This is a genomic window from Marinoscillum sp. MHG1-6 (genome assembly GCF_024714475.1).
Lineage (GTDB): Bacteria > Bacteroidota > Bacteroidia > Cytophagales > Cyclobacteriaceae > JAMZMI01.
This window is the reverse complement of sequence record NZ_JAMZMI010000006.1, coordinates 115,343-173,013: the sequence shown is the minus strand read 5'-3', so window position 1 is coordinate 173,013 and position 57,671 is coordinate 115,343. Positions and strand designations below refer to the sequence as shown.

General features: G+C 42.2%; 44 protein-coding genes, 1 tRNA gene and 1 other RNA gene (2 of these 46 running past the window's edge). 26 read left to right on the top strand and 20 right to left on the bottom strand.

The features are described from left to right. The 12 genes from NXR94_RS14075 to NXR94_RS14020 form a co-directional block, all read left to right on the top strand. Positions 1–313, top strand: the 3' portion of a protein-coding gene (locus tag NXR94_RS14075) for a RagB/SusD family nutrient uptake outer membrane protein (protein WP_258105297.1). 1,475 nt of this gene lie to the left of the window's left edge; the window shows 313 of its 1,788 coding nt (coding positions 1,476–1,788); its start codon lies beyond the left edge, outside the window; the stop codon is at positions 311–313. A gap of 12 nt (positions 314–325) precedes the next feature. Beyond that, positions 326–1,879 carry a DUF5123 domain-containing protein gene (locus tag NXR94_RS14070; RefSeq protein ID WP_258105296.1) on the top strand — a complete coding sequence of 518 codons (1,554 nt, stop codon included), beginning with the start codon at positions 326–328 and terminating at the stop codon, positions 1,877–1,879. A gap of 141 nt (positions 1,880–2,020) precedes the next feature. Next, complete coding sequence (locus NXR94_RS14065) at positions 2,021–4,621, top strand: T9SS type A sorting domain-containing protein (protein WP_258105295.1); 2,601 nt, start codon at positions 2,021–2,023, stop codon at positions 4,619–4,621. Between the two features lie 135 nt (positions 4,622–4,756). Next, on the top strand, positions 4,757–6,064 hold the full coding sequence (locus NXR94_RS14060; RefSeq protein ID WP_258105294.1) for a polysaccharide lyase family 1 protein: 1,308 nt from the start codon (positions 4,757–4,759) through the stop codon (positions 6,062–6,064). A 106-nt stretch (positions 6,065–6,170) separates the two neighbouring features. Beyond that, entirely contained in the window at positions 6,171–7,913 is a 1,743-nt protein-coding gene (locus tag NXR94_RS14055; protein ID WP_258105293.1) for an Ig-like domain-containing protein, read from the top strand. A 741-nt stretch (positions 7,914–8,654) separates the two neighbouring features. Then, entirely contained in the window at positions 8,655–11,795 is a 3,141-nt protein-coding gene (locus tag NXR94_RS14050) for an AbfB domain-containing protein (protein ID WP_258105292.1), read from the top strand. Between the two features lie 584 nt (positions 11,796–12,379). Then, complete coding sequence (locus NXR94_RS14045) at positions 12,380–12,952, top strand: RNA polymerase sigma-70 factor (RefSeq protein WP_258105291.1); 573 nt, start codon at positions 12,380–12,382, stop codon at positions 12,950–12,952. 177 nt (positions 12,953–13,129) lie between these two features. After that, a complete protein-coding gene (locus NXR94_RS14040; RefSeq protein WP_258105290.1) occupies positions 13,130–14,110 on the top strand; it encodes a FecR family protein in 981 nt (326 codons plus the stop codon). 133 nt (positions 14,111–14,243) lie between these two features. Then, a complete protein-coding gene (locus NXR94_RS14035; protein ID WP_258105289.1) occupies positions 14,244–17,600 on the top strand; it encodes a TonB-dependent receptor in 3,357 nt (1,118 codons plus the stop codon). Between the two features lie 10 nt (positions 17,601–17,610). Further along, complete coding sequence (locus tag NXR94_RS14030; RefSeq protein ID WP_258105288.1) at positions 17,611–19,404, top strand: RagB/SusD family nutrient uptake outer membrane protein; 1,794 nt, start codon at positions 17,611–17,613, stop codon at positions 19,402–19,404. Between the two features lie 116 nt (positions 19,405–19,520). Beyond that, positions 19,521–21,941, top strand: coding sequence for a sugar-binding domain-containing protein (locus tag NXR94_RS14025; RefSeq protein WP_258105287.1), 2,421 nt, complete (start codon positions 19,521–19,523; stop codon positions 21,939–21,941). Between the two features lie 60 nt (positions 21,942–22,001). Beyond that, a complete protein-coding gene (locus NXR94_RS14020; RefSeq protein ID WP_258105286.1) occupies positions 22,002–22,853 on the top strand; it encodes a PKD domain-containing protein in 852 nt (283 codons plus the stop codon). 301 nt (positions 22,854–23,154) lie between these two features. On the opposite strand, the gene ssrA is transcribed toward NXR94_RS14020, so the two are convergent. The 8 genes from ssrA to NXR94_RS13980 all read right to left on the bottom strand — a co-directional run bounded on the left by ssrA (position 23,155) and on the right by NXR94_RS13980 (position 30,892). Further along, positions 23,155–23,552: a transfer-messenger RNA gene (gene ssrA / locus NXR94_RS14015) on the bottom strand. 90 nt (positions 23,553–23,642) lie between these two features. Further along, positions 23,643–24,056: a DUF1987 domain-containing protein gene (locus NXR94_RS14010; protein ID WP_258105285.1), complete on the bottom strand. Its 414-nt coding sequence runs from the start codon at positions 24,054–24,056 to the stop codon at positions 23,643–23,645. Between the two features lie 36 nt (positions 24,057–24,092). Beyond that, a complete protein-coding gene (locus NXR94_RS14005; protein ID WP_258105284.1) occupies positions 24,093–24,551 on the bottom strand; it encodes a hypothetical protein in 459 nt (152 codons plus the stop codon). Between the two features lie 133 nt (positions 24,552–24,684). Beyond that, positions 24,685–25,326, bottom strand: a complete 642-nt coding sequence (locus tag NXR94_RS14000; RefSeq protein WP_258105282.1) for a response regulator — start codon at positions 25,324–25,326, stop codon at positions 24,685–24,687. Positions 25,327–25,338: 12 nt separating this feature from the next. Next, a complete protein-coding gene (locus NXR94_RS13995; protein ID WP_258105281.1) occupies positions 25,339–27,084 on the bottom strand; it encodes a PAS domain S-box protein in 1,746 nt (581 codons plus the stop codon). A gap of 283 nt (positions 27,085–27,367) precedes the next feature. Next, positions 27,368–29,404: a PAS domain S-box protein gene (locus NXR94_RS13990; protein WP_258105280.1), complete on the bottom strand. Its 2,037-nt coding sequence runs from the start codon at positions 29,402–29,404 to the stop codon at positions 27,368–27,370. 7 nt (positions 29,405–29,411) lie between these two features. Next, a complete protein-coding gene (locus NXR94_RS13985; RefSeq protein WP_258105279.1) occupies positions 29,412–29,702 on the bottom strand; it encodes a hypothetical protein in 291 nt (96 codons plus the stop codon). A 122-nt stretch (positions 29,703–29,824) separates the two neighbouring features. Next, positions 29,825–30,892, bottom strand: a complete 1,068-nt coding sequence (locus NXR94_RS13980) for a VOC family protein (protein WP_258105278.1) — start codon at positions 30,890–30,892, stop codon at positions 29,825–29,827. A gap of 88 nt (positions 30,893–30,980) precedes the next feature. Between NXR94_RS13980 and dnaX the strand changes: the two genes are divergently transcribed. From dnaX to NXR94_RS13965, 3 genes are all read left to right on the top strand, one after another. Beyond that, the gene (gene dnaX / locus NXR94_RS13975; protein ID WP_258105277.1) at positions 30,981–32,099 is read left to right on the top strand and encodes a DNA polymerase III subunit gamma/tau; all 1,119 of its coding nucleotides are present in this window, start codon (positions 30,981–30,983) and stop codon (positions 32,097–32,099) included. 227 nt (positions 32,100–32,326) lie between these two features. Then, on the top strand, positions 32,327–32,674 hold the full coding sequence (locus NXR94_RS13970) for a hypothetical protein (protein ID WP_258105276.1): 348 nt from the start codon (positions 32,327–32,329) through the stop codon (positions 32,672–32,674). A 95-nt stretch (positions 32,675–32,769) separates the two neighbouring features. Then, positions 32,770–33,984: an NAD(P)/FAD-dependent oxidoreductase gene (locus tag NXR94_RS13965; RefSeq protein WP_258105275.1), complete on the top strand. Its 1,215-nt coding sequence runs from the start codon at positions 32,770–32,772 to the stop codon at positions 33,982–33,984. Here the strand turns inward: NXR94_RS13965 and NXR94_RS13960 are convergent. From NXR94_RS13960 to NXR94_RS13950, 3 genes are read right to left on the bottom strand one after another with little or no spacing between them, the layout of a single operon-like run. Further along, positions 33,981–35,999, bottom strand: coding sequence for a LysM peptidoglycan-binding domain-containing protein (locus tag NXR94_RS13960; RefSeq protein WP_258105274.1), 2,019 nt, complete (start codon positions 35,997–35,999; stop codon positions 33,981–33,983). The genes NXR94_RS13965 and NXR94_RS13960 overlap by 4 nt on opposite strands. Then, entirely contained in the window at positions 35,996–36,634 is a 639-nt protein-coding gene (locus NXR94_RS13955) for an O-methyltransferase (RefSeq protein WP_258105273.1), read from the bottom strand. Before NXR94_RS13955 ends, NXR94_RS13960 begins: the two co-directional genes overlap by 4 nt. A gap of 32 nt (positions 36,635–36,666) precedes the next feature. After that, positions 36,667–37,899: a pitrilysin family protein gene (locus NXR94_RS13950; protein ID WP_258105272.1), complete on the bottom strand. Its 1,233-nt coding sequence runs from the start codon at positions 37,897–37,899 to the stop codon at positions 36,667–36,669. 133 nt (positions 37,900–38,032) lie between these two features. Between NXR94_RS13950 and NXR94_RS13945 the strand changes: the two genes are divergently transcribed. The 5 genes from NXR94_RS13945 (at position 38,033) to NXR94_RS13925 (ending at position 42,267) form a co-directional block, all read left to right on the top strand. Continuing rightward, entirely contained in the window at positions 38,033–38,440 is a 408-nt protein-coding gene (locus NXR94_RS13945) for an EVE domain-containing protein (RefSeq protein ID WP_258105271.1), read from the top strand. Between the two features lie 20 nt (positions 38,441–38,460). Beyond that, entirely contained in the window at positions 38,461–40,020 is a 1,560-nt protein-coding gene (locus NXR94_RS13940; protein ID WP_258105270.1) for a hypothetical protein, read from the top strand. 34 nt (positions 40,021–40,054) lie between these two features. Beyond that, positions 40,055–40,600 (top strand): bifunctional pyr operon transcriptional regulator/uracil phosphoribosyltransferase PyrR, encoded by a 546-nt coding sequence (pyrR, locus tag NXR94_RS13935; protein ID WP_258105269.1) that lies wholly within the window; start codon positions 40,055–40,057, stop codon positions 40,598–40,600. Further along, positions 40,597–41,526 carry an aspartate carbamoyltransferase catalytic subunit gene (locus tag NXR94_RS13930; RefSeq protein WP_258105268.1) on the top strand — a complete coding sequence of 310 codons (930 nt, stop codon included), beginning with the start codon at positions 40,597–40,599 and terminating at the stop codon, positions 41,524–41,526. Before pyrR ends, NXR94_RS13930 begins: the two co-directional genes overlap by 4 nt. A gap of 78 nt (positions 41,527–41,604) precedes the next feature. Next, positions 41,605–42,267 (top strand): lysophospholipid acyltransferase family protein, encoded by a 663-nt coding sequence (locus NXR94_RS13925; protein WP_258105267.1) that lies wholly within the window; start codon positions 41,605–41,607, stop codon positions 42,265–42,267. An 8-nt stretch (positions 42,268–42,275) separates the two neighbouring features. On the opposite strand, the gene NXR94_RS13920 is transcribed toward NXR94_RS13925, so the two are convergent. After that, positions 42,276–42,986 carry an SIMPL domain-containing protein gene (locus NXR94_RS13920; RefSeq protein ID WP_258105266.1) on the bottom strand — a complete coding sequence of 237 codons (711 nt, stop codon included), beginning with the start codon at positions 42,984–42,986 and terminating at the stop codon, positions 42,276–42,278. 132 nt (positions 42,987–43,118) lie between these two features. After that, positions 43,119–43,565, bottom strand: coding sequence for a hypothetical protein (locus tag NXR94_RS13915; RefSeq protein ID WP_258105265.1), 447 nt, complete (start codon positions 43,563–43,565; stop codon positions 43,119–43,121). A gap of 247 nt (positions 43,566–43,812) precedes the next feature. Here NXR94_RS13915 and NXR94_RS13910 point away from each other — a divergent pair, with 247 nt between their 5' ends. From NXR94_RS13910 to NXR94_RS13890, 5 genes are all read left to right on the top strand, one after another. Beyond that, positions 43,813–44,919 carry a nickel-binding protein gene (locus NXR94_RS13910; RefSeq protein ID WP_258105264.1) on the top strand — a complete coding sequence of 369 codons (1,107 nt, stop codon included), beginning with the start codon at positions 43,813–43,815 and terminating at the stop codon, positions 44,917–44,919. 187 nt (positions 44,920–45,106) lie between these two features. Continuing rightward, on the top strand, positions 45,107–45,847 hold the full coding sequence (locus NXR94_RS13905; RefSeq protein WP_258105263.1) for a hypothetical protein: 741 nt from the start codon (positions 45,107–45,109) through the stop codon (positions 45,845–45,847). A gap of 313 nt (positions 45,848–46,160) precedes the next feature. Beyond that, positions 46,161–48,824, top strand: coding sequence for a TonB-dependent receptor (locus NXR94_RS13900; protein ID WP_258105262.1), 2,664 nt, complete (start codon positions 46,161–46,163; stop codon positions 48,822–48,824). 3 nt (positions 48,825–48,827) lie between these two features. Then, positions 48,828–49,949, top strand: coding sequence for a DUF4249 domain-containing protein (locus tag NXR94_RS13895; protein WP_258105261.1), 1,122 nt, complete (start codon positions 48,828–48,830; stop codon positions 49,947–49,949). Further along, positions 49,946–50,737: a hypothetical protein gene (locus NXR94_RS13890; protein ID WP_258105260.1), complete on the top strand. Its 792-nt coding sequence runs from the start codon at positions 49,946–49,948 to the stop codon at positions 50,735–50,737. Before NXR94_RS13895 ends, NXR94_RS13890 begins: the two co-directional genes overlap by 4 nt. Before the next feature lie 63 nt (positions 50,738–50,800). Here NXR94_RS13890 and NXR94_RS13885 read toward each other — a convergent pair whose 3' ends face one another. The 7 genes from NXR94_RS13885 to hflX form a co-directional block, all read right to left on the bottom strand. After that, a complete protein-coding gene (locus NXR94_RS13885) occupies positions 50,801–52,969 on the bottom strand; it encodes a xanthine dehydrogenase family protein molybdopterin-binding subunit (RefSeq protein ID WP_258105259.1) in 2,169 nt (722 codons plus the stop codon). Positions 52,970–52,979: 10 nt separating this feature from the next. Continuing rightward, positions 52,980–53,438 carry a (2Fe-2S)-binding protein gene (locus NXR94_RS13880; protein ID WP_258105258.1) on the bottom strand — a complete coding sequence of 153 codons (459 nt, stop codon included), beginning with the start codon at positions 53,436–53,438 and terminating at the stop codon, positions 52,980–52,982. A gap of 84 nt (positions 53,439–53,522) precedes the next feature. After that, positions 53,523–54,140, bottom strand: coding sequence for an NTP transferase domain-containing protein (locus NXR94_RS13875; RefSeq protein ID WP_258105257.1), 618 nt, complete (start codon positions 54,138–54,140; stop codon positions 53,523–53,525). Then, the gene (locus tag NXR94_RS13870; RefSeq protein WP_258105256.1) at positions 54,133–55,152 is read right to left on the bottom strand and encodes an XdhC family protein; all 1,020 of its coding nucleotides are present in this window, start codon (positions 55,150–55,152) and stop codon (positions 54,133–54,135) included. The genes NXR94_RS13875 and NXR94_RS13870 overlap by 8 nt, the downstream gene beginning before the upstream one ends. Positions 55,153–55,465: 313 nt before the next feature. Then, positions 55,466–55,537 (bottom strand) — tRNA-Arg (locus tag NXR94_RS13865). 313 nt (positions 55,538–55,850) lie between these two features. Continuing rightward, the gene (locus NXR94_RS13860; protein ID WP_258105255.1) at positions 55,851–56,291 is read right to left on the bottom strand and encodes a DUF4440 domain-containing protein; all 441 of its coding nucleotides are present in this window, start codon (positions 56,289–56,291) and stop codon (positions 55,851–55,853) included. After that, entirely contained in the window at positions 56,275–57,414 is a 1,140-nt protein-coding gene (gene hflX / locus NXR94_RS13855) for a GTPase HflX (RefSeq protein WP_258105254.1), read from the bottom strand. The genes NXR94_RS13860 and hflX overlap by 17 nt, the downstream gene beginning before the upstream one ends. Before the next feature lie 132 nt (positions 57,415–57,546). On the opposite strand from hflX, the gene NXR94_RS13850 reads away from it, so the two are divergent. Next, positions 57,547–57,671: the start of a glycosyltransferase family 4 protein gene (locus tag NXR94_RS13850; RefSeq protein WP_258105253.1), read on the top strand. 985 nt of this gene lie beyond the right edge of the window; 125 of the gene's 1,110 nt are visible here — the first part of the coding sequence; it begins with the start codon at positions 57,547–57,549; its stop codon lies off the right edge, out of view.

Below are 57,671 nucleotides of genomic sequence, written 5' to 3'. Positions count from 1 at the left end.
GGCAGAAGCCAAAGCAAAAATGTATGACTTGAGAAGTAGATCAGGTGACTATTCAGATGTGTCATCAATACTTTACTATCGACTTGCCGCGGACAACGAAACGTTAGAGTTCTACGGTCTGGAGCGTGGTGAAACCGATGATAAGTCAGCAGAATACAGTGATAATATGTCCTGGGCAGACCCGGGAGAACTGGAAGACGATAAAGTAGAAGGACTATATGTCGGAAATCCGGATGCGAATCAATACTGGCCTATCTGGCAAGTGTTTATTGATGGAAGCAATGGCATGTTAACCAATGAATTACTGAATTAAAAAAGAATGAATATGTATACTACAATAAAGAAATTTACAGGAATCCTGTTTGGTGTGCTGTTCATTTTGCTCACAGCATGCGATGATGATATTGATCCTGTCATTACAGATCTTACGGTATCCAGAGCTTTTGCTCCGGTAGGCCTTGAGGCCAGGGTTCGTAACCAAATTGATATTGAACTGAGCTGGACGGCAGATGCCAGGGTTAATCAATATGTTATTGAGTTTTTTCAGGATAGCCTCGAGTTTTCAGGAGATCCGGTAGCTACTGGAGTGATCGAAGAGGTTGATATTCCTGTTTCCGGGGAAATTACGTTTACGGAGACACTTAATGGAGACACTCGCTATTCGGCCAGGGTGAAGGCTGTAGTTGACGGCATTGAGGAATCAAACTGGGCTGAAATAACTGCCAGGACCTCTCCGGAGCAACTGTTTTTCCCACTTCCAGGACCCAATGTGCAGGATACTTATGCAAAGCTACTTTGGGAGGCTAACAGTGAGGTAACCCATTTTTTGGTGACTCCGGGTAATTTATTGGTTCAGATTTCCAATACCGAGAAGCTGAACGGAGAAGCGACACTGGAGGGCCTTTCTGGGGCTACGGATTATACCGTTTCAATATACAACGGGAGCGATAAGAGGGGTACGGTGGAGTTTTCCACTTTGAAAGAATATAATGTAACACCTCTGGATGATTTGGCGGCTAAGATTGATGCGGCAGCAGAAGGGGATACTTTAATTCTTGCAGAAGGGATGTATGATATTGGGAGTTATATTCTTGCCAAGTCCATTGTGATAGAAGGGCAGAAATCTTACGATAAGCCTGTTATAACTGGTCAGTTCCAGGTTGAAACGACAATTGCTTCGATTGGTTTAGTGCTCCTTGATATGCGAGGAGAAAATAACTATAATCAAGTGTTCAACGTTACTGCAGCCACCGGGAATCCCGTGAAATTGGTTTTTGATAGATGCGAGATCAGCGGATACAAAAATAACATCCTGTACAATCAGGGGTCTGGGACCTATGGTGATGTGATTATGATCAACAGCTATGTATATGATATAGATGGTGGTGGAGGTGATGGTTTTGATATCAGAGGAGGAGCCTTTGGATCACTCACCGTAGAGAACTGTACATTTAGCAATGGCATTCGATCATTCTTACGTATGCAGGTTATCGCGGATGTGAAATTTAAGAATTGTACTTTTTACAAAGTATGTACTGTTGATAATAGTAATAATCGTGGTTTCTTTAGAATGTCCGCCGCGGGTAACTCCCTGGAAGTGAGCAATTGCTTGTTCGTTGATACGGGCTTTGAAAGCGCCACGAATGGCAATCTTGGAAACTGGACCAAATCAGGAGATGTTGCTCCTGAAGTGTCAACCACTTTCAAAAATAATTTTTATTACAATGCTTTTGCACTATTTGAAGGCCAATATTTGGCAGTAGATGTGGATGCGACAGAAGCTAATCCAGCATTTGTAGATGCTTCATCAGGTGATTTTACTGTAACCAATCAGGATATCATTGACGCGAATGTTGGTGATACTAAGTGGTTACAATAAAAAAATGTCAGATGGTAATTTAATGGGAATATGTCTCCATTTGTCTGGAGGCATATTCTAAAAACCGAAGAATGAAGAACAATCGTTTACATAACTTAATAAGCCGTCTGATTTTTAATATAAATTTTAAATCATCATTATATGAAAAAGATATATTCAATATTATTCCTTACACTACTTTGTGCTGTAGCTCAAGCGCAAGATTGGACAGTGTATGAAGCTGATGTTCATCCGGTGGACACTTTTGATCCTCCATTTGAGGTGTCAAATACAAGTGGGACGTACACGTTTGAAACTATAGTAGATCCATCTGACGCCGGTAATAACTTATTTAGTGTAAAAACTGATCTTTCTGCTTTGAATAAGGATAACGTACAGTTTAAACAATTTACAGGTTCTGACATGGCGACAGTAGTGCTAAAAGCTAGGACAGCGGATGCTGCAAAAGGAATGTTATTTGACATTGACTTTCGCAGTACTTCTTCTGCACGATTTGCCATTAAAGTGCTAAATGATGGTACTTATAAAATTGATAAAGGAGATAATGGGGTCGTGCCTGCTACTGGTGACTGGGGTTTCACAGCTACAGAATGGACCATCTTCAGGTTTACCAAAAATGGAGCTGATGTAAATGTTTATATCAATGAAGATAATACTCCTATCTATACTCTTCCTGCAGCTGGAGCAGCGGATGGAAGTGGATATTGGAGATTTGGTGATGGTTGGAGCAGTGAGAATATTGATACTCAGTTTGATTGGATCGCATGGGATACTACAGGTGCCTATTCACCTGCTGATCAGGCTCTTCCTGCAAGTATAGCTTTAAAAGCACCATTGGGAGATTGGATATCTTATGAAGCTGATGTACATCCAGTGGATACATTTGATCCTCCATTTGAGTTGTCTAATACGAGTGGGACATATACGTTTGAGACTATAGTTGATCCATCCGATGCCGGCAATAACTTACTTAGCGTTAAAACAGATCTTTCTGCTTTGAATAAGGATAACGTTCAATTTAAACAATTTACCAACTCTGACTCGGTTACTGTGGTTCTGAAGGCCAAGACTGTGGATGCTGAAAAGAACATGCTGTTTGATATAGATTTTCGAAGTACCTCATCTGCACGTTTTGCCATTAAAGTATTAAATGATGGTACTTATAAAATTGATAAAGGTGATGATGGCGTAGTGCCTGCTACTGGTGATTGGGGGTTTACAGCTACAGAATGGAATATATTTAGGTTTACAAAATATGGAGCTGATGTAAATGTTTATATCAATGAAGACAAGACTCCAATTTATACCCTTCCTGCCGCTGGAGCTGCAGATGGTAGCGGGTACTGGCGATTTGGAGATGGCTGGAGTAGTGAGAATATAGATACCCAGTTCGATTGGATTGTGTGGGATACAACTGGTGCGTACTCCCCGGGTGAAACTAGAATTCCAGATGCGTTGTCAGATGCTGCGTCAGCAGTGCCTACCATTAAAACACTTGGTTTACCTGATGCACTTTTTCAGGACCTGGGTTATGCTGCAGGTTACAGTGTATCCACATATAGCCTGACCGGTAAAGATCTTACTGCAGATGTGACCATTACGCCGGAAGGTAGTTTCGAGGTTTCATTAAATGAGATTGATTGGTTTACTTCTATTAATCCATTGATCGTATCTCAATCTTCAGGATCAATAAGTGCTACTTCTATATATGTCAGACTAAATGGTGATACGGAAGGAGAGGTGTCTGGAAATATCGTTCATACAAGCACCGATGCTGAAAATGATACGGTAGCAGTAAGTGGAACAATCGTGACATTAATTCCGGAAATTTCTCATACCGGAACACTGACAGATTTCACACAAAACTTGAGTAATCCATCTACAGGTCAGTCTTACCGGATATCCGGAACGAATCTGAAAGGAGATATTACCGTAACGGCTCCAAGCGACTTTGAGGTTTCTGCAGATGAGGGAACGTCCTGGTCGACGTCAGTAGCGCTTACTCCGGTGGAGCGTACCATTACGAATGCGCTTGTCTATGTACGATTAAATGCGTCTGCTTTAGGTTCCTATAGCGGAGAAGTCATACACAGTGCGACGGATGCTGATAATGATACCCTGGCTGTCGCCGGTGAAGTGATCCCTGATCCGGGTATGACGATTACAGGTGAATTAACAGCTTTCTCTCATTCATTGGGCAGTCCTTCTGCTTCTCAGTCCTATACCATAGCGGGAACTAACCTGGCCGGAAAAGTGGATATTAGCTTGCCGGAGGGATATGAAATCTCCTTCAATGATGAGCTTTGGCTTAAATCATTGGCGTTGGTGCCATCTGAAGGCACTTTGGCGACCACTACTATTTACATAAGATTAAATGGTCCGGCTGAAGGCAGCTACAACGGTGACATCGTGCACTCTAGTACGGGGGTTGACAATGTTTCAATTTCAGTGACAGGAACGACGGAAGCGGCTGCTGCCTTGAGCAATAATGATCTGGATGACTATGAATTTAGGATATGGCCAAATCCAGCAACTGATAAAGTAATTATCCTAACAAAAGGAGAGTTGAAAAAGGACCAATTGGTCATTTATACTCTGGATGGTTCAATGGTGAACGGGGTTCCAAAATTCATATCCAACAATCAGGTTGAAATTGATATTTCTGCTCTGGCTAAAGGTATTTATGTACTGGAGATAATGGTTGATGAAGAAAGCTTGAGCCAGAAGTTTATTAAAGAATAAAGGAATTCATTTATGGTTTAGTTTGGCAGGAACGCCTTTGAGGTGTTTCTGCCTTAATTTTTTTTAATAATTGCAATTGACTTGAGGAAGGCGAAATCAATAATAAGTTGGAGTGAATGGTGTTTTGGAGGTTGTATGAAGCTTGCCTTGGTAATCATCATTTTTCTGTTTGATTTGACGGTCGCTCAGTCTCAAGGTATCGCCTTTCCCGGAGCCGAAGGTTACGGAAGGTTAACGACCGGAGGAAGAGGGGGAAAAGTAATGATTGTAACCAATTTAGAGGATGAGGGTCCGGGTAGCCTCAGGGAGGCATTGAGAAAGAAATATCCCAGAATTGTGGTTTTTGCTATTTCCGGCACCATCGAACTCGAGTCAGATCTGGATATCAATCACGGTGACCTGACCATAGCCGGGCAAAGTGCTCCGGGTGATGGTATTACACTTAAAAACTACCCGATTAAGGTCAAAGGGAACAATGTCATCATCAGGTACATTCGATCGCGGATGGGTGATGAGAAGGGCGAACAGGATGATGCCATCACGGTCAAAAACCAGAAAAACGTCATCGTTGATCATTGTTCGTTTAGCTGGGCTACCGATGAATGTGCCTCTTTTTATGACAATGAAGAAATGACCGTGCAGTGGTGTATTATCTCCGAGAGCCTGAATAACTCTGTTCATAGCAAGGGAGCCCATGGCTACGGTGGGATTTGGGGAGGAATGAATGCCTCTTTTCATCATAATTTGTTCGCGCATCACCTTAGTAGAAACCCTCGTCTTCAGGGGGCCAGGTACCATAGGCAGCCCGAAAGAGAAATAGCAGATTTCAGAAATAATGTGATCTACAATTGGGGGGAAAACAATGTTTATGCAGGTGAAGAGGGGAATTATAACCTCATCAATAATTACTACAAAAGCGGACCGGGTACATCAAGCAAGAAGGACAAAATACTGGATCCTTACGAGCCCTATGGACAATTTTTCGTCGAGGGTAATATACTCGAAGAAGATAGCGAGGTCACGAATGATAATTGGGAAGGTGTTAAGATAGATGAGGATAAAAGGTTGTTAATCAGATTAGATAACCCTTTGGATGTTGCGGAGATCAGGACGCAACCTGCTGATGAAGCTTTTGAAGTTGTATTGAAAAATGTAGGAGCTAATTACTGTCAGGATGCCGTGGATAAAAGGGTAATTGAAGAGGTGAGGAAGGGAACTGCAACTTATGGAAATGGCATTATCGATAGCCAAAAGGATGTGGGAGGATGGCCTGTGCTAAAGTCGAAAATGGCACCAAAGGATGCTGATCAGGATGGCATGCCGGATAAATGGGAGAGGAAAAAGGGATTGAATGTGGATGGAGATGATAGTGCCGGTTATGATATGGATTCGGTTTACACCAATATCGAGGTTTACCTGAATGAATTAGTTAGTCAGGAGTAATGAGGGAAGAGGATATTCAGATGAAAATATGGTGGAAGCGTGGGCCTTCCAATTAGACAAGTTTTTAGAGAGTGTAATAGTAGAAAAGTTAAGTAGAGTAATAATAATGAGAACAACCAGTTTACGACAAAATGTCTTTTACCTGTTGCTGGGAGCAATGTGGGTATTTGCAGCATGTGATGACAATACTCCTGAGTCAGGGGAGGTCCTGGTGGAATATATTTCCATAAAAGGTGATTTTATAGAAGACGGAGGGTCCTCGCAGCTTGAGGTGATGATTAGCCCTACTAATGCAACCAATCAGGTCGTGGAGTGGAGTGTTTCAAATGATCTCGTAGCCACGATCAGCCAGGAAGGCGTATTGACAGCCGTATCAAATGGAATAGTGACGGTAACAGCCAGTGCGACAGATGGTTCTCAAGTGACGGCTAGTAAATCTTTCAATATTTCCGGAGTAGGAGTTTCTCAGGTTTTGGTGGAAAGTATCACGATTAATGGCGGTGATATTACCGATGGACGAGCCAAACAACTGAGTGCTGATGTATTTCCGGCCAATGCTTTCAATAAAGTGATTTCGTGGTCAGTGTCGGATGAGAGCATTGCAGAAATATCTTCCTCAGGCCTGTTGACACCGAAGGCCAATGGTTCTGTTACAGTTTACGCTGTTGCAACGGATGCTTCTGGCATACAAGCAGAATTGGTGGTAAATATATCTGGTGTAAATACATCCATCGATGGTGAGGTCGTCACGACAAAAGCAGAGATCTTAAATGCGCTTGCGGCAGCACTTCCGGGTGATAAAATTTATGTTAGATCCGGCACCTATGCATTTAGCTCGACGATTAGTATTTCCAAAGATGGGAACTCTTCAAATATGATTTCATTGCTGGTTTATCCGGGAGATGATCGTCCAAAGTTTGATTTTTCGGCTATGCCTGAAAATAGTTCCAACAGAGGAGTTTCACTATCAGGTGATTATTGGCATATAAAAGGCATAGATTTTTATAAGGCCGGAGATAATGGGATGTTTATAAGCGGAAACAATAATATTATTGAATTCTGCACCTTTTCAGAGAATTCTGATTCCGGCTTACAGATCGGTAATGGAGGCTCCAATAACACCATCAAAAATTGTGATTCCTATTACAACGCTGACTCCTTAATAGAAAATGCTGATGGGTTTGCATGTAAACTCGATGCGGGAACCGGGAACAAATTTATAGGTTGTCGCGCATGGCAAAATCTGGATGATGGATGGGATGGTTATATGAGGGGCAATGATAATATTACTACCACCTATGAAAATTGCTGGGCGATCAAAAATGGATATTTAAAAAATGGTTCCGTAGGCGCTGGAGATGGTAATGGCTTCAAGACAGGAGGATCAGATGATAAATTATTAAAGCACAACGCTGTTTATAAGAATTGCATCGCAGCGGGCAATGTATATGATGGATTTGATCATAACAGCAACAGGGGAGACATCACCATTTATAATTGTTCAGCCCATAGCAATGGCAAAAATTATAGTTTTAGTTCAACCAATCCGGCAGCCAGTCTGATCATAAAGAACTCGATTTCGCTGACAGGAAATAGTGTTGATGCTTTTAATGCTACTACGACAGATGTTACTAATAATGGTTGGCAGGATGGTTTGAGTACCACTTCCGGTGATTTTGAAAGCGTTGATATGCAGCTTCTGTTAAGTCCAAGACAATCAGATGGGAGTTTACCGGATATCAGCTACTTGAAACTTGTCGGCGGAAGTGACCTAATCGATAAGGGTGTGGATGTAGGTCTCGACTATCAGGGGAGTGCTCCAGACCTGGGAGCCTTTGAACTTCAATAATGATCCTTTTTTCATAATTAATTTGGTTTTTTAGAAGATGGAAGCCCCCTGGATTCAGGGGGCTTTTTGTGTTCTTTGTGGGTAAAAATCGAGTCGTCAGCTTACCGAGTTCCATGCGAAATTGGTGAAAACCGAACGATGGTTATATCCATTCTTTTATTCCTGGTCCAGACGCATTATATAAATAGTACAGTTAGGCATATTTAAAAGTGTGGCAGGGTTGGTTGTCTGAATAGCTTACATAGATCACACATATCTCTTATCCTATTTTCACCCCGTAATCTGGTTAATAGCTCCCCTATAGTTTATGGCGTTTTAAAAGAAATTGATTTTTCAAATAAGTCAAAAAATACGCATGTATCATCTTAATAAATGATAAAAACGCATTTTGCCACCTAAATAATTATGAAAAATTTAAATCCGGAGATCCGACTTGGTTAGTTATTCTGATTTGATATAATCTTCTGACCGCCCTGAACGCGATTTTACAAAGCCACAATCCTGAATTATCAACGGCAATGCCTGAGGCATCATGAATGGTTTGTCAGACCATATTGATGCCACTTCGTGTGATGAAATTCACCCTAATTGATATGTATTTAACCAATAATAAATAACATGATTCAATTCTATTCTGAAAAAGAAAGACTCAATAGAGACTCTCTAACTTTTAAACATCATCAGCCTAATCCAAATTATTGTTTCAGGGTGATGTTGTCATTTTTGTTACTATTTATTGTAATGAGCTCATCAAATGCTCAAGAACAATTAACAGATTATCAAGGTACGGTAGAACATCTTAATGGTCGCAACATTGAGTTTTCTGGTTCATGTAACGTAGTCATTACCTCTGCTAAGGATCCTTTAAATGCCAGTACGATTAATATGTTATCTGATGATGTTTGGCTTTACTTTCCAAACCTCTTGCCTTCGGAGGTAGCGTCCAACGAACTTGCACATATTAAGGTGAACGGTTCAGCGGCAGTTGTAGATCAAAACGTGCGTGTCGTACAATATTTGCAGGGTGCGATGGTGATAAGTCACTCTTCAAGTTATCAGGCGTTGACGGCTTACGCCAGTGATAACTTATCTGGGACATCAATGAGTTTTGATAATTATACTTTCTACTATGAAGCCCAGTTAGGGAGTATGAACAACAATATCCAGTCATTTGTATTGAAAAAAGGATACATGGCTACCATTGCCGCTAATGCTGACGGTACTGGAGAAAGTCGAAATTATGTGGCTAGCGATGCGGATGTCGTTGTGAACTCATTGCCCGTGGGTTTGTCAAATGCAGCTTCGTTTGTTAGAGTGATCCCCTGGAGATGGACAACCAAAAAAGGATATGCCGGTGGAGGCAAAACCAACGTAGGTCTTCTTGAAGGTCAGTGGCACTATGATTGGAACAATCAGGACATTTCTTCTTTGGATGTCGAATATATCCCGATGAGGCACAACCCAGGATGGAATTCTTATGAAAACATTTGGTATAAAACGAATTCAACTGCGGCACTACACTTCAATGAGCCTGACAATCCGGTGGATGATGGTTATTCAACCGTCGAAGAAGCTATTGCTCAATGGCCTGAAATGCTTAAAAGTGGATTAAGAGTAGGTACTCCTGCGCCAACGGATGGTGGTGTGCAATGGATAAGAGATTTTTATGATGCCTGTCAGGCTAATAATTACAGAATTGATTTTATAGCAATTCATTTTTATCGCGGGGGGCAAACCACCCAGCAATTCTATGATTTCCTGGCGGATATTCATAATTATACAGGATTGCCTATTTGGATTACTGAATGGAATAATGGTGCGAACTGGACATGCTGTAAACCAACTTATGAGGAACAAGCTCAAACAATTGGAGATTGGGTGGAGATGCTTGATAATGCTCCATTCGTTGAGCGATATTCGATTTATGAATGGGTAGAAGATACAAGGCAGATGTTTTATCCTGGTACCTTAGACTTTACGCCTGCTGGTGAAGTTTATCGTGATCACAAATCAAGCTTTGCGGTGGGCAGTGGCATCCCAGAGCTTGCTCCAGGCGCTTCTGATGGTGTGAGTTGGGAATCATATAATTTCCCTAATCATTTTATAAGACACTTGAATAGCAGTGTGAGAATTGATCAAAACGTATCGCCAGCGGATGACAAGCAGTGGACCATGGTGCCCGGGTTGGCAGACCCGAATGGCGTTTCCTTTGAGTCCGTAAATAATCCTGGTACCTACCTCAGACATTTTAATTATGTGTTAACCCGAGGAACTGTATCAAATAGTTTAGAAGAAGCTGATGCGACATTTTATATTCGTCAAGGGTTAGCCGATGCTGCGTGGACATCTTTTGAGTCATACAATTTCCCTGGTTATTACATGCGTCATTCAAACTTTGTGTTGAGAATTGATCAGGTGTCAAACCAAACCGAGTTTCAGGATGCAACGTTCCAAATGCATGAACTCCCACAAGTTCCAAATCAAGATCCAATCGTGTACATTACTTCTCCAGTAGAAGGAACTGCCTATCAGGATGGTGCCAATGTCAGCATAACAGCGCAATCGTATGATAATGATGGGAACATTACGCAAGTAGAATTCTTTGTAGATGGTGGATCGATTGGTTTTGATACGACAAGCCCTTATACGGCTAGCTGGATAATTGGAACAGGTAATTTTAGCTTGACAGCTGTCGCAACCGACGATTCGCTTGCAGTAACCACCTCAAGCCCAATTAATATTTCTGGTTCAGCAACGCCAAACGTACTGCCATTTGTGGATATTACTTCACCGGTGAATGGTACGAGTTTCTCTGATGGAACAAATATCACCATTTCTGCTTCTGCCTCTGATTCTGATGGTACAGTGACTCAGGTTGAATTTTTTGTGGACGGCATATCAATCGGTATTGATAAAACTAGCCCATATGAAATGAACTGGGTAGTTGGAACTGGGAATTTCAGTATTACAGCAGTTGCAACAGATAATGCATTAGAAACAACTTCATCATCAGTAGGTGTAACGGGTATTTGTGGCCCATCTGCAATTACTCCATATTATCAGATAAATTATGGGACCTGGGTGATTGGTACAGAGATTACAATCAATCAAGGTGACGTTGTTGGGCTTGGACCTCAACCATTTGATGGTACATGGAGTTGGAGTGGATGTGGCACATCCGGTTCGGAACGTGAGCAATATATTACATTGAGTAGTTCATGTTTACCGACAGCAGTGCATACCAATTACTGTGGCACGCAGAACAGTGTTAAGTATAACATCACGGTTAATACAGGTGGACCTTATATGTTCGTTCAGTCTGTAACGACTGGAACCATAGGTGCTGGCAAAGGTAGTAAATACGGGTATGCAGATGTGACTATTCTTGATGATCAGTCTAATCCTGTTGCCAATGCCAATGTTATAGGCACATTTAGCGGTAGCTGGAATGAAACGGTGTCTGGAACAACCAATGCTAGCGGAGTGGTAACTTTACAAACTACTTCTACTCTGAAAGGTGGTGTCGTAGTGGATTTATGCGTGGATGATGTTAGTCATGGCAGTTTGAGTTATAATGTGATGCAAAATGTCGTGACTTGTAGCAATGGTGGTGCGCGAAGTTCACTTGGGGGTGATGAGGCTTTTCTCAATGCAATCAAGCTATATCCAAACCCTGTTACTGATGTGTTGAATATTGCCCTACCTGCTGACCATCTGTATGCTGACCTAAGCATCATTGATCTTTTTGGTAGATCAGTTTTGGAAACTCAGTTGACTCAACCTGGCAATAAACTAGATTTAGGAGCCTTGAAATCAGGTATCTACTTTGTGCATGTAAAAATAGGAGGTTCAATGAGGACAATGTGTATAATCAAGGATTGATCACGTTATGGGTGGGCTTTTAAGCGTCTCCTTTATTTAATCAGGCAATATTAATGTGCCCTAAGCGAAATCCTGTGAAAAAATTTCACGGGATTTTTTTTATCTCAATCCCCATCCACTGTGTTCTGAGGAAGTTGAAATTCAATTTCTCTTAATCAGAAAAATGTTGTTTGGGAGTTGTTATGCTAATAGTTTGAAGGAAGTTTTCTTTGACCAAATTTCAAGAAACCATTAAAAAATTAGAGAGGAATATTGATTCATGATGGAAATAAATTATAATTATTTGGTTAAATTGGAAATAAAATAACATTCCATCTGAAAGTGTTTTTGAGGTTTTAAGAGAGACCTGCTAAATTCTTTATTGAAAGAATACTGTTCAAAAAACAGCGATTTACTAACCGGTGTTTCTACAATTTCCGCTAATATTTGAAATGCCCGACGTAGGGTTGAAAGGACTATAGCATTAAAAGTTGAGTGCTTCTGCGCTCCGAAAATTTTTGATATGGGACTATTAGAAATTTTATCAATCATTATTAACCAGAAGGGCAGCAATTATTAGTTGTTCCTTCGAAGAATTTAAAGAAGTGCAAAGTCTCGAATTAAGGTTTAGAAAGATTTACAATGATAATTTCCAAGATTTGTTTTTGTATGCGAGGGCCATATGTAAATCAGAAGAGTTAGCCAAGGACATTGTGTCTGAAGTATTTGTAAACCTCTGGAAGTCCCGAGAGGAACTTGAAAGGGTGAGAAATTTAAAGGCTTATCTATTGGTTTCAGTAAAGAATGAGTGCATAAAAATGCATTATAAAGAAACGGCTAGGAATGGTGAGCGAGAGAATGAACACTTTATTAATCAGATTGAAAGAGTCGGTCCTGAGGAGGTTCTTCTAGGCAATGAACTTTTGCGTTTAATTGAAACTACGATTGATAAATTACCGGATCAGTGTCGCTTAATATTTGATTTGGTCAAGAATCAGCACAAATCTTACAAGGAGATATCTCAGGAGCTGGGTATTTCTACTTCCACTGTGAGTACCCAAATGGGTCGGGCTATTCAATCGATAAGGAGGGCTATTCAAGATGAATATGATCAGGATTCATTTGAGGCCTTTTCAAACACGGCCATGACTTTACTTCTTGTTCTTTTTCTGGTATAGGATAGTTAGTATCCTGAGTGTAATATTCTCAATGAATCGACTATTTTTTTGAGTTTGAGTTACTTTTTCAAGTGAAAATCAATTAAAAATAAAAAAAAATTATAAATCTGTGGCTCAATTCCGGGTGATTAGTATCCTTTAATAGAAGTTCTAATAATTAAATTTTAGAGAAAAGAATTGGACAACTTAATTGCTAAATATTTAATAGGCGATCTAAGCCTTGAGGAGCAGTATCAACTTGCTAAATGGTTGGAAAGTCCCGGTAATAAGGATTTGCTGAACAAACTGGAGGTTTATTGGAAGAACTATCGCGAAGATGTTTCAGTGCAGAAAGATGAAGTTGAAAAGCGAATTCTTGAAGAGATTAACATGCTGGACATTGAACCTGAATTTGGGCGGTCGCATTTCAGGCCATTGGGTATGATCATGAAAATAGCGGCATCCATAGCCTTGCTACTGATCTCGTTTTTTAGTTTTTATGAAATCTCTGAAAGAACGACCGAACCGGAAGAGATGGTGAGCTATGTTGAAAAAGCAACTTTACCGGGTCAGATCATTACTACTAAACTGCCTGATGGTACCACTGTAAAGCTCAATGCCGATTCAAGGCTCATAGTGCCTGATCGGTTTGAAGGTAAGACAAGAGAAATTGAGCTAATCGGAGAGGCCTTTTTTGAGGTCCAAAGAGATGAATCAAAGCCGTTCGTAATCAAGACTTCTGGTTTTTCGGTTCAGGTACTAGGTACTTCCTTCAATGTAAAGGCTTATCCGAATGAATCAAATAGTCATGTGGCGGTAAAAACAGGAAAGGTTAGCGTAAGCTCAAATTCGAATTTATCTAAAGAGTTATCTCTTGATCAGATGGTAAACATTGATAGCGAAGGAACAATTTCTGCCATTGGTTCAGTTGAGAATGAGGTGGTGTTTGGCTGGATAGACAGAAAGATGGTGTTAAAAGACCAAACGCTTTATCAGGTTATCGAAAAAATGGAGAGATGGTACGGCATTACGATTACGCTTGAAAATAACATTCAGCCTAGTAAGACGTTCACGGCAACATTTTCAAACCCTACTCTTAAGGAGGTATTAGAAAGTGTATCTAAGGTATATAAGCTTAAATATGACATTAACCAACCAAATGTGAGAATCTATGAATAGAAACCCCTAACAACATTTAAGAAAAGAAAAGAGGATCGAAAGGACTTTTGGCGAAGCTTCCGATCCTCTAAAATAAAGTTTCAGTTCTAACCAAAACCCTATGAATGTAAATTTATATAAAATTATAGTTCGCATGTCTAAATTGACTGTGTATGCGATTGTCGTTTGTCAGTCCATTATCATGGCAATGGCAAATGAATCTTCCGCTCAACGCAAACATCTCCATGAGATTGTGATTGAGTTGAGGTTTGATCAGGCCGACATTCCTGTACCTGATATAATTGGTCAAATAGAGTCCACCAGTGATTTTAAGTTTGCCTATTCAAAAAATGATGTTAAGAATAAGAATATAAGTATAACATCAGGTAAATGGAACTTTCTGGATCTCTTAAACAGGATATCTATGGAGGGGCGTCTCTCAATCAGTAGGATCAATGAGACAATTGCCCTAATTCCTGTTGAGGACGACTTGCTTCCTAATGTTAAAGAAGAGTTGACTGTTCAAGAGTCCGTGTCAGGAACGATTACCGATGAAAATGGTGAGCCTCTTCCAGGTGCTACGGTAATTGAAAAAGGAACAATGAATGGAACAATTACCGATGTTGAAGGAAATTTTAATTTGAGTGTCAAAGAAGGTGCTGTTATTGTTGTCACTTTCGTGGGGTACCAAACACGGGAAATTGCGACGAATGGTCAGTCCTTTTTTGAAATTTCTTTAAAGGTGGATTCAGAGCAACTGGAAGAAGTTGTAGTGGTAGGTTATGGTGTTCAAAAGAAAGAAACACTAACAGGATCCGTGACTAGTGTAAAAGGAAAGGAATTAGAAAATATCCCGGTAACAAATGTGAGTCAAGGATTAGCTGGACGTTTACCAGGAGTTGTAGCTATTTCTAATGGAGGAGAGCCTGGTTATGACGGGGCTACAATTCTCATTCGTGGTGTAAATACTTTGGGAAATACATCTCCGCTGATAGTAGTTGATGGGGTTCCTGGTAGATCGCTGGAAAGAATAAATCCAAATACGATCGAATCAATTTCAGTTTTGAAAGACGCATCTGCGGCTATTTATGGAGCTCAAGCGGCTAATGGGGTTATTCTGATTACTACTAAAAAAGGAACGACCGGTGAGCCTACAGTTAACGTAATGTATAACTATGGAATTACAGCTCCTACCATTATGCCTAAAATGACTAATTCTGCTGAATACGCAACATTGCTTAATGAAATAGATGTTTATGCGGGGGGAAGTCCTAGATATTCGGAGGATGAAATACAGAAGTTCAGAGATGGATCTGACCCATGGAGTTATCCTAACAGCAATTACTTTGAGGAAACATTAAAACCCTGGTCGCCACAAATCTACGGAAACGTTTCAATCGATGGTGGATCAGAAAAGCTCAATTATTTTGTAAGCTCATCTATAAAGACGCAAGATGGATTTTATAGAAACAGTGCCACTTACTTTAATCAATATGACTTGCGATCCAACTTCAATTTTAAGATTAACGAATACATTGAACTGGTGACCAATCTTTACGGAAGATTCGAAGATCGAAATTTCCCCCAAAGAGGAGCAGGAGAAATATTTAATAAGCTTATGCGTTCAAAGCCAACTATTCCAGCCTATTGGCCAAATGGACTACCAGGCCCAGGAATGGAAGGTGGGGATAATCCAGTTGTTTTAGTGACTGATCAAACCGGATATTCTAGAGATAAGTGGTATACTCTAAATTCAGACTTTAGACTTAATGTTGATGTTCCATGGGTAGAAGGTCTATCTCTTGGTCTCACAGCATCTGTTGATAAGGGTTTTAATTTCATCAAGAACTGGAGCACTCCTTGGACGGTATATTCTTGGGATAAAGTCAGTTTAGATGCTAATAATAACCCACTTCTTGTGGGATCTTCTCAAGGCTTGGATGATCCGAGATTATATGAGTCAATGATTGATAAACACAATCTATTGACACGGTCAGTAGTAAATTATGAAAGGAACTTTGCTGACGCTCATAATCTTAAATTGATGGCTGGAGTTGAGAAAATAGTCGGAGGTGGTGATGACTTCTGGGCTTTTAGACGCCATTATGTTTCGACCACATTGGATCAATTGTTTGCAGGAGGGCAAGAAGATATCAATAACGGAGGATCGGCTTACGAAGAAACACGATTGAATTATTTTGGTCGAGTTAATTATTCTTATAAAGAAAAGTACCTGGCTGAATTTCTATGGAGGTATCAGGCATCCTACATTTTTGAGGAATCAAGTAGATATGGATTTTTTCCTGGAGTATCTCTCGGTTACATAATCTCCGAGGAGAATTTTTGGCAAGGGCTAAGAGGAGTTGTAAACTTCGCGAAAATCCGTGCGTCATGGGGTCAAACTGGTAATGATCTGATCGAGCCATACCAATTCCTGTCACCCTATCAATTTGGCAATCTGTCATTTATTACCGGTGGTGGATCAGAAGCCAATAAGGCACTTATAGAAGGGGTTATTGCCAATGATCTTGTCACCTGGGAGTCTTCTACGCAGAAGGATATCGGAATAGATTTAGAGTTTCTTGATGGAGAAATCGCCATTACCGCAGACTACTTCTACAATGAAAGAAAAAATATTTTGATCCCAAGAAGGGCATCAGTACCAAATACTGCTGGGTTATTGCTTCCTGATGAAAATATTGGGGCATTTGAGAATAAAGGTTTTGACTTCAATATTCAGTATAGAAAACAGAAGAATGAGCTTTTCTACTCGGTTAGTCTGAATGGAGTACATGCAAAAAATAAAGTACTTTTCTGGGATGAAAACCCTGGAGCGCCCGAATATAGTCGAATTACCGGGAGGCCATTAGATGCTGGACTATACTATCAGGCAATAGGTATTTTCCAGAATCAGGCAGATCTTGATTATTATCCGCATCTTGAAGGAGCACAAGCGGGAGATATCATCTTTAACGATTATAACGGTGATGGAGTAATCGATGCCAATGATATGGTTCGATATAACAAAAGCAGAACTCCAATATTTACTGGCGGTGCGAATTTTAATTTGAAATACAAAGGGTTTGATGTAACAGTATTATTTCAAGGAGCTTTTGGAGGAGTATTTTATCAGGGAACTGAATCCGGTGATTTTGGTAATTTCCTAAAAAGCTTCTATGATAACCGCTGGACAGAAGAAAACCCAAGTACTGAACACCCAAGAACTTATAATCGAACTGGGGAGTACTGGGTGAATCGCCCGAATACCTACTGGTTGCATAAGACAGATTACGTACGACTTAAAAATGTTGAATTGGGTTATACAATACCAAATTCTTTGTCTGGCAGAATTGGCGTTGAAAATTGTCGGGTATATGTCAATGGTTTCAACCTCGCTACATATAGCCCGGATATGACAGATTTTGATCCGGAAAATGTACAAGGCCAGTATGCAGGGTATAATTATCCGCTAAATAAGGCTGTTAATTTTGGTATGAGTCTAACCTTCTAACCTGAAAATCATGGAACAACTAAATAAAATATATCTTATTCTGTTCATTCTGTTTATTTCAGGATGTAACGATGATTTCTTGAATGTTACACCAAACGACAAGTTTTCGAGTGGAGCTACATGGGAAGACCCTGCACTCATTACGTCATTTGTTAATAACATATATCTTGGCCAGCATCATGCTTTCCAAACAGAGATGCTTTCATCACTAAGTGACGAGTCAATGGACGTATGGTGGTGGGAAACACAACCTGTGCTAAAGAGTGAAATTAGTAGCAGTTATCTCGCTGTCCTAGATCCTACACACTGGACCGGGGATTATTACAACCTAACATGGAATAGTCTGTATAAGAATATTAGGTATTGTAATCTATTTTTTGAAAATATAGAAGCCTCGGGTATTGAGGGGGATGAAATTGATAAATTGAAAGGTGAGGTACATTTCCTTAGAGCAAATTTTTATTATAGGTTAATGAGCTTTCACGGAGGCGTACCAGTTATTGATAAGCCATTCTCACTTACAGATGAGATGAAGAGTCCTAGAAATACGTTCGAGGAAACAATTAATTTCATAGTTGCTGATTGCGACGCAGCGGCCCCTTTGTTACCATTGGACGGAGACAAAGCGAGAGCAACCAGAGGAGCTGCATTGACTTTGAAATCCAGAGTCTTATTATATGCTGCGAGTGATCTATTTAATTCAGAGGCATCATGGGCTAACGGTTATTCAAATCCTGAGTTGGTGAGCTATATAGGAGGCGATAGACAGGCAAGATGGCAAGCAGCTAAGGATGCAGCCAAAGCAGTTATTGATTTAGGTGTTTATGAATTGTATGGAGGCACGAATCCGGGCAGTACTGATCAAGCAATTGAAAACTATAAAAACATCTTTTTAAATTTTGGTAACGAAGAGGATATTTGGTTGAGCTTCTTTGATCACGCAAACAATACTCAAAATTGGGATAACCCAAATGTAGGATTGTTTAATGGGCCTAATGGATGGGAGACATGGGGTGGTAATGTGCCACTCGGTCAACTGGTTGACGATTATGAAATGAGCGACGGTTCAAAATTCGATTGGTCTGATGCTGCACACGCAGCTGCTCCATACGAAAACAGGGATCCTCGTTTCTATGCTAATGTGTTGTATGATGGTGCTTATTGGAAAGAGAGACCAAACTCCACCAGACCGCTCGATCCTGATGGCTTAGTACAGACAGGATATTATGAGCAAGCAGATGGCACATATCTTCCTGGTCTGGATACTCGGCAGGGACCTGTTCAGGATTGGAATGGAACCTACACAGGTTATTATACCCGTAAATTCATTGACCCGGCAATAGACCACACTGCAACCAATATGCAAACATACCCTTGGCGTCAAATGCGATACGCTGAAGTTATCCTCAATTACGCGGAGGCATGCATTGAATTAGGTCAGGAAAGTGAGGCTAAGCAATATATCAATATGATTCGAGCTCGAGCAGGAATGCCGGATGTTCCTGCGGGAGAATCTGGTCAGGATTTGATTGAGCGCTATAGAAATGAAAGAAGAATTGAACTTTGCTATGAACAGCATAGATATTTCGACATCAGAAGATGGATGATTGCATCTGATGCAACCACGAATGCCCAGGGTGTTGATATTAGATACCCGACTGGTGGAGGCGTGCCAACTTATGAAGTAATTGATAACGTGCAAGAAAGGGGCTGGGATGATAAAACGAACAAATCGTATTTCCTTCCGATTCTTACAGATGAGCTTCAGCGTAATGACTTGTTAATTCAAAATCCGGGTTATTAAAAACCGCTGCTGAGTGATTAAAGGCGTAGTCATTTGAATTCCTGTGGGAAGTATCATTTGGCTGCCTTTTTCTTCTCAAATTGATTAATTCAACAGAAATTTTTATTGAGCAAACCATGAATAGATATGTTTTTGTGATGTTCTCCGTATGCATTTTCGTGCTACAGGGGAACTTGATAGCTCAGTCTCTTAAAAGTGATGTGCGGAAACAATCAATTGATTTTGATTGGAGGTTTAGTCTAGGGGAAAACCCCGGAGCAGAACAAGTGTCGTTTTCTGATGAAAAATGGCGTAAACTCGATTTGCCTCATGATTGGAGTATTGAGGGACCGCCCGAACATGACAATCCAACCTCTGTCGCAGGGGGCTACTTTCCTTCCGGGATTGGATGGTATCGAAAATCGATTAATATACCATCAGACTGGAAGACCAAAAAAGTAGGGATTTACTTTGAGGGCGTTTATATGAATTCTGAGGTCTTCATAAATGGAAAATCTCTAGGTGTATATCCATATGGTTATTCATCTTTCTTCTATGACCTTTCAGGGTATTTGAAGTTCGGTGAACAAAATGTGGTTGCAGTAAAGGTGGATAATTCACAACAAAACAACTGCAGATGGTATAGTGGTTCCGGTATCTATAGACATGTTTGGCTGATCGCGACCAATGATGTCCATGTTGATCATTGGGGTGTGTCTATTACAACACCAGAGGTGAGTACAGAGAAAGCAAAAGTGGTTATTGAAACTCTTGTTAAAAATGAAAGCGAAAAACAACAAAAGATAACAGTAACTTCTGATATTGTTTTTAAAGGAGAGATTATTCGTTCTAAAGGTTCTAAGGTTACTATTGGAGCAAACTCGGAATCAAAGATTTTACAAGAAATTTTGGTCGATGATCCAAAACTTTGGTCTCCTGAAATCCCGAATTTATATCAGGCATCAATTTCCATTACAAATGGGAAATCAAAGCTGGATACTTATGATGAGCAATTTGGGATAAGATCAATTGCTTTTAGTACCGAGCAAGGGTTTCAACTGAATGGCGAGACAGTTTTGCTAAATGGTGGATGTGTTCACCATGATAATGGATGTCTTGGTGCTGCAGCATTTGACAGAGCGGAGGAAAGGAGAGTTGAATTACTAAAATCAGGTGGATTTAACGCTGTTAGAACTTCACATAACCCTCCCTCGGAAGCTTTTTTGGAAGCTTGTGATCGCTTAGGTCTTTTAGTAATTGACGAAGCCTTTGATGGCTGGAGAACGCAAAAGGTTCCATTCGATTATTCCTTGTATTTTGATGAATGGTGGCAGAAGGATCTTGATGCTATGGTATTGAGAGACCGAAATCATCCATCCATCATTATGTGGAGTACGGGTAATGAGGTGATTGAGAGGACTGAGGATCAAGCCATAAAAACCGGAGACATGTTAGCATCAAGGGTCCGTGAAATCGATCCAACGAGACCAGTAACATCGGCCATGACAACCTGGGGACAGGGATGGGTTCGATTCGATTCTCTTTTTTCAGTTCACGATATTGGAGGGTACAACTATCAATTGTTGAAATACTCTGATTTCGATCACGAAAGGGTCCCATCCAGAATTATGGTCCAAACCGAATCTTACCCTATCAATGCTTTTCCTGTTTGGAACAAAGTAAACACCAAGAGCTATATAATTGGTGACTTCGTATGGACTGCACTTGATTATTTGGGCGAATCAAGCATAGGTCGTTATTATTACCCGGGCGAAGTTCATGGAGAACACTGGGAAGGTGATTTCTGGCCATGGCATGGAGCTTATTGTGGAGATATTGATATTATTGGTTGGCGCAAGCCTATCTCTCATTATCGCAATATGCTATATAATGACGATGAGAAACTTTATATGGCCGTGCGTGAACCAAATCCAAAAGACGGCAAAATTCGATTAACCGAATGGGCCGTATGGCCGACATGGGAAAGTTGGAATTGGCCGGGTTATGAGGACCAGGTGATTACTGTTGAGGTCATTTCCAAATACCCTACCGTGCGACTTTATCTGAATGATCAATTGATAGGTGAAAAACCTACAACAATGGATGAGGAATTCAAGGCTTTATTTGATGTCAGGTATAATTCTGGTGAACTAAAAGCTGTAGGTGTTGAAGACGGTCGTGAGATTGAAACATATACCCTCAATACTGCTGGCCAGGCATCTAAAATTCAATTAAACCCTGATAGAACATCTATCAAAGCTGATGGTCAGGACTTGTTGTTTGTGTCAGTTGAAATTACAGATGAGAATGGACGCATCAATTCCAATGCGGATCATGATCTGAATTTTCAATTAGAAGGACCAGCTACAATTGTTGGAGTTGCTAACGCCAATTTAAAAAGTGTGGAGCCTTATGTTGGAACAAGCAAAAGGGCTTGGAAGGGGAGAGCACTGGTAGTGATTAGAAGCACCAGAACGGCTGGCGATATCACACTTGTTGCTCAATCTGATGGATTGACGCAATCAGTCTTGAAAATAAGTTCAGACGACATACAATAAAGGAATTATGGTTTTCCTATTTGATGACATTAACTAACAAAATAAGAAATTATGAAAAATATGAGAAACAAAGCAATAGCCTATGTACTGTCGTTGATGGCGCTGGCATTTATTTCTTCTTGTGAAGAAGAAGGTTTTGAAAAGCTCAAGAGCAAGCAAATTGACCCATCGGGAACATTCACCTATACTACCGATGGTCCAAATACCAATGTCTTAATATTTACTGTATCTGATGCGGTGTACGCAAAAGGATATGAGTGGGACTTTGGTGATGGGGAGACATCTGTAGAGAGAGACCCAATTCACACCTACTCCAGTGAGGGTGATTACGATGTGAAGTTGACCATTATTGGGGATGATGGAACAACACCTTTTGACACTGTGCAAACGGTCACTGCAACAAAGCCTTTCAAGGTTATTGAAGTTACAAATGGGGATTTTGCAAGCCCGGGAGACCAAAAATATACGAATTGGACAAACGTTCCAGGTTGGAGCAGTGATATTGAAGCTTCTGATTCGGGAGTAGAGGCTGAGGCCTGGTGGATGAGCGCGGACAATAATGATTATTCGGGATATTCCTACAGCAAAGACACATCAACATGGAATCTTACAGATCATACCATTGTTGATGGTGAGCTTTTCAAGCTATCAGTAGACGGTTTCGACATATGGAATGGTTCTAAGTTGACTATTGCATTGTACTATGATTCTGGTGATGGCACCAGAAATGAGCTTGCTTCGCAAACCTTTGATCTCACTGCTTCCGAATGGAATACACTGGAATTATCAACCACTGCAACTGGAGCTTCAGTTGGAGCGAAGATAGGAATCGAATTGAAAGGTGACTCTACCGACGGAGGTGACGGCTGGACTGGGTTTGATGATGTAGAATTATTCTACAAAGTTCCTTAAGAGTACAACTAACGCATCATAAAAGGGCGTGTTATTTAGCCTATATGGGTTTTAGGCAAGGGTGTCCTTCGGGGCACCCTTTAGTATAATTTGACATTCAGAATTCTGGCCAATGTGAATGGCCATTGAAATAAAGATGCCTCCAACAATCCGACAAGTCAATTTTTATAATAAAGGAGGTTTTTAGAACCAAATTCATTTTTTAAAGCCGAAAAAATTTCTTTTAAGAAAGCTTTAAGTGGGCAATACTGGTCCTCCGGAGGTGCCATAAAAAAAGCCTTAGCATTATCCTAAGGCTTTTTTGTGGAGCCGGAGGGATTCGAACCCTCGTCCAGCAAAGGAGACAATATACCGTCTACATGTTTAGTTACTTCTTGAATCTCACAGAGGAGCCGGCAAGCAACAGCCTACTCTTTCTGCCAGCCACTGGAGTTTCGCACTGGCTTAGTAGCCTCACCAGCACTAGTCCCGAGAGTCGACACTCCTTGATCCAGCCTACGGGACAGAGGCTTGGAGGAATGTGGCAGGGGGAACCGATGGGGTTCAACCCTAATTAATTTCTACTAAACTTCGAAATTAGGCTGCCATGGCGTAATTAGATTCGCCAATTATGATTTGAGCGAATTGATCACAGGTGTACACTCGCCACCTGACATGCAAGCATATCAACTACACTTCCTGTCGATTCCGGTCGGCCCCAGAACCAATTCAAATACAAAACTAGCAAAGATTAGGTTCCGGCTTCGGACTTTTTAGATTCTTCGTAAAATTTCAGGTGATTTAATCGGATTACCTGAATCCGATAAGGAAGGAGAATTCACAGAATTCTTTAAAATCGAAACCTGATTCGAATAATTCATCGTTTTCTTCCTCTACGATCCATTCAATTTTTACCCTCGCGTCTTTGGCGTGAGCTTTGTTAAATACCTTGATCAGATTGAAAACAAATTTGGCAGTAGAGGAATTGAACAGGTCATAACTTAAATAAACGGTTAAACTATTCTCTGTTTTCAAATGCTCACGAATTTGCTCAAGGAGTTTTTCGTACAGTGAAGCATATTCTTTCTTAACAGACCATCCTTTTACGACAAGGACGTTTAGGTTCGGTCTAAAACTGATGTTAAGTTTTTTGTCTAATAACGGTGATTTATGGATTACACTCATTGGACTGTCTAATCTTGCTGGTTTTCTTAAAGCTGTCATGGTTCTAATGTTAAAGGTGGTAAATAAGTATAGGCATTAAAGGGCAGAAAGTCGTAGTGAGATTCCTGCGATTGCGGTAGGCCGGAAAGCTCTTATCCCCAGACCGGCATTGAGACTAATAAATTTAACAGGGCGATAAGACCCTAGAAGTGAAGGAGTGATGGTAAAGTTTTCACCGTTAGTAACACCAGTTCTTACCTGAGTGCTAAGTCCGAACTTTTCGCCTGATTTCAATGGCGCAGAGAAGTACACGCCGTAAAATTCTTGTTCGTAAATCAAATGGCGGGGCACATTTTCTGCGCCGTCACCATTACTGATGTCCTTTTGGTAGAAACCACCAAGCTGATACTGATTCTTAAATGTTACCCCAACAGTATAACCTAGCTTGGCGCCCATTTTGGTTTGTTCAAGGTAAGTGGAAACGGTTGGAGATTGTGCGAAAGCGGATGTGAAGCTGAGCAATGCCACAGCTAAGGCGAGGAATAGGGTTTTCATATCTGGTAATTAATTGGTTCTTAATTCAAAGTTGAATCATAGACCAATCAGATATGAGAGGGTATTGCGCAATTTAAAATTTCAGGGTTTTACCTAACGTTTTGCGTGTTTCACGCATAAAACGTATCGTTAATCATATGATCCCACGTTCTACAGCGTACATTACCAGACCGGCCACGTTTTTACACCCCGTTTTTTCCAGCAGGTTTCTTTTGTGGGATTCGACAGTCCGAACGCTTATGTAGAGCTTATCAGCGATTTCCTTATTGCTATGTTCGTTGGCGATCATAACCAGTATTTCCTTTTCCCGATCAGTGAGAGGAGTCTCAAGCGTTAGCCTTTGTTTTGTTTCTTTCTGAGCGATGCTATCCACAATGGTTTTATAAACTTCCTGGGTATAGTAATCCTGACCTTGCATGATTTTATCAAAAGCCATTTTCATCTCATTCTTTCCGGTGTTTTTGAGAATGTACCCATTCGCGCCCAAACTGATCATCTTATTAATATAGCTGGCCTCATTGAACATCGAAAGCACCATCACATACAGGTGAGAATGATTTTTACGAATACTTTTCATTAATTCGATTCCATCCATCTCCGGCATGTTGATATCTGTAAGTACCAGGTCTACTTTTTCGGTTGCGAGAATTTCCAGAGCTTCCAGGCCATTCGAGGCTTCATAGTTGATTTCATAATCGGGATCATCTGCAAAATAAAATTTGATGGCGTCCCGAATCATTTCATGATCATCTACTAGCAAAATCTGGGTCTTCATTGGCAAATTGGGTTAGTTGATTGGAAGCTTGATATCTACATGAGTGCCTTTACCTTTTTCGGAGGCTATATGGATCAGGCCATTGCATCGCTTTACTCTTTGCTGCAGGTTTTGGAGGCCGTTTCCGATATGTCCGTTGTTGGCTTCAAAGCCTTTTCCATTATCCTCAACGCGAAGCGAGAGCACCGAATTGTCCTGAACGAGCTGAACACCAATTCTTTTGGCACTACTATGTTTTAAAGCATTGCTGATACATTCCTGAATAATTCTGAAGGCCTGTATCCCTATAAATTCTGATATACTGTCATCATCCACGGATGCATCAAAGTCAAAATCTATGTTTTCAGGAATTTGGGACCCCAACTGACGAACAGAATCTTTGAGTCCAAATTGCTTGATGATATTTAACGAAAGGTTTGAGGAGAGTGCTCTGACCTCATGTAAAGATTGCTCAATAATCGACTTGACTTTCTTCAGCTCACTATCATCCGAGTATTTATTGCTCAGAGAATCTAAAAACAAGCAAGAGGCACTTAGTTTTTGTCCCAGGTTGTCATGGAGCTCTCTGGCAATGTTGGTTCTTTCTTTTTCCTGTATATCGATCATTGCCCTGCTGCTTTCCTGATCCGTGGTGATATCTACAGTAGTGCCGTGAAAGAGGATGTTTTCATGGGTGGTGATGTCCAGGTTTAATGTGGTCCGCCCAAACTTGATTTTGTCTGAATTCAATGGAACGAATCTATGGTCCAGCGTGCACGGGATCCGCTGTTCTAAGGCGTCATAAATTTGATCGGTGAATAGTTTTTGATCTTTTTTATAAACCAGGTTAATGAATCTGTTGAGTGAAATGACATTGCTATTCGTAGAGAGCCCCATCATTTTGAGAAAATTTGGAGAACAGGTAAGGGTATCAAATTCAGGATCATATTCGAAACTTCCGGAATTCGTTAGTTTTTCAGCCTGGTTGAGGTTGTACTGATTCCTGGCCTCCTTTTCCTCGAGTTGTTTTCTTATGGTGACATCTCGGGCACACCCAACTACGCCGGTAACCTTTCCCTCATTCAGTACCGGGCTTTTCACCACTTCCATGGTATATACTTTTCCACTGGCCGAGGTCAGCGTGGCTTCGTAAGTGATGGACTTTTTGTTGTTGACAACATGGGTATCCGTATCCATCACCTGTGTGGTGTAATTTGATTCCATGATATCCTGATCGATGGCACCCAAAATAGCCTTTTCCGGGTAGCCGAAAAACTTGCAGAATGCATCATTCACTTTCAAATACCGGCTATTGGTGTCTTTTAAAAAAACGAGATCTTCAAAAGAGTGGAATAAGGAGTCTAGTATAATGTTTTTGTTGATCAGCTCCTTTTGGAAATTTCTTCTTTCCTCGGCAATCAAAGTATTCTTTAAGGCTTGTTCCAGTATGATGGGAAGCTTGCGAATATTTTTCTTTAGGAGAAAATCACTAGCTCCTTCATGCAGCAAGGAAACCGCTTGTTCTTCACCTACAGTACCTGAAATTACGATAAAGGGGACATTGATCTCTTGAGCGCGCACCATTTGAAGGGCGTCAAAACCAGTAAACCCTTTGAGGTTATAGTCAGAAAGAATGATATCAAACCCTGATAAATCCGTCTGTTCAAACTGGTCTCTTGAAGAGACATTAGCCAGGGTATATTTTAGGTCACTTCTTTTCAGTATTCGATCCAGAAGCTCAAAGTCATCTTTGTTATCTTCTAAATAAAGAATATTCATAGCTGATATTTTATGGTTCTATTTGATCGTCTGGTTTATAATCAGCCAGTATTTGCAAAGTTTATCGATAACAGTCAGGAAATCTTCATAGCCTATGGATTTTCTTGCAAAACTGTTTACGCCAAGTGCGTAAACTCCCTTAATATCGTCATTTTCATTATATGATTTAAGTACTATCATCGGAATTATTTCTAAGGGCTCATCTTGATTTGAATGGCTATGAACTACCGGACCATTGGCTTTTCGCTTGATTAGCTCCTGGATTTTGATCTAAATCAACACTCTACGTATGAGACATTTTTTTTGTTGAAGGGACCTCATTGTTATCAGTATTATTGGGAAGGAATATGGTGAATTTTGAACCTACACCCGGTGAACTTTCGGCCCAAATTTTCCCCAGATGTCGTTGTACTATTCTTTGACAAAGAGCCAGTCCTATACCCGTACCTTCGTATTCGTCGTCGGAGTGTAATCGTTGAAAAATCTTGAATAATTGATGACTATAGCGCATGTCAAAACCGATTCCATTATCCGAGATGCTGACCTCATAGCCGTCGTCTCTCGAGGTTTGTTCGATATAGATGACGGGTGTCTCTTCATAGGCAGAATATTTAACTGCATTACTTAGTAGGTTCTGAAACACCTGCGTAAGGAGTCTTGGATCACCATATGCCTCACTGATATTGATAAGTTCAATTTGATATTTGGGTGGAATCTCCATTTCTTCAATCAGATTTTCCAGTTTTTCTTTCAGATTAAAGATTTGTGGGTTGGCCACCGATCTTGAAGTTCTACTGAATTCCAGTAGGTCATCGATGAGGTCACCCATTTTAACGGTATTATCCTGAATTCTTTGTAGATAGTGTTTTGCGGATCGATCCAATTCTTCGTCAAAGTCCTCTTTTAAGGCGCTCGAAAAACCTTCAATGGCTCTGAGAGGAGCTCTTAGGTCATGTGAAATTGAATAGGCAAAGGCTTCCAATTCCTTATTGACAGCTTCTAGTTGTGCGGTTCTTTGGTCAACCGTGTGTTCGAGCATGGCATTGAGCTCGGTTAATTCAAGATTGATCTTTTTGATTTGGTCCACATTTTTTATTAGGCCTTCTATCCCAATAATTTGAGATTCCTTAATGATAGGATGACCAATAAACCTGATCCAGCATTCCCTGCCCGTCTTTGTGATGATCCTCAGGTCCAGATCCCAATCACATCCTGATTCATAGGCCTGATCAAGCGCCTCATTGACAAGGGTTAAATCTTTCCTATGGATGAAGGATTTCATCTTATCGAGGTCAATTTCAATGTTTTCTTCCAATTCATGGATTTGGTAAATGGTCTTACTCCATTCAACCTTTTGGGAGGTAATATCCAGCTTCCAGGAGCCCATCTGTGCGATCTCCCAGGTTTTTTCCATGAGGGCATTGAGCGTCTCGAATTTTTCGTTTGCAACTTTTGATGCCTCATTAGCTTTTACTTCCTCTGTTACATCCTGAACTAGTACCAGAGCATGTCTTGCACTTGAATTGGGGTCGTTGATTACGGAAGCATGAAGCTTTACGTGGCTTATTTTCCCAGACTTCGAGATATAACGCTTATCTATAGAACCCTGACTGATTTCCTTGTTTTTGAGGTTATTGAATAGCTGAAGATCAATTTCAATATCTTCAGGGTGGGTGAATTCTGTAAAATTCATCTTTGTCAAATCCTCCCTTGGATACCCCACTATTTCGCACATTCGGTCGTTGACCATAAAAAGTTTCCCAGATTCATCGACCAGGCAGATTCCAAGAGAAGAATGATCGAAAATGTCCTTTAAGTACTGTTGATTTTCTTGGAGTTGGTTTTGAATATTTACCTGTTCGGTAATGTTCTCGGTAAACATGATAATGCCTCCGATCTCATTATTATGGTCTCTCCAGGGTTCAATCCGGTATTTAAGGTAAATGGTTGATCCGTCTGAACCAGTCATCTCATCTTTTTCCACGGAAATGGATTTCCCAGACAGTGCCTCCTGGTGATACTTAAGCCAATGTGGCATGTCAAGAATTTGGGGAAATATCTCGTAGTGAGATCTGCCGGTTATTTCATCTTCGCTTAGTTTGTAATCCTGATACCAACTATCACTGGCCATCAGGTATTGCATGTCCTTATCAAACATAGCGATAGCCCCCGGAGCATACTTTACAAAGGTTGAGAGCTGCCTTTTGATTTTTTCTTTCTCTTCCAGTTCTTTTTGTAATCGATCTCCTTTTGCAAACCAGGATCGAAAACGGAAATATTTGGTTGACCCGGTTGCTTTATTTTTTTTAATGGCTTTCATAAGTTCACTAATCGATAAAGGATTCCCGAAAAAGAATAGTGTCTTTAAGCTGGAAGACGCCAATAGAAAGAATAGTTCCTCTCCCTGAAGGTAAGAAGTTACTAAATATCTTGATACTGGTGGCTGTTTTTAGAAATCTCCAGCTTCCTGAAGCATATAAACTTTGGAAAAATAGCTTAACCGACGACTTTGGCTGGGTATTGATTATGTTGATGTCGCGGTAGCTTAAAGATCTATGATTTAGGTTATTTTGAACAAAAAGCCTGTAAACGCTATCCGTAGATGTAAAATTGTTCATAGCTGATTCAGCTTGGTTCTTAATACAAAAATTAGCTAAAATCACTGGAATTGATGGTTGGAGTCAATGAGCCAATGATTTAGAGTATGAACATCTATAAAAAGAGTATGAACCGGCTTTCGCTACCCATTTTTCACTTTTTTTATTTTAATGAGCTTGAGTAGCCATGTCGGGACGTCTTTGTTTGAATCATTTCCTTGCAGGTTAATCGAGAGTCCCAGGGAAGGGATGACGGGCACTTTATGTGTCTCCACAAATTCAATAGCTGTGCCATCCGGGTCGTCAATATATGCTACACGACTGGTCACTTCACCCATGTTGAAGCTTTCACCCTCTTCTGTTTCAAAACTGTCCAGCACAAAGGGGAATCCTTTCAATTTGCAGTGTGCTTTAAGAGCATCCATATCCCTGACATCAAAGCAGATATGAATAAAGCCAGGATCACCCCAATACCGGTCTTCATAAATTTTGATTCCGGTTCTGTCGAGTGATTGAATGAGCTCTATCTCAGTATTGCCCAGAAATTTCGAAAAGCCCCCGATTTCAGCAACTGGTTTGGTAAGCCAGGCTCGATTAAATCGACCCTCAGCGCCCGGTAACGAACTTAATTCTTTAGGAATGTCTGATTCAATTGCTCTTTGGAGTTCATACCCCAGAACATCAGTATAGAATGCAATTGACTTTTCTAGGTCAGAGCACCCAACAATAGCACCATATACGCCGGAGGTAGTTTTCGGTTTTTCAAAATAGCCAACACCTTCAATTACCTGGAAAAAGTTTCGGTAAGGGTCTGAAAAAGTAAAGGAAAGCTTCCCGGAGATTCCTTCTTCGATTGCCGATGGCGACAGGTGCTTCAGTATTTTATGAGCCCGGTGAATGTCAGGGGTTTTTAATTTGATACAGAAGGTGCCTAAGTCTCCTAGTTGTATCGGTTTCTTCGGCAATTTGGGTTCACGACTCAGGTACTGCCAAACTTCCAGCCCTCCGGCACCGGACATGTTCATTACAATAGCAGCTTGTCTCTCATGAGCCATTCCTCCTGTATAAGCTTTCATAAGTCCGGCAATGGTTTTTTCCTCGAGCACCTGGGCAGAGAAGTGAAGGTTCTTGTGATACCAGCTTCTCGCTTGCGGCATATCTGTTACGCCAATTCCTACCTGAAGTATGCCCCCGATTTTTGGTTTACTCATCCGACTTTTTGTTTCAAGATTCAAGTTTAACAATTATCTGCACCCAGACCATTTTCAAAACCCCTTAGTTTTTTATCTTGCAGGCCAGATGGAGTCATTTGTTGTATCAGCACGTAAGTACAGGCCTTTGGGCTTTGATGAGGTAGTCGGTCAGGGACATATTACCACTACGCTTAAGAATGCGATCGACAATAACCACCTGGCTCAGGCACTTTTGTTTTGTGGCCCGAGAGGAGTTGGTAAAACCACTTGTGCGAGAATCCTGTCTCGCATGGTCAATGGTTTTGAAACAGAGAGTGGCGATGCGCAAACCAGCAATTTCAATATCTACGAGCTGGATGCGGCTTCCAACAACTCAGTGGATGACATTCGTAACCTGATTGATCAGGTAAGGTATCCACCTCAGCAGGGAAAATTCAAGGTTTACATCATAGATGAGGTTCACATGCTTTCCACTGCGGCCTTCAATGCTTTTTTGAAGACGCTTGAGGAGCCTCCTTCGTATGCTATTTTTATCCTGGCAACTACGGAGAAGCATAAGGTACTACCAACGATCTTGTCAAGATGTCAGATTTACGATTTTAACCGTATTGAGATCAGTGATATCGTGTATCAGCTTCAAAAAATTGCCGAGGCTGAGGGGATTCAGGCGGAAGATGAAGCACTTCATTTGATCGCTCAGAAGGCAGACGGAGCTTTAAGGGATGCGCTGTCCATTTTCGATTTGATCGTGACGTTCTCTTCTGATAATAAGATCACCTATCAGAATACGATCAAGAACCTCCACATTCTTGATTATGACTATTACTTCAAGGTGGCGGACTTCTTCCGTGAGGAAAACATGTCGGGGTCATTGCTCATTTTTGATGAGATCCTGAAAAATGGGTTCGATGGGCATAACTTTCTCGTGGGCCTTCAGGGGCATTTCAGAAATTTGCTGGTCTGCAAAACACCGGATACTATGAAGTTGATGGAGGTGCCGGAAAACCTGAAATTGAGATATCAGGAGCAATCAAAAGCGTTGAGCGCTTCTTATTTGCTCTCGGGATTGAATATCCTGAACCAGTTTGATATGAACTATAAGTCCAGCAAGAATCAGCGACTCCACGTCGAACTTTGTCTGATGAAGCTGGCAAATCTTAACCGTGCCATTACGCTTGCCAATGCGGGCAGCTCCGAAGAAGGAGCAAAAAAAAAAGTAGCGTAAAGGCAGAAACTTCAAAGGAAGAGAAGGCATCAACGCCTGCACCTGAGCAACCTTCGGCCACAACAAAGCCAATACCTCATACACCGTCTATTGCCGCAAAGAGTCCTTCCGCTCCGCCGAAAGATACTCCAAGTATTTTTAGAAGAAAGTCTGCTGTTGAAGAGGAAAAAGAGGAGGAAGTAGGTAACCAGGTTGAAGAGCTGGATAATGCCTTTACCGATGAGGATTTGAAAAAGGCCTGGGCGGATTACAGGGAATTGAGAAAATCCCAAAATGCAGGCGACATGGAGTTGTTGGTGCTCAGCAGGGAAGTATCCAGGGAGGGTGAGCGTAATGCTAAAGTGACGCTTGCCAGTTCTCTTGAGATCAATATCCTCGAAAGGTTTGAGCAAGAGGTGGTGAGTTATCTCCGTACCACACTCAAAAACACGAAGCTTCTGCTTGAGAATGAAGTGAAGGAACAGGAGACCAGCAAGAAGCTCTATACAAGCAAGGATAAGTTTGAATATATGGCATCTAAAAACCCGGCCCTAAAAGACATGAAAGAGCGTTTAGGGCTGGATTTTGAGTATTGATTTTCCTGACCAAAATCAGCTTTTAACAGCTCATAGATCAAAGTTTATTTGAGCTTCGGTTTGTAGCTTCATGGCGTTGTTAAACATCGATAGCCATGAAACGTATAGTCATATTAGGTTCAAATTTTGCAGGTTATACAGCTGCGTTGGAATTGAAAAGGAAGCTCAAAAAAGAGCCACACGAAGTGGTGGTAGTGTCCCCAACTCATGAGTTTCTATATGTCCCATCTTTGATATGGGTCCCCTTTGGTCGAAGGAAATTGGAAGACATCCGATTTGACCTTCGTCCCATTTTTGATAAAAAAGAAATCAAGTTCATTGAGCAGGCGGCCGAGCATATAGACCCGGACGATAACACTGTTTTTCTTCAAAATGGAGACACCATTACCTACGACTACCTGGTTGTGGCAACCGGTGTCAAAATGAATTTTGACGTTATAGATGGGTTGAATCCCGAGGACCATAAAATTCAGAATATTGTTATTCCCAAGCTGGCAATTAAAACCAATGAAGCTTTTGAGGATTTGGTGAAAGACCCTGGTCCTGTGGTGGTCGGAGCTACCCAGGGAGCAAGTTGTATGGGAGCTGCCTATGAGTACCTCTTCAACATGGACAAAGAATTGCGTCAGCGTAAAGTACGGGATAAAGTGGACTTGTACTGGATTACTCCTGAGCCTTATGTTGGCAATTTCGGGATTGATGGCATGCCGGGCGGGGAGGCCATGCTCAAGATGTTTATGAAGCTTTATAACATTCACTGGATTGTCGATGCAAGCATCGAAAAAATAGAGGATCACAAGATCATCCTGAAGGACGGAACAGAACTACCCTACAAAATGTCCATGCTCATGCCTCCATTTGAAGGTGCGGATGTCATGAAGGCAAGCCCTAAATTGAGCGATGCGAAAGGGTTTGTGCCAGTAGAAGGTAGCTATCAACATGTGAGCTATGCCAACGTGTTTGCTGCCGGACTGGCTGTTCAGGTGAAACCTCCTTTTGAAATTAAGGGAACCGCTTTTGGCGTTCCGAAAACAGGGTATCCGAGCGATGTGACCGGAAAAATTGTGGCAGAAAATATAGCTCGCCTCATTCAGGGTAATACAAAACTCAAGTCCAAAGAGTGGGGAAGAATACCCGCTGTATGTATCATGGATGCCGGACGGAAAGAGGTTTACCTGTTAGCGAATCACCTGTTTAAACCAAGACAGTTCGCCATTATCCTTCCCAATGTCTTCAATGACTTTGGGAAGGTGCTGTTGGAGAAATACTTCCTTTGGAAAAACAAAAGAGGATTGGCCTGGCTTCCTTAAGGGGCTACCTTGAGTTGCTCCCCAACAGAAAGCTCATTTGTGCTTTTGTTATTAAGAGATTTCAACTCCTCTACCGTGAGATCAAATTCTCGGGCAATACTATAGTAGGTGTCGCCCGGTTGAACTGTATAGTTGGTTGGATTCTTCGTGCTTGAGGTACTTGAAACTGTTTGAGAGATTTCATCCTTTTTCTGAATAATCAATTCCAGCCCAATCGACAGTGAACTTTGAGGAGTAAGGTTATTCCAACTCTGAATTTCTTCAACCTTCACCTCATACTTTTTAGAAATCCCCCATAAGCTTTCTCCGGGTTGGACGATGTGGACCTTACGGCTTGATTGCGTTGGGGTTGTTGTCGGAGGAGCAGGGTCAGGTGTAGTCTGGGGTGAAGCTTCTCCTTGTGATATTCGCAACTCCTGACCGATTGAAATTACACTACTTGAGGTCAGACCATTCGTTTCCCGAAGGATATTAACGGGAATGTTGTATTTCTGAGCAATCGACCAAAAGGTTTCACCTGCCTGAACTACATGAGCTTTTGTTGCTCCTGTATTGCTCCTGGAGCTGTTCTCAGTATTTGGCAGAGTAGTAGAGCTTTCTGTTTCTTCGATTATCTGAGGTTCTTCTTTTGCAGGGGCAATGGGCTTTGGTGTTTCTACGATCTCGTTGGGGATATCAACTTTTGGCGGGGTAGAAACCGCTTTCTTTGGCCTGGCTGGTGCCGGTCGCTTTATTTTTACATACTCGATGGGAGTGTCTTTCGGTCGGTTAGTTCTGAGCCACAGTTTACGTCCGGGCTTGAGCTCTCTTGCAGATTCCATCCTGTTTTTCTTCAGGATCTTTTTCATTTTCACCCCATACTTCTGCGATATTTCCCAGAGTGATTCGTCATACTGCGCGACATGAAAATCAATCTCTGCCCTGTTGCGTTTGCGCTGAACATAATATATCTCCCCGGTATTCACTGTTTCACTTGCCCGGAGGTCATTGTACTTGAGGAATTGCCTGCTTAATATATTGGATTTTATTGCCAGAGAGACCACATTATCAGTTTCAGTGGCCATGACCGCTTTCAGACCATTTCGCTTAATGAAGACATTCTTTCGGTCAATTTTATAATCTTTCTTGGTCGAGGACTCGCTTGGCTCTTCAATTCTTTTTGCTAGTGGAGGGTTTCCGCTGTGACCCTTGAGATTGTCCGGAACACGCCCTTTTACAGGGACAATGACCGTATAGGTCTTGTCGTCAGGGATCTTCCCGAATTTTAGCCACTTATTATACTCCTTAAGCTCATCTTCATCCACCTTTAATTCATGGGCAATCTGCTCGATTGATTTGTTTTTACCGTGATCATATTCAACGAGTTTCATTCCCTCGCTATGAGGCCCACCAACCTCATCTCTAAAAGCGAGCACATGGGCGATAAATCTTTTGACATACCAGTGCGTCTTTTCAGAAATGACCATACTGTTGGCCCCTACGTCCTTTTGGTTGACATAGGGCTTAACACCACCTGCCCCAGTCATGTAGGCATTGACCGCATATATCCAGTTTTTGACATAAAAATTGTTTCGATGAAAATATTTGGCCGCCCCCCGGCTTGATGCCACAATGTTTTTTCGCTCATCAACTTTACTATCCACCCGCAGGCCGACTTCCCTTGCGGTAAAGTCCTTGAACTGCCAGTAACCGACCGCTCCTGAGGAGGAAACGGCATCGGAAACCAGGGCACTTTCCTGAATAGACAGAAACTTGATGTCTTCAGGTACTCCTTCTTCTTTGAGTACCCTTTCTATGATAGGGAAATAGAGATTGATGCGATCCAGTTTGAGACGGAAGTATTTTTCGCTGGCTCTGAGCGCATTGATTTCTTTTTGGATTTCCCGTTGCGCACCGGAAGTGATTTTTAGTTTCATTTCCGCGATCTCCACATTGGTGGGAACCTGAGGGATATCGCCCAGAGCGAAAACGTAAATAGATAGGCAGGTAAATGATAGGAGAAGAAGCTTCCTCATTTTTTTCTTAGCACCATTAGACCATCTCTGATCGGGAATAATACATTCTCTACCCGATCGTCATTTTGAACCTTTTCGTTAAACTCCCTAACTGAAACGGTTGCTTTGTCATTTTTATTTTCATCAAAGACCTTGCCGCTCCATAACACATTGTCAATAAGCATGAATCCACCGGGGCGAAGCTGATTGAAGGTCATGTCATAATAATCCGGGTAGGACTCCTTATCCGCATCAATGAATATCATATCCCATGTGTGGTTCAGAGTGGGGATAATTTTCCGTGCATCACCGATCATCATCTCAATTTTATCACCGTGGGGAGACTCAGAAAAGTACCCCTTCACTCTTGGTTCCAGTTCATCATTGATGTCAAGGGTAATGAGCTTTCCCGATTCTGTCAGTCCTTCCGCCATGCAAAGTGCTGAATAGCCCGTGTAGGTGCCAATCTCCAGGATGTAATCAGGTTTGATCATATGGGAGAGCATGGACAGTACCCGTCCCTGCAAATGTCCTGAGAGCATCCGGGGCTTTAGAACTTCCAGATGGGTTTCCCGATTGATCCGGTAAAGCAGTTCACTTTCGGGATCAGTATGAGCTTCAACGTATGCCTGAAGATCCTTATCCAAAAATTCCATATTGTAAAACTACTAGGTTTTGTGGTAGAAGTCTACTCAGGATGAAAAGTCAGACGACACATTTTTTCCATATCAAAACACTCGATGGCCAATTCCTGAAGTTGCGTTGCGGTGACACCGTCTATCGTCTCGAAAAGTTCGTTGAGATCCGGAACCCGATTGAGGTCCAGCAGGCTTTTCGCCATCATGAGCATCAGAGCGTTGTTGTTTTCCTCAGACATCGCCAGCTGACCTTTGAGCTGTTGCTTCGCTTTGTGCAACTGCATATTCCCAAGGGGCTTTGCCTTCAGAAGATTCAGCTCTTTGCTAACCAGGTTGTAGCTTTTCTTTAAATTTTTTGGGTCGGTGGCGAAGAGAATTGAAAACATCCCCGTATCGATGTAAGGGGAATAATGAGCATCAATCCCATAGACAAATCCATGCTTTTCTCTCAGTGACAAGTTCAGTCTGGAATTCATCCCCGGGCCGCCCAGAATATTCACCAATAGAAAAAACGGGACCCGATACTTACTTTTTAGGTCGAAGGAGGTTGATCCTATCGCCACGTGTGATTGGGAAATTGGCTTCTTAACCTCGCGAACGATGGGCGAATAACCATTGAATAGTGACCTTTTGTGCGTATGGTTTTTGTGCTGGATGGGCTCAACATACTTTTTGATAAGCCTCAGGAGTTTTTTTGTAGAGTAGCTTCCCACACTGGAGATCACAATTTTTTCTGTATTCAGATTCTTCTGAATGAACGAAAGGAAATCCTTCTGATGAAAGCCATTGACTGTTTGGGTAGTACCCAGGATGTTTTTTCCTAAAGCATGATTTTGGAATACCAACTCATCAAAATCGTCTTGTATTGCGTCTTCCGGGGTATCAAGATACATAGACATCTCTTCCAGGATCACCATACGCTCCTTTTCGATCTGCGGCTCCGGGAAGGTAGAATGGAACGTGATGTCTGCCAGCAATTCAACTGCCTTATCCAGATGGTTATCCAGAACAGATGCGTAGAAGCATATTTTTTCCTTCGTGGTATAAGCGTTCAATTCACCACCTAAAGAGTCCAGACGGTCGATGATATGAAAGGACTTACGTTTTTTGGTCCCCTTAAAGGCCATATGCTCCCAGAAGTGGGCAATTCCCTGTTCGTCCGCCGCTTCATCACGGCTTCCGATATCCAGCATGATCCCTACGTGAGCAATCTTCGTGTTGGGTATCTGCCGGTGTGCCACACGGATACCGTTTGGTAATGTTATTAGATCGAAATCCTCCATTAGGGCGCAAATGTACTATTAAGGAAACAATTCGTGTTCAGGACTTAAACCCTCTTTCTTGTTTTCCTTTTGTGATTAGAAGATTAGTGTATCTTAGATAACCATATAAGAAAAAATAAAATTTAATCGAGTTATGAATTATTGGCTGATCAAATCAGAGCCGGGGACCTATTCATGGGATGACCTTGTAAAAGATGGTAGTACATTTTGGGATGGCGTGAGAAATTATGCAGCGCGCAATCACATGAAGGCCATGAAAAAGGGTGATCTGTGTCTGTTTTATCATAGTGTAAATGAAAAGCAATGTGTGGGTGTGGCTGAAGTGGTCAAAGAATTTTACCAGGATCCGACTACGGAAGATGACCGATGGGTAGTGATGGATGTGGCGGCTGCTTATCCATTAAAAAAGGCCGTGACGTTAGAAATGGTTAAATCAAATGCCAATCTTTCTGACATGGTTCTCGTCAATAACTCCAGACTTTCCGTTCAACCTGTTAAAAAGGAAGAATTTGATATCATTGTAGGGCTCAGTGAGTCGTAAATAATGTAACTTCTTAGCAGATGAAGATGAACAACGTGACCCTTATTTCGTGCCTTCTGATGCTATGTGCCTTTTTCTCCCATGCCCAGAAGAAAAAGCAGCAGGATACGAGTGACTATATCGTTCAGCCCGGACGGATTGAGTTTGATATTGAGCTCATGGAAAGTAATCCCTTTCACATCATAGCAGGGGGTGAAACAGGTTTGTTATTGGCTGAGGAGGATGATTATATCAATAGGGGACAAAACTGGAAGCTTCATAAACTGGATACTGCCCTGAATCTGATCTGGACCCGCCTTTTGGTTATTCCTGCCGGGGCGTATTATACCGGATATGATTTCTACGACGGTAAATACTATATGCTCTTTTCTGATCCTAAGATGGATTATGGAGGATACCTGCTCTATGAAATAGACCAAAAAACATCTAACATCAATAGTTACCCGGTGAGAACGGTTTTTCCGTTGTCGCTGACGGAGTTTGAAGTGGTGGGAAATTTTGTGCTGCTCTCTGGGCATACCAATTATCGTCCGGTAATGATGGTTTATGACTTCATCGAGAAAAAGCCGAAGGTGCTACCCGGGATTTATGACCGTTCCGGGGATATTCAAAAGCTGATCGTAAATGATGATATGCAGGTTTTTACAGTCTTGATATCGGAGCGACTGAATAATAAAAAATACACGCTCATTGCGAAAACCTTTACCGCGTCGGGAGACCTGATTCAGGAAGTGCAGCTGGACCCCGGGGACAAACAGAATATTGTAGATGGCGTGAGTACCAATTTCTATGGAGGTTATCAATATATTTCGGGTACCTACAGTAAAAAACCTTCAACCTATAGTCGTGGGCTCTACCTCAGCAAATTTGTGAATGGAAGGCAGCAGTTTATTAAATACCACGAGTACGCCCAGTTGGACAATTTCTTTGGTTACATGTCTACCAAACGGGAAAAGCGCATCAAAGAGCGCATCAAGCGAAAGGCAGCCAAAGGAAAAAGTGCGAAATTCAATTACAAGCTACTGGTACATGACATCATCCCAAGAGGAGATGAGTTTTTGCTGATTGCAGAGGCTTATTATCCACGTTATTCCTCTTATTATGGTGGTTCTCCTAACTATGGGCAATTTTACCAGACTTATACGCCCGGGTTTATCGGGTACAATTTCACCCATGCAGTGGTCGTGGCTTTTGATCGGAACGGAAACATCAAGTGGGACGCCAGCTTTGGAATCGATAATGTCCTTAGCTATTCTTTGGAGGAATTCGTGTCTGTTAGTGTCTATGATGATGAGGTGGTTTTGATGTACCTGGATGAAAATGCGATCCAGTCTAAAGTGGTCAGAGGAGATAAAATTTCAGAGGGGAAAACATTCATGCCGGTGCAGCTGGCCTTTGAGGGAGATGAGGTGAAGACCCGGGATCCCGATACCGAAGGCTTGAAGCCATGGTATGATCAGACCATGTATGCCTTTGGTGAACAACGCATCAAAAATGATCAGGCCGTTAATGGAAAAATATTTAGAACCATTTTTTATATCAACAAGGTTCAATATCATATGCAGGAAAATCCAAAATAATTTAGATGGTCTTATATTTGCGCCAGCCTAAATCATGCAAAAACGACTTCTCCTAGACGGCAAGCTTCTACAAATCACAATCAGCCGGTTGTGTCAACACCTAATTGAAAATCACGACGATTTCGCTAACACGGTCATTTTGGGTCTTCAGCCCAGAGGAATATACCTTGCTGAGCGTATCAAGAAGACTTTAGAAGCGGAGTTGAAAAAGACCATCGATCTTGGTTATCTGGATACTACTTTTCATCGGGATGATTTCAGAAGACGAGAAGATCCCCTTAAGCCTAACCAGACCAAAGTTCCATTTATCATTGAAGGTAAAAATGTGATTGTAGTGGATGATGTCCTCTATACCGGGAGATCGGTAAGGGCCGCATTGGATGCCATGACGACATTTGGAAGGCCTGCTAAAGTGGAATTGCTGGTATTGATCGACAGGATGTATTCGAGAGATATCCCTGTCGAAGCGAATTATATTGGAAAGAAAGTGAATACCCTGGAATCTCAGAAAGTAAAAGTGGAGCTGAAGGAGCAGGGGAGTGAAAAAGATAATATCTGGTTAATTAATATTCCTGAATGAGCCAACTGAACACCAAACATCTACTAGGGATCAAAGACCTCACCGCCGAGGAGATCAACCTTATTTTTGAGACCGCAGATGGATTTAAAGATGTTTTGAACAGGCCCATCAAAAAAGTACCTTCCCTGCGTGATGTGACGGTAGCCAACGTATTTTTTGAAAACTCTACGCGAACCAGGTTGTCCTTTGAGTTGGCAGAGAAAAGACTTTCAGCGGATGTCATCAACTTTTCCTCTTCCTCTTCCTCAGTAAAAAAGGGTGAGACTTTATTGGATACCGTAAATAATATCCTGTCCATGAAAGTGGATATGATCGTGATGCGGCACAGTAGCCCGGGGGCTCCTCATTTTCTGGCGAAGCACATAGACGCGAATATTATTAATGCCGGAGACGGTACCCATGAGCACCCTACCCAGGCGCTTCTGGATAGTTTCTCAATCAGAGAAAAGCTTGGCGATGTGGCAGGCAGGAAAGTGGTGATTGTGGGAGACATCCTGCACTCACGGGTGGCACTATCAAATATTTTTGCACTGCAAAAGCTCGGAGCAGAGGTCATGGTATGTGGTCCGGCAACCTTGCTTCCCAAGCATATCAGCTCCCTTGGCGTAAAAGTGGAGTTGGATATCCGCAAGGCTCTGGAATGGTGCGATGTGGCCAACATATTGAGGATCCAGCTGGAACGTCAAAAGATGAGGTACTTCCCTTCCTTGAGGGAATACTCGCAACATTACGGAGTGAATAAACAACTATTGGATACGCTTAACAAGGAAATCGTAATCATGCACCCCGGACCAATTAACCGTGGCGTGGAGATCACCTCAGACGTGGCGGATTCTGATCACTCCATCATCTTGCAACAGGTAGAAAATGGCGTAGCGGTGCGTATGGCGGTGCTTTACCTGCTGGCCGGTAAAAAAGCCGGATAAGCATACAAATACCTAAATCAACCTGATATTTTGCTGACACCTTTTCGTTACCTCTTTTGCATTTTTTGGACGATCCTGATGATCAGCAGCTCGCTCGTGGTCCTGGTGATGACTTTCAGTCAGAAGATACCGGTGGTCATGGCGAGAACCATGTTTGCTCCGGGTATCCTTTGGGGGTGTGGAATTCGGTTACAGGTAACCGGTGCAGAAAATTTACCGAAGGGGGAGTCCTTTGTTTTTGTTTCCAATCATTTATCCTACCTGGATATCCCGTCACTATTTAGGGCGATCCCTCACAACCTACATTTTGTAGCTAAAAAGGAAATTAAATGGGTGCCGTTTATCGGCTGGTACATGCTGGCAACGGGGATGATTTTCGTCGACCGAAGTAATCGATTGAAGGCCATAGCGAGCCTGGCCCAGGCGGGCAAGCTTATCAAAAAAGGTAAAGATGTGCTGATGTTTCCCGAGGGAACAAGAAGCAAAACGGGCGAGATAGGAGAATTCAAAAAGGGGCCGTTCATGCTGGCAGCGAAGGCAGGCGTAAAGGTGGTGCCGGTGTCTATTACCGGAACGGAAAAGGTGTTACCTTCAGGTAGCTTTGCCCTCAGTCCGGGAGTGGTGAAAGTGAATATCGGTCAGCCATTGGAAACGCTCCAATCCGATGTAAAGAGTGGGGCCATCGTTGACAAAGTCAAAGAGGAAGTTGGCCGCCTGAAGGCTCAAATTACCACTTCCTAATCTCAATCCTATTCTATCAGAAAATGTATGGTGACCTGCTCGGTTACGGTGATATCCTGGGCTTGAAATCCCTGTGAATCTGGTCCCATCATGGCTGATTCTTTCATGGCGTAGGCAGCTTTCATTTCATACATCGGCATACCCGGGTTGGAGGTAGCTCCGTAAATGATTTTAGAAACACTTCCCAATGATACGTCGCTGAACCTTGCGAGGAGAGCAGCATTTTTCTTTGCGTCGGCTACGGCTTTTTCCAGAACCTGTTCTTTGGTAGTTTCCCGTAGCTTGTCTGACAGGGTAAACCCAAATCTAATTTCGGCTTCGGTGTTTCCATTTTGAAATTGATTGAGGAACTCGCCAATTCTTTTGCTTGAGCTTGGAAACTCCAGCACCATCGACTGAGTAGCGATATAGCCGCTATCTATGCGCATGCCGTTTCGCCAAAAAATATTTTCTCTCACAGAGAAGTTGGTCGTTTTGACCTTTTCTTCTTCATAACCCATGTTTTTCAGCTTCTTGAGTACTCGTTTTTCTCTGTTTGTCAGCTGAGAAACAGCTTCATTGAAGTTCATAGCGATAGCATTGAGATCGAGGTAAAGAATGCCCTGATCAGGTGAAACTTTCAATTCTGCAGAGCCCTTAATTTCCAATGTGTTTTGCTGGGCAAGTAGTAGGGTGTGGGTAGCAATAAGCAGTGCTGAAATGATAAGGTATTTCTTCATTGGTCTTTTCGTTTTCTGATGAAAGACGAAACGTATACTAACTTGCGGGGTTATAATATTTCTGGGAGGGTTGAAAATAAAAAGGCCGTTCCACAAGGGAACGGCCGGATAGGAATTCACCGCTGGTTGAACTTATGAATCCTGAAAATGTGATTTGACCTTTTCTCCAAATTCTTTGAGGGAGGTTTTCACGTCGCTGGCTGTATTTTCTGCGAAAGCTTTGGTGTCATCCCAGGCTTGCTCAGTGGAATTTTCCAGTTTTTTTAGCGCCTTGTCCAGGTCTTCCCCTTTAGCTTTCATTGTTTGCTTCATTTTTTCTAATTCCTCCTTAGAGTCCTCGGAAGCATTCTCCAGTTTGGTCTCAATTTTTTCGACCCTCATTTTCACTTCCTGTCTAAGTTCCTTCAACTCGACCTCCAGGTCTCTGCGCTCCTGCTGGATGTCTCGTTTTACTTCGCTAATGTCTTTTTTGGCCTCCTCTTTTTTGCCCTGTGAACAGCTAACCATCGCGTAAGCACCCATAAGCAAAAAGAAGATTCTAAACAGCCGATGAATGAATGTGTCTTTTGTACGTTTCATGGTGGTTATCATTTATTCGCACAACAAAGTTGAAATAACCGTGCTAGAAAAATAAAGTGCCCTTAAAGTGGATCTGAGAAGGATTGGGTTTGGGAATACTTCTCATTTTGAGAATGGGGCTTTCACATTGAAAGAGAGGAGATTGGACGGGAAATGGCTGAACCTTTCTGTGTGATGGTGGTCTTCTTATGTAGATGAATGATGTGACCTCACCATCTTTGACAGAGGATTTAACTAAATTTATTAGATGCCTCTATTCATGGATTTGCATATCGGTCAGGACCTCACTGCAGAAGATGTAGCGAGGGCGCACCAGATGGATTTGGAAGTTCAGGACCAATTGCAATGTCATTGCCTGACCTATTGGTTCGATGAAGCCCGAAGCAACGCATATTGTCTTATTGAGGCTCCGAATAAGGAAACCGCTGTTGAAGTGCATAATCGCTCCCACAAGCAAATGCCTGATGAGATCATTGAGGTTGACAAGAGAGTGGTAAAGGCGTTTTTGGGTCGTATACTTGATCCTGTGGTCGCCGATTTTGTGATTGATCAAAAAATTAAGGTTTTTAGTGATTCGGCATTTAGGGTCATACTCTCCATTACGATTTCCCAAAAGAAGTTGCTCATCCATCAACAAGGGGAGCGCAAAGCTGAAAATCTTACCAGTACCATCAAGGGGCTCATTCTTGAAGTGATTACGAAACATAAAGGGGTTGCAGCGGATTCCTCTTCAAATGAGATTATTACCACATTTGAATCAGCTCAGCCCGCCTATGAATGCTCCAGGGAAATTATGGCATTAAAAGCTTCGCGTGATAAAGACCTAAATCTAAGAATGGTGATTCATGCCGGGAACCCTGTAGATCAGGACCCTGATATTTTTGGAGCCACCTTAAAACAGTCTCGTTTTTTGTGTAGTGAACACATGGGGAGCCAATTAAATGTCACCTACACGGTCGCTGATTTGCTGCAAAAATCCGGGGTCAGTTTAGATAGAACTGATACAAGAAGTTTGGCGAAAAGTGAGGAAGAGTTATTGAAAAAGCTTGTGAAGGTGCTTCATGCAAACTGGCAAAATGCGGAATTTGATGTCAGTGCACTGGGTAAGGAGTTATTAATCAGTAAGTCTCAGCTTTTTCGAAAATGTGTCAGCTTAACGGGTGAATCTCCAAATATCATATTGAGAAACTTTAGGCTGGGCCAGGCTATCCAAAAACTAAACCTTGCGAATAGAAGTGTTTCTCAAATAGCTTTTTCCTGTGGCTTTAACAATCCTTCTTACTTCACCAAGTGTTTTCATAGTCGCTTTGGACTGAAACCCTCTGAATATATGGCTGTTTCGACCGCGGTTTAACAGGTGGTCATTTTGTGGCAGCAATTGAACTTTTTGTTCCATTCATCTCGGAACCTGTCTCCTAAATTTGAAAAACAAGACTGAGGGGTCTTGGCCACAGGCGTAGGATTGTAAAATCGAAAATCTGCAGTGATCAATGATCCATTCATTCACACGAGTTATTGTTTAACATCTAAATGACTTGATCATGAAAACTACTCATCCTGTTCTTCGAATTATCGGTATCAATTATGGAACGTATTTTTCCATTTTCGCCATCATGGCATTGTTAATCCTAGTGATGTCTTCATGTGCAAATAATGATGAAGACATTATTGCTCCTGCTCCTGTTTCTGCTCCTATGGTTGTAGGGAATAATGAAGACATTTGGTCATCCGAAAATCAATCGACTAAGGGAATTGAAAATGCTCCCAATACTTCTGGTTCTTTTGTGATCAGAGATAGCTATGAGGGTGCGTTCGCATTAACTCTGGTTGATAATGTCAGCAAACTGGTGGCTACCATTGGCTATCCAGATCTAATACCTACATATTGCGGAGGGGGTTTCCCTGAGGACGTAGTGGCGTTTCAAGATATTATTGCTGCGAACAATGGTGATCGTGCTCTGTCACTAGGGCAGGGTAAAATGCATGTAAAGGTTTTTCAAGGGCCATTGAGCACAGTGGATTTTAGTGAATGGTGTCCTTTTTTTACCAACTCTGAGGTACTTGCGGAAGGTACCGTTCGGGTCATATCACCTACCAACGAACTCTATCCTGCAGAAACCAACAATAAGATGATCTGGAGTGTTCAGTTTCATGGAAAACTTTTGACGTTGGATAATGAAATTAAAAACGTGAGCGGAGGGGTACTGTTTACCTGGGATAAGGAAGAAGAATTTAATTCGCTACTGGACCTCGTAGAAAGAGTTTCATTGCAGTTGCACTGAGGCTTTTCAGAACAGTAGACCTCTCAGCGTCCTCGCGCCTTATGCGAGGACGTTTATTTTATCTGTATATCAGACCACCATATGGTCGTCGATATGAATCATTGATCAAGCTGAATTTTGAGGCGATCAAGCAGAGACCTGTATTTACAGTCATCATAATTTGACTAATTCTAATTGCCTCTTCCAACCAGCTAGCAGGTAGTCAGACCGTTCATGGATGTAGCCTCTTAATAATAGTGGCTCGGGATATTTCTCTTTTGCCAATTCAGTATATTTAGGAGTATACTGATCAAATTCGGCTGCTCTCACTCCATTGAAACGATCACTTTTAGCTTTTAGCTTTTTTTTATATCTGGGGCAACTATGGTCTCAGGATCTTAGGTCTGCCACCATTGATCGATCTGATAACGGAAAGGGAATTAAAGACTATTTGTCAAAAGTGGAGCAGGACTATGGGGCGGATTTCATTTTTGATGAAGATAGAATTGGAAATATCAGTATTAACGGGGTAACTGAGAAGCGATATCTTCTGGACTATTTGAAGGTTTTTTTTCAGGCCTTTGAGCAAGAGATGGTCCAGGCCAAGCCAAATGTAGTGGTGATATTGCCTACAGACATTGCTAACAAGATCAATCAAAAGAAAGGGTTTTTAATTGTAAGGCGTTTAAAGTCTGGCTCAGTCAATCTTAAGGGCGAAATTTATGATATTGACTTAAATGAGCCGCTGGTTGGTGCACAGGTTTTGGTTGAATCAGTGAACGCCGGGGGAATTACAAACATTGACGGCAATTATTTTATAAGTTACCGCACAAATGAACCCTATAACGTTGTTCGTACCCAGTACATAGGTTATGATTCCTATTTGCAACTCATTGCTTACAGTGATTATGGTGATGATGAGCTTCCCCGGACATCACTTTACCCAAATACAACGAATCTGGAGGAAGTCATTATTCAAGCGTATATGCTCGATAGGAATATCAGTGACAAATTAACCGGAGTAGAAAAGATAGGCATTAAGAGTATCAAAATGCTGCCAACCTTTATGGGTGAGGTTGATCCTGTAAAAGGATTAACGACCTTACCCGGAGTAAGTACTGCGGGAGAGTTATCATCCGGCTTCAATGTTAGAGGTGGAAATTTGGGACAAAACCTTATTCGCCAGGACGGGGCAATCATTTATAATCCTTCCCATCTTTTTGGCTACTATTCTGCTTTTAATCCGGACGTGGTTGATGATGTAACGTTGATCAAAGGAGGAGGGAATGCCAGATATGGCTCCAGGGTTTCATCGATCATGGATGTAACCTTAAAAAATGGAGCAACCAGAGATTATCATACGGCAGGCGGATTTGGGTTGGTCTCGAGCCGATTGGCTATAGAAGGTCCGCTAAAGAAAAACCGGTCTTCTTTTATTGTTGCAGGGCGGATATCCTATGTGGACTGGATACTCAATGCAACGAAAAATCTTCAGCTCAGTCAAAGTTCAGCGGACTTTGGCGATTTAACCGCGAAGTTTTTTCAAATGATAGATGAGGATAATTTTATATCAGTCTCCGGATATGGCAGTTTTGATAGTTTTTCTTTTGTTGGTGATTCACTCTTCTCATGGGGGAATAAAGCTTTGGCTTTTAAATGGGGGCACAGTTTTGGCCCCAATACAAGTTCACAACTGACACTGGCTGGGAGCTCCTACAATTCTCAATTGAATAATAGGAATGAAATTGAAGGGTTTATTTATGAGAATGGTATTAACAGTGCCAATGTTGTTTACAATATAGAATCGAAGTTTTCGGAGGAAAAACAGATGAATTATGGGGTAGAATTGAGCTATTCCCTGATAAACCCTGGTGAATCCAAAAATACGGTGCCATCAAGCAATGTCCTGGAATTCAATATAGATGATCATAAAACTCTAGAGACTGCAGTATTTGGACAGTATAACTGGGATATAACAGATCAATTTGCGGTTTCAGGAGGGTTGAGATATTCTCAATTTTACAGGTTTGGAAAAGGTTTGGTAAATGAATTTAATTACAACCCAACCAACTCTCGGCTTCCTGAAATACAGAATTCGCGAAACTATAAAGCGAATGAGTTAATTGCTTTTCAGCATGGAATGGAGCCAAGGGTTTCGCTCAGGTACAAAGTTGATCCTACTGCCTCATTCAAGGCAAGTTATTACCGAACCTATCAATATGTGCATTTAATTTCAAACTCCACCTCATCGAGCCCCCAGGATTATTGGCTGTCCGGTGGTCCAAACCTGGAGCCTGAAATTGGTGACCAGTTTTCCCTTGGAATTTTTAAGAATTTGAAAGAAAATAAATACGAATTATCCGTAGAGGGGTATTACAAAATGGTTAAAAACCCTATTGACTACATTGAAGGAGCCGAAATTAAACTTACAGAATCAGTTGAGGGATATTTAATTCAGGGAGAGGGGTTTGCCTATGGGGTGGAATTTTTAGCCAGAAGGAATGCGGGGAGGTTCAATGGCTGGCTTTCATATACCTATTCCAGAAGTTTGTTGCGGTTTGATTCACCTTATGATGTACTGACGGTAAACGACGGTGAATTATACCCATCGCAGTATGATCAACCACATAACCTTTCGGTGGTCATGAATTATTCAGCAAACCAGGTTTTATCATTTTCAGCAAATTTTAGTTATGCAACCGGTCGACCGATTACGGTCCCAATATCCAAATTTTATTATGACCCTTATATTTCTGTCCTGTCATACTCACAGCGAAATGAATTCAGGGTACCGGACTATCATCGATTAGATGTTTCCATGACCATAGGTGAAGTGAATACTCAAAAGAAATTCCAGGGAGAAATGGTACTGTCAATTTTTAACCTGTATGGGAGAAATAATGTGTACGACGTTTTGTTTGATGAATACGGGGGAGCAAAAAAGGTGTCGATAGTTGGCAGCATGTTTCCATCTCTGGCCTACAATTTTAAGTTTTAGAGGATGAAAAGAGTTTTGATTGTTCTTCTGTTTTTGACCTCATGTGTAGAACGATTTGAGTTCAGTCGAAACAACCCTGACCCACAGCTTGTAATTGAATCATATGTTTCCGACATGTCTTTTAATGACGCTTTACAAGCCCCGTCTAATGGAAGATACTTTATCGTCAAATTGAAATTCACTCGACCAGTTGGTGCGACGGTGAAAGATAGTATAGCCCCATTTGCCGAAGTCAAATTAATAGATGACCTGAACAACGAGTGGGTCTATGTAGAGAATTTTAGAGAGTGGGGAACCTATTTTTTACCGGATAAGGACTTTAAGGTGAGTAGTGACCGAATGTACAAGCTTAATATTACTACTCGCGATGACCTGATATATGAATCCAGTTGGGAGCAACTACCTCCTGCCTCGAGCCCCGTTGAGGACATTTGGTTTGAAGAAGAGATAAGAAAGGTTTACGAATATCCTGCTGGGGAACAAGAGATAAGAGAACGACCGTTCATCAATATCTCAACCTCGGTTCCTGCCCTTTCAGATGGTCAAGTTCGGTACTACAAATGGGAATATTCTCCAATGTGGGTGTATGAAGCTCCTTTAGCTAATGGTGAATTCGTCCCTTTCAAGAAGTGTTGGGTAACAAGCCAAATGTATCTTGATGATTATACATTACAGGAAGATGCTATTGGTGGTTTTGAGAAAACACTCTTTTCACTGGCGATCGATAAAAATGAGCGACTGTTTTTCAACTTTTCGGTATTAGTATTTCAACAAAGCCTTTCAAGGGATTACTTCAATTTTTGGAAATTAGTGCAGGAGCAAACTACCTCCAACGGACTTTTTGACGCTATACCGACAAACCTGCCAACCAATTTCTCCTGTTTGAATGATCCGTCTAAAAAACCTCTAGGATATTTCGGGGTTATTAGTGAAACAGCAAAGCGTTGGTATTTTAGTAAATTTGATCTCTCATATCCAGTGGAAAATTACCTGTTGAGAGAATGTCTTATCCAATACGGAAGGCCGGGAGATGAGCCTGATTATGCGCCGGCTTGTTTGAGTTGTCTGGAGTATCCGAAAGGAGACGCTACTTTACTAAAACCTGAATGGTGGGTCGAGAAATGAGAAGAAGCTTCCAAATATTGCCGATTATTTTGACCGCTATCTTTTTGAATGGATGCGACGAGCAAAAACCTGTGCCAATTACAACCTGGACCTGGGATGATACGGCAATATCATTTGAAAATATTGATATTGCCCCTGGGACAACAACAGATGTTATTTTGGTCATTCCGGATCCGCCCTATCAATATTCTTTCAGGGTGATCACTCCAAAAATAATTGATGAGGTCAACGGTAATCCCCTCGTGTTGTCTCTACATGGAGGAGTTGGGGGAGCCGGTCCGGAAGCTCATAAAAGTACCGGATGCATCGCCCCCGCCCTGGATAGTATTAATGCTTTTGTGCTAAGCCCAAATGCTGATAAGGTTCAATGGTATGAGTACTATAACCAAGAAAAAATTGTCAGGATCATTAGCCTCGCAGTAGGGAATTGGCCAATAAATACCAGTAAGCTAGTGGTGACTGGATTCAGTGACGGAGGAAATGGCACCTGGTTTTTTACAGAATTTTATCCACAGGTATTCTCGGCAGGCATTGCTCTGGCGAGTTCATATAATACACTCTCGACTACCAACGAACCTCGCAAGATTTCAACGCCACTTTATGTAATTCATAGTTCAACTGATGAGCTTTTTCCTTTGGAACAGACCCAATTTTGGGTAGATCAAACCATCAGTGCTGGAAGCAACGTAACATTCGTCATTGCTGATAGCCTGTCTCATTATACACCATGTGATTATATGGGTTATTTTGAAGATGCCGTACAGTGGCTGGTAGACGAGGTGTGGTAGTAATTTTTGACATCCCAGATCCGGCGAAAATACACATTCAATAAGCCCTATCAACCAATGCTATTAAATCTTCGGCCCAAACGGCTGATCGTAGAACCTTTGACCGGTGGCTTTATATAACGCACTGGCCAGAGCACCAATGATCGGTGGTAGTCCAGGTTCGCCGAGTCCTGTCGGATCGATTTCGCTCTCCACAAAGAATACCTCAATTTCTCTCGGTGCTTCCATGTTCCTGATCAATCGGTATTGGTGGAAGTTGTTTTGCTGAGGAGCCCCATTGTCAAAATTCATTTGGGCATACATGGCGTGACCGATCCCGTCAATGATGGCACCTTCTACCTGGTTAACAGCACCCTCATTATTGATGACGATACCACAGTCTACGGCGCACCACACCTTTTGTATCACAGGTTTGTCGTTTTCCATAACCAGATCCACGACCTGCGCGACATAGCTATTATGGCAATAGTAGGCAGAGGCCCCGCGATAGACGCCATCGATCGGGGTGTCCCAGTTGGACTTTTCCCTAACCAGTTTGATTACGCCTGCGTATCGTTCGGGGTCGTAATCGTTTCTTTCTCCCACCGGATTATTGATCGCGCGGTCAAAGAGGTTCAGACGAAAATCAATCGGATCTTTGCCTGCAAGTTCTGCCACCTCATCTAAAAAGGACTGTTCTGCGCCGGCCATAAAATTGGACCTTGGCGCTCTCCATGCACCGGTTGAGATATTAGTTCCAAGGTTTAGGGATTCTGCCTTATAATGATCTATGGTGCCCGCTGGAAAGCGGTTCGCAAACAATGGGCTACCGGGAATCCCCGCTGCCTTGCACTGCAGAGACGACAGGTTGTTGTCCTGGTCAAGTGTAGCCGTGTACTTAACCCGATAGGCCGGGCGATAGGTACCCTGTGTCATGTCATCTTCCCTGGAGTAGATTAGCTTAACAGGTGCCTGTAGTTGTTGAGAAATAAGTGCAGCCTCCAGGCCAAAATGGCCATACAGGCGTCTGCCAAACCCACCGCCCATACGTGTCATTTGAACATTGACTTTTTCTTCCGGCAGGTTGAGGAATCGGGAGGCGAGTTTCCTTAGGTTTTCAGGAGTCTGGATCGGGCCGATTAAATCTGCTTTTTCAGTCGTGACATTGGCAAAAAAGTTCATGGGCTCCATCGGATTGTGAGCAATAAATGGCGCAGTATAGGTCCGTTCAATGACACGGTCTCCTCTTTTGATTATATCCTCAGGATTGCCATCTTGTCTCTGAACGTGCCCCTCCTTTTTTTCTATGGCCTCGAGGAGCAGCTGTTGATGATCCTGATCATTTTCCAGTTCGGTGCTTTCCCATTCTGCAATCACTGCCTTTTTGGCCTTCATCACCTGCCATGTGGAGGAGCCAGTCACGGCGATCAGCTTGTTGAAGGCATTGGTGGCACTCCAGTCGGATTCTTCCAGGCTGGTATCAATCGTGAAAACCTTATGAATTCCGGGTAGCTTTTCCGCCTCGGAAGCATCAAAGGATTTTAGGGTCATTCCGAATGAGGGTGGATGGATGATCATGGCGATGACCTGACCCTCTTCGTTATAATCCAGGCCAAATAACGGATTCCCGGTCACAATTTTCTGACCATCTACATTCTTTATACCCTTCCCAATGAGTTCGAATTTTTCAGGAGATTTTAATTCCACATCCTCCGGAACAGGAATAGCCGCTGCCTCAACGACCAGTTCCCCGTAATGAAGTTCTTTACCCGTTTCTGAGTGTTTGATTACCCCGTTACTTACCGACAGCTGATTGATGTCTGTTTGCCATCTTTTTGCTGCCACCTCCAGCAACAAGCGTCTGGCTGTTGCACCGGCCCTTCTCAGTGAAGGCCACCCATGCCGGATTGATTGACTTCCCCCCGCCAGTTGGCGGCTATATTTTACGGTATTCAGGTCAGCCTGTTCTACCATCACATTTGTCCAGTCTACATCCAACTCCTCTGCAATGATCAGGGGCATGGCAGTCTTTACATTTTGTCCGATCTCAGGGTTGGGGGAATAGATCGTAACAAGTCCATTATCAGCTATTTTGATGTAAGCATTGATGTCAAACCATTCTTTTGGTATGGACTGCTGTGGTTTAGTAGAGCAGGAGGCGAGCCAGTTGAAACCGATTAATAATCCGGTTCCACCTGCTGCAGAAACTTTTAGGAAAGACCTTCTGTTGATCGCTGTTTTTACAATGGTCATATCTGGTGGATTAAAGGGTTTTTGATGCTTCCATGACGGCTTTATTGATTCGGGTATAGGTGCCGCAACGGCATATATTTCCGTTCATGGCCTGAGAAATTTCCCGCTCACTTGGGGAGGGGTTTCTTTGCAGTAGTGCCGCGGCGTTCATGATCTGCCCGGCCTGACAGTAACCACATTGTGAGACATCAAACTTGATCCAGGCCTTTTGCACAGGGTGATCACCCGCTTCGGACAGACCTTCAATCGTCGTGAGTTTCATTTCCCCGACGGAACTTATGGGGAAGGAACAGGACCGAATGGCATTTCCATCGGCATGAATCGTGCAGGCACCACACTGCGCTATTCCGCAGCCGTACTTGGTTCCCAACAGCTTCAAATGGTCACGAAGTACCCATAAGACAGGAGTGTCCGCATCCACATCCACCTGGTATTTTTCATTGTTTACTGATATAGTGAAGAGAGACATAGGAACTAATTTATTTGGCTAAAGAGGTTAGACTATCAAAATGTTTCAAACGTTTTTTGTTTACTTGGCGGATCGTTGGTACACTTAACTGGTATTGCTTAGGTCTGACTGAATGAAATTTTCATATTCTTCCATCGTATCGATGTCAGTGATGGGTTGTTCAGGGATTATTTGGATGGCCTGGCTGGAGGGATCGTTAATCAGTCTTTTGGCACCGATATCTCCATTGAGCTGAGTAAGCTGACTAAAATACTTTTTCGGGAAAAGCGCCGGAACACCGAGTGCCTCATCATACTGTGTAGCCACAATTCGGTTCCCGCTATTACGTCCTGCATCGATGATATTGGTGAGTAGTGAGGTGCTCACTTCTGGCTGATCGCCCAGCATGAGCAACACGGCATCTACATCTATCTCCTGATTGAGTAATTGGTTAATACCAGATCGAATGCTTGAGCCAAGTCCTTCTCCCCAGTCATGGTTGATCACAAGATTAATTTTCGGGTCGAGTGACTGAGCTATTTCATCTGCATGGGCACCGAGCACACAGAGTAGATGATCGGTTTTCGTCGATCGACATATTTTGACCGTCTCATTCAACAGGGTTGAATCACCAAATGGTAACAGTTGTTTAATTGTGCCCATCCGGTGGGAGGCCCCCGCGGCCAGTATGACGATCGCTATAGAATAATCTCGGTTATGCATGTATTTTGTCATTTATCAGGGCCAAAGGGAGGGAATTGGTATTCCTGGTGACACTGAGAATTTCTGCGAGAATAGAAATTGAGATTTCCTGGGGTGTAATGGCACCAATGTTTAGTCCGGCAGGCGCATGAATCTGTTCGGCCAATTCGAAAGCATCATTTCGATGTTCCAAAAATTGGTTGATCAGCTCATTTCTTCGTTTCATCGCACCAAGAATCCCGAGATAGGAAAAGGAGGCTGACTGGTCGTACAAGGCAATCAGGTACCTTAAGTCCAGGGAAAAATTGTGGGTCATTAGCACAATGGCCGTTTGCTCGTCTGAACTATTCAAAGTAAAGGTTTCAGGCGTTTGGCCTGTTACACTGGTAGCTCCCGGAAAATGCTCCATTCTTTTTGCTTCCTTAATCGAGGTGATGACCTCCACTTCCCAACCCATATTGCTGGCAAGTGTACACAAGGCCACCGTATCATGTTCTCCACCAATAATGATTAGCCGGAAGCGTGGTTTTAGTTCTTGCTCGAATTGTTCGTTTTGATCTGAAGGTGAATTTTCAGGGTTGAAATGAAAAGTGGCTCCCGATTCAAACTTGATGACCGATCCAAGCGAGCTATGACTATAGTCATCCAGACTTTTAAAGTAGGAGGTGATGGTGAGGCTTTCACGTTCCGAAATACATTGAGCAAAGCGCTGTTCGAGGTCTGTGGAGATATGCACAGGTTCAATCAGAATGTAGAGCGTGCCTTCACACCCCAATCGATAACGTCCATCGTAAGTCATCATTAATGGCTGGCCCGTCTGGAAAACCGCAGTGCTTCTGTTGATTATTTCTTTTTCGACACACCCTCCACTGACGGCTCCGATGGCCTGACCATCTTCGGAGATAAGCATGCGTACGCCGGGTTTTCTGTAGGAGGAGCCATGAAGTGCTACGACTGTTGCTAATACCGATCTAATTCCCTTTTGCTGCCAAAGCAAGGATTGATAAATGATGTCTGTCAGCTCGTGCATCATAGGTTAGGTGGTTATATGTAATGATCAACAGATGATGGTAATTGTACAGTCATTAACAGAACTTCATTGCTAGTTCATGGCTTTACTATAACACTGATGAAACATTTTGGTTACTTCTTACATCTCTACGTGTAAATGGAGTGAACGGTTTACGGTATTACTGTTCGGGCAAGATATCAATTAGAAATTTAAGAGAATCCCTGGAATTTATCCAGGGATCGATGATACCTGTCTCAGGAGGAGAGGGTGTCTTTAAAGGACTCAAACCGATTACCCTAATATCAAAAAAGCCTTCTCCAAGAAGGCTTTTCAGTGGTCTCACCAGGAATCGAACCTGGATCTAAAGTTTAGGAAACTTCTATTCTATCCGTTGAACTATGAGACCATTATGATAGGGCTGCAAAAATAGTAAAATATGGTGCTAACGCAATTAATTGCCTTATTTAGAAATAGGCGTCAAGGGATATTATTGAATTATTTGGAAAGTCGGTAGGCTCCTTTTACTAAACTGTCTGGCTTAAATATTTTGTCTTCTTAAGCACAGGTATCGAATCGCAGCGGCGAACCGTCTGGATCTAAAGTTTAGGAAACTTTGTGAACGACTAGTTTCGGGCGCCTAGCCCATTCTATCCGTTGAGCTATGAGATCATTATGTTGGGGCTGCAAAACTGAGCATTCGATCCCCAATCGAAAGCCGCTCAATCAGCAAGATATTTCCATTCTTCGTTGTTCTCTTTTATCCAAACGGTCCCAAAAACACCCTCGGATTTGATTTCATTGCCAAGGGTATCCAAAGTGGTGTAGGAATAGGAACCTGTTGAGTAGGCCATATCCATGGATGCTGACAAATAGATGTTTTCAGGCTCCCAGGTCAGTTGTGCGTTTGGGTCTTCCCGGTCTTTGTAAAATTGATAAATCGCCTCACCTCCACGAATGGCTTTGTTGCCCCTGACCAGTTGCCCATTCTCCGCTGCAAAATATTGAAAGGCCTTAGCCAGACCTTGAGATTCAGCCATTTCCATAAATGCCTTTTCGGTGGCGCGTATTTCATCTTTCACTTCTTCCGCTGTTGGTGCGCAGGACCAAAGGTTCATAACCAAAAGGGCGAACGCAACCGATGATTTAATAGGTCTGGGCATCGAGATAGTTGGGATAGATCTTGAAGTGCAAGGCGGAAGTCTCTTTCCCCAACAACTCACGGAACTCGTGAAGATGATATTTGGTCTTTGCGGAGATGTAGATGCTGTCTTTGTTCACAATGTCAATGTGATGTTCCAACTTCTGATCTTCATCCAGCTTGTCCGCTTTATTGAAAACCTTTATCGTGGGAATGGAAGCCGCATCAATTTCCTCCAGGGTCTTTTCAACGATTTCAATGTGGTCCTCAAAGGCCGGGTTGGAAACGTCGATCACGTGCAGCAGGATGTCCGCTTCTTTCACCTCCATCAGGGTAGACTTAAAAGATTCGATCAGGTTGTGCGGAAGCTTCCGAATGAACCCTACCGTGTCGGACAATAGGAAGGGCACTCTGTCAATAACCACCTTTCTAACCGTGGAGTCTACCGTGGCGAAGAGCTCATCCTTGGCATAGACTTTTTCCTTACTGATCAGTCGCATGATTGAAGACTTACCAGCATTGGTATACCCCACAAGGGCTACACGAACGACACCATCCCTGGATTTCCGGCGCGTGGCCGCCTGTGTCTCGATCTTGTCCAGCTTTTTGCGCAGGACATTGATCTGGTTACGGATATTTCTACGGTCAGTCTCAATTTCTTTCTCTCCGGCACCACCCCTTGTGCTGGTACCCCCTCTTTGTCGCTCCAGGTGAGTCCACATCCGGGTCAGCCTTGGGAGCAGGTATTGATAGCGGGCCAGCTCCACCTGCGTTTTCGCCTGATTGGTCTGGGCGCGTTTCAAAAATATTTCCAGTATCAGTAAACTCCGATCATAGATAGTCGCCTTGAGTTCACGCTCCAGGTTACGCATTTGCGATGGAGAGAGGTCATCGTCGAAGATGACGTTCTTGATTTTTTTGGCCTGAACAAACTCCTTGATCTCCTGGAGTTTACCACGACCTACAAAGGTTCCGGGCTCCGGATGTTCCAGTTTTTGTGTGAATTTCTTTAAGGTTTCTATGCCAATGGTCCGAGAAAGGAATTCCAGTTCATCCAGGTATTCCTCGGTTTTTTCGTCAGATTGAAATTTTGGCGCGACAGTTACCAACACCCCAAATTCCTGCTCTTTTTTCGTCTCTATCATTTAACTGCCAATTCTTGATTTATTTCGCGATCGCAATCACATTTATTTGAATGTGCAAAGTTAACAAAAGGCATTGTTTAACTTAGTCCCCATTCGATCACGTCAACCCAAATTAACAACCTCCCCTAGTTTATGAAAGTGGCCATCATCATCAATTCGAGCTGGAATATTTACAATTTTCGTTCGGGGCTGGTGAAAAACTTTATTTCTAAGGGCCACTCGGTGGTAGCTATCGCTCCGAAGGACGAGTATACACG

Bases quoted from the DNA above. Each gene is read 5' to 3' on its own strand.
- NXR94_RS14065 (WP_258105295.1), top strand. From the start codon at position 2,021: ATGAAAAAGATATATTCAATATTATTCCTTACACTACTTTGTGCTGTA.
- NXR94_RS13995 (WP_258105281.1), bottom strand. From the start codon at position 27,084: ATGAATATTCTTTATTTAGAAGATAACAAAGATGACTTTGAGCTTCTG.
- NXR94_RS14005 (WP_258105284.1), bottom strand. From the start codon at position 24,551: ATGAAAACCCTATTCCTCGCCTTAGCTGTGGCATTGCTCAGCTTCACA.
- NXR94_RS13980 (WP_258105278.1), bottom strand. From the start codon at position 30,892: ATGAGTAAACCAAAAATCGGGGGCATACTTCAGGTAGGAATTGGCGTA.
- NXR94_RS13890 (WP_258105260.1), top strand. From the start codon at position 49,946: ATGAGAAGAAGCTTCCAAATATTGCCGATTATTTTGACCGCTATCTTT.
- NXR94_RS14010 (WP_258105285.1), bottom strand. From the start codon at position 24,056: ATGACAGCTTTAAGAAAACCAGCAAGATTAGACAGTCCAATGAGTGTA.
- NXR94_RS13885 (WP_258105259.1), bottom strand. From the start codon at position 52,969: ATGACCATTGTAAAAACAGCGATCAACAGAAGGTCTTTCCTAAAAGTT.
- NXR94_RS14070 (WP_258105296.1), top strand. From the start codon at position 326: ATGTATACTACAATAAAGAAATTTACAGGAATCCTGTTTGGTGTGCTG.
- NXR94_RS13955 (WP_258105273.1), bottom strand. From the start codon at position 36,634: ATGGAATTTTTGGATAAGGATCTTCAGGCATACGTTGAAGCTCATACT.
- dnaX (WP_258105277.1), top strand. From the start codon at position 30,981: ATGGAGTCATTTGTTGTATCAGCACGTAAGTACAGGCCTTTGGGCTTT.
- NXR94_RS14035 (WP_258105289.1), top strand. From the start codon at position 14,244: ATGTCTAAATTGACTGTGTATGCGATTGTCGTTTGTCAGTCCATTATC.
- NXR94_RS13875 (WP_258105257.1), bottom strand. From the start codon at position 54,140: ATGCATAACCGAGATTATTCTATAGCGATCGTCATACTGGCCGCGGGG.
- NXR94_RS14000 (WP_258105282.1), bottom strand. From the start codon at position 25,326: ATGAAGACCCAGATTTTGCTAGTAGATGATCATGAAATGATTCGGGAC.
- NXR94_RS14025 (WP_258105287.1), top strand. From the start codon at position 19,521: ATGAATAGATATGTTTTTGTGATGTTCTCCGTATGCATTTTCGTGCTA.
- NXR94_RS13940 (WP_258105270.1), top strand. From the start codon at position 38,461: ATGAAGATGAACAACGTGACCCTTATTTCGTGCCTTCTGATGCTATGT.
- NXR94_RS13910 (WP_258105264.1), top strand. From the start codon at position 43,813: ATGCCTCTATTCATGGATTTGCATATCGGTCAGGACCTCACTGCAGAA.
- NXR94_RS13860 (WP_258105255.1), bottom strand. From the start codon at position 56,291: ATGCCCAGACCTATTAAATCATCGGTTGCGTTCGCCCTTTTGGTTATG.
- NXR94_RS14060 (WP_258105294.1), top strand. From the start codon at position 4,757: ATGAAGCTTGCCTTGGTAATCATCATTTTTCTGTTTGATTTGACGGTC.
- NXR94_RS14020 (WP_258105286.1), top strand. From the start codon at position 22,002: ATGAGAAACAAAGCAATAGCCTATGTACTGTCGTTGATGGCGCTGGCA.
- hflX (WP_258105254.1), bottom strand. From the start codon at position 57,414: ATGATAGAGACGAAAAAAGAGCAGGAATTTGGGGTGTTGGTAACTGTC.
- NXR94_RS13985 (WP_258105279.1), bottom strand. From the start codon at position 29,702: ATGAACAATTTTACATCTACGGATAGCGTTTACAGGCTTTTTGTTCAA.
- NXR94_RS13950 (WP_258105272.1), bottom strand. From the start codon at position 37,899: ATGGAGGATTTCGATCTAATAACATTACCAAACGGTATCCGTGTGGCA.
- NXR94_RS13965 (WP_258105275.1), top strand. From the start codon at position 32,770: ATGAAACGTATAGTCATATTAGGTTCAAATTTTGCAGGTTATACAGCT.
- NXR94_RS13870 (WP_258105256.1), bottom strand. From the start codon at position 55,152: ATGATGCACGAGCTGACAGACATCATTTATCAATCCTTGCTTTGGCAG.
- NXR94_RS13990 (WP_258105280.1), bottom strand. From the start codon at position 29,404: ATGAAAGCCATTAAAAAAAATAAAGCAACCGGGTCAACCAAATATTTC.
- NXR94_RS13925 (WP_258105267.1), top strand. From the start codon at position 41,605: ATGATCAGCAGCTCGCTCGTGGTCCTGGTGATGACTTTCAGTCAGAAG.
- NXR94_RS13915 (WP_258105265.1), bottom strand. From the start codon at position 43,565: ATGAAACGTACAAAAGACACATTCATTCATCGGCTGTTTAGAATCTTC.
- NXR94_RS13960 (WP_258105274.1), bottom strand. From the start codon at position 35,999: ATGAGGAAGCTTCTTCTCCTATCATTTACCTGCCTATCTATTTACGTT.
- NXR94_RS14055 (WP_258105293.1), top strand. From the start codon at position 6,171: ATGAGAACAACCAGTTTACGACAAAATGTCTTTTACCTGTTGCTGGGA.
- NXR94_RS13880 (WP_258105258.1), bottom strand. From the start codon at position 53,438: ATGTCTCTCTTCACTATATCAGTAAACAATGAAAAATACCAGGTGGAT.
- pyrR (WP_258105269.1), top strand. From the start codon at position 40,055: ATGCAAAAACGACTTCTCCTAGACGGCAAGCTTCTACAAATCACAATC.
- NXR94_RS13945 (WP_258105271.1), top strand. From the start codon at position 38,033: ATGAATTATTGGCTGATCAAATCAGAGCCGGGGACCTATTCATGGGAT.
- NXR94_RS13895 (WP_258105261.1), top strand. From the start codon at position 48,828: ATGAAAAGAGTTTTGATTGTTCTTCTGTTTTTGACCTCATGTGTAGAA.
- NXR94_RS13930 (WP_258105268.1), top strand. From the start codon at position 40,597: ATGAGCCAACTGAACACCAAACATCTACTAGGGATCAAAGACCTCACC.
- NXR94_RS14030 (WP_258105288.1), top strand. From the start codon at position 17,611: ATGGAACAACTAAATAAAATATATCTTATTCTGTTCATTCTGTTTATT.
- NXR94_RS13905 (WP_258105263.1), top strand. From the start codon at position 45,107: ATGAAAACTACTCATCCTGTTCTTCGAATTATCGGTATCAATTATGGA.
- NXR94_RS13920 (WP_258105266.1), bottom strand. From the start codon at position 42,986: ATGAAGAAATACCTTATCATTTCAGCACTGCTTATTGCTACCCACACC.
- NXR94_RS14050 (WP_258105292.1), top strand. From the start codon at position 8,655: ATGAGCTCATCAAATGCTCAAGAACAATTAACAGATTATCAAGGTACG.